Raw genomic sequence first — 57,671 nt, forward strand, 5'->3', positions numbered from 1 at the left:
TTTTTCCCGGGCAGAACTTTATCGGCGTGGACCAGAAGGGCAACCGCATCTGGGTTGGTTCCCGCCGGGCGCAGCATTTAGGGCTGCCGAATGTCGGCTTCCTGCGCATCCAGATCGACCGGATCACCGAGTTCTTCGGGCCCGGCGAGGTGTCCGAAATCTGGATCACCTTCCCCGACCCGCAGTTGCGGCTGTCCAAATCCAAAAAACGGCTGACCCATCCCAAGTTCCTCCGGCTGTACCAGCAGCTCCTGAAGCCCGGCGGAAAGGTCCACCTCAAAACCGATAGTCCCAACCTGTTTGCCTTTACCAAAAAGGTGGTGGATATGTACGGCCTTATCCTGCACGAGGAGTCGGACAACGTGTACGCCCTGACGGATATGAAGCCCGAACTGGCTATTAAAACCCATTACGAGAACCTTGATATCGCCCAAAGCAACCGGGTGCATTACATTTCCTTTTCGTTGCCGGCAGAGCTGCCCGGTAAGGAACTGGACAACCGTTTGCAGGAAGAATTAAAGCAAGAAGCAGGAAATGAAGGAGAAGATTGATTATTATCTCAACGAAAAGGGGCTGATCGTTTTTACGGAAGCGTATCACCAAAAGCGAGGATATTGCTGCGGCAGCGGTTGCCGGCATTGTCCTTTTGATTATAATGCCGTGCCCGAGCCCAAGAGATCTGACCTGTTACTAAAAAAGATAAACAAGCTTAAATAATACCCGATGGCTGGCAAACCGGAAAAGAAAGCGCCCCTGAAAACCGTCCAGCCTTCGGGCCGGAAGGACGATTCTTTTTTTGAGCAGGTGTTTGCCATCGTTCGCCAGGTCCCGCGGGGGCGGGTGACCTCTTATGGCGCCATTGCCGAAGCCCTGGGGGCGAAGTCCTCTGCACGGATGGTAGGCTGGGCCATGAACCTCTCCCATTCCATTCTTCCCGAAGTGCCGGCCCACCGCGTTGTCAACCGCCAGGGCCGGCTGACCGGGAAGGTGCATTTCGGCACCCCCACCCGCATGCAGGAACTGCTGGAAGCGGAAGGCATTGCCGTAAAGGATGATGCCGTCGTGGCCTTTGACCGGCTTTTCTGGAACCCTGCCACCGAGCTTTCCCTCTGACCTTTCCGTACTCCCGGTAAAAATGATTGCTGCCTGCCTGCGACACGCTTAGCCAGGCTCTTAATATATGTCATATAAACACTTATTCAAACCTATATAAATATACTTATATTCATTTTGTAGTATAAATCATGTACTTGTAAATGATTTCCCTTAGCAGGTAAAATAGTATAGCCTTAGCGTTTAATGTTGGAGGCTCACCTTTGAAAATGCCGATTTTACCGATGACTTCCGTACTTCCCCTTATGACTAAGGTATCTTGCAGCCGCAATTGAGAATGTCACCGTCCCGCATGCAACTGTTCTTCTCCTTGTAAACGAACGAACCCTGCCATCTGTAAGTCTTCCGGTACTTAAACCACCGGTTGTTACCCTTATCATTTGCCCTAGTTTTTAATCCGTTTATATGAACCATTTGTACTCAAAACTGCTTTTTGTATTCCTGTTCCTTGTTTCCCTGCAAGCCTCTTCACAAACCTATACCCTTAACTGGGGTACTTCCTTTAGTCCCGCCTGGAACAACGGCAACGTCAATAAAACGGCTTCCAACATCGGTCAATCGGGTATCAACTGTACCGTAGCCCTTACCCTGAGCGGCGGTGCTTATGAAAACGCCCTGGGCGGCAACAGCGGCTCCAAGACTCCTACCGTTTCGGGCTCCACCTTTACGGTTCCCGGTTCTACCCAACGGCTCCAGGTGACCCTCAACCTTGCCAATAACAGCCAGTATTGCGATATTAAGTATACGTTTACCGGCCCGGTGCAAAATGTAAACTTCCGCATTGCAGATATCGATAAAAGCAGCGCTACCAGCAATTCTTATTATGATAAGGTAACCATCACCGGCAGCACCGGCACCGCTACCGTTTTACCCACGCTGAGCAAATACACCAATACCAACTCCAACTTCCTTTCGATCAGCAGCAATACCGCCCAGGTCAATACCACCAGCGGCCAGGCCGGCAACACCGAATCGGACGCCCAGGACCAGAACGGCACCATCAATGTTTCTTTCAATGGTCTGGCCATCCGCACCTTTACGGTTCGTTATCATAATGCCACCGGTGCCCAGTCCGATCCTGCCGCACAAAGCATTGCTATCGGCAACCTGACGTTTGGCAAACCGGCTGCCCCTGTAGCTTCTGATGTGATGAATACCGCTACCGTGGTGAATGAGGCCATTGCCGCCCCCATCAGCGCGCTGCAAGCATCGGACGATGAAACCATTGCCAGCTATAAAGTCCTCAGCCTGCCGCTGGCCACTGCCGGCACCCTGCAATACAACACCACCGGCACTACCTATGCTCCGGTAACCACCACTACCTCGCTGACACCGGCCCAGGCCGCCAGCCTGAAGTTCCTTCCCGTACCGGGCTATGTCGGACCTGCCACCTTCACCTTCCAGGCCACCGACAACCGGGGTCTTACTTCGAATACCGCCAACTATTCCTTGACAGTTTCCCCTCAAATGCTGGCCACCCTGCCGGTAACCCTGGGCACCTTTTCCGCTGTATTGCAGAACAACCGCGTGCAGATCAAATGGAATACCTACGAAGAAAGCAACAGCCATTATTTTATCGTGGAACGTTCGCTGGACGGAAAGACATGGACCAGTGTGGATTCCGTTCTGGCCCAGGGCAATAGTGCTGCGGTTACCTGGTACTCTTCCAACGATCAGTTCTCTGACAGTGTAGCGCATTACCGGCTGCGGATGGTAGATCTCGACGAGTCGTTCAAATATTCCAATGCCGTGGTGCTGGTGCAGAAGGCTGCCGGTTCGGTTCGGGTGTTTCCTAACCCCTTTATGTCTTCCCTGAATGTATCGCTGAAAAGCGAAGTGGAAACTGCAGCCGTTGCCCGCCTGTTTTCTTTCGAAGGCAGAATGGTACATCAATCGAATGTGCAGCTGCACAAAGGCCAGAATTCCTTTTCCCTGAACAACCTTTCTTCTCTGCCTTCCGGCACCTATGTACTTAAGGTAGTAGACAGCAAAGGTGCCGTGCTGGTGACCGAAAAGGTTAATCACTAGTCGGAGTTTCAACTAAATCAAAAAAGCCTTCAACGAAGTATTCCTTCGCTGGAGGCTTTTTCATTGTATGCATTGTTATCGCATCCTAATAAAAGGATGACCGTTATTACTTGGGTTGGCCAGGAGGAAGAGGAAGCCCTGCAGGCTTCCTTTCTCTACCGATTCCCCATAATGAAAACAGTAAAATTGGTGTATTAAAAAAAGAGGCTTACCATTTTGCCTGGTAAACCTCTTTCCGAATAAATTTTAAGGAACGCTTAATAATACGGGCTGATCATCAAATACACTACGGGACCGGTGACGGCCACATAAAACCAGATGGGCCAGGTAATTTTCGCGAGCTTCCGGTGGGCGGCATTCTCATTGATCAATCCCCTGTAGGCGGTAAAGAGGATGAAGGGAAGAATGATGCTGGCCAGGACGATATGGGTGCCTAAAATGAAATAATAAACGAAGCGGGTGCTGCCGGCCAGCAGCTTTTCCTGCTCGCTGAGCATTCCATTATGGTCCAGGTCGCCGAATTTGGCTTCGCCGGCAAATAAGTGGTGGCAGATGTAGCTGACCAGGAACAACAGCGACAGCACCATCGCCGCCAGCATGATCTTCTTGTGCCGCTCATACTTGCCCTTTTTTGCACTGAACAGGCCGGCCAGCAGGAGCACCGATACCGCCGTATTGATCAGGGCGTTGATACGGGCAAAAATATGCTCGTCAAAACCCAGTTCCACGTCCAGCTTTACCTTTCCCAGCACGGCAACGGCCAAAAATACCACCACGGATACGAGCAGGATCAGGATCCGTGCCTTGTTATCATTTTTAGAAATAGTCAGGTTCATCCTTTTTTATATTTTTTGAGGAAATACATCATGGTCCCCATGCCCACGAGGGTCAGCAGGAATACGATCGCCAGCATTTCGAGCTGGCCGGCAAAAACGCTTTTACGCTTGGGGTCCCGTTCCAGGGTCAGGAAAACAATATCGCGGGCCAGCTCCTTTACCCGGGTCGTGTCCAGGCCATGGTAGTAACCGCGGATATTCCGGTTCTTGTCCACCAGCACCATGTAATCGGTATGCACAAAGCTGGTATCGATCTTTCCGCCATCCAGCAGGGCCAGCTTCATGTGGTTCAGCGACAGGTCGTAGGTGGCCTTTTTATCGCCGGTGAGCAGCCACCAATGATCGGGGTTGATCTGGAAGCGGTCGGCCCACTTTTTCAGCTGGGGCACGCTGTCGCGTTCGGGATCTATCGATATCGACAGCAGCTGCAGGAAGCCCGGGTCGCGGTTGCCTACCTTGTCCGAGCTGCGGATCTCGTCCTGCAGCATCTTCATGTTCTCCGTCAGGCGGGGACAGATGGTGGGGCAGCGGGTGAAAAAGAAGTCGATCACGACGGTCTTTCCTTCCATGTCCTTCCAGCTTACCTTTTGTCCCAGCTGGTTGGTAAACTCCATGTCGGGGAGCTTGTGCCAGAAGGTATCGGTAATTATTTTTCCCTTTTCGGTACGGTTGCTGACGGAATCGTAGATGAAGTGACGGGGAACTAAAGGCTTATTGCTGGTGTATTGCTTAATAATGAAGTAGCTGATAAGAGGCAGAAAGAGCGCAACGAGAAGACTGTAAATAGCTGTTTTGTTCACTGTAGATAAATTAAAAAACCACCGCTGCAAAATTATTGCGGCGGTGGTTAACTTGATGCTTAATCCGTTAAAATATGCTTAATCCAAAGGATGACCGGCGGCGGAAGTATCGGTCTTTCTTTCCTGGGTGGACGGGGCGGTGGGCGCTACGTGCTGCACACTGGTTTCCTGAACGCGGTTGTAGCGGTTGCGGGATACGCGGTACTCGTTACCATCCCAGAGGAAGGCGGCGATAAACCAGATGAAGAGCAGCAGCGGCACTACGATGGTCATGATCATGTTGCGGATCTCGCTGCCCAGGTGCATGAACTCGCTCACGATGTAGAAAGCCTTAGCCAGAGTCAGCACAACGATTACCCCTTTCATGAACATTTCAATCCAGTGGGGGATGGGGAAGGCATACATCACGAAACCCAGTACCAGCTCCACTACGGTCAGGCCCAGCAGGATCCAGAAAGTTCGCCAGATATGGCTGGTGGTCGGCAGGGGATCGTGGTGGTACGTTACTTCTTGATAAGTTGAAGATGAATGTTGGTCCATTTCTAATATTTTTTATAAGATGAATCGGTAAGTTGGTTACTTAAATCAGGTAGAAGCAAAGGAATACGAATACCCATACCAGGTCTACAAAGTGCCAGTACAGACCGGCCTTCTCGATCATCAGGTAATGTCCGCGGTTTTCGAATACATCCTTCTGGGCCATGATCAGCATGATGATGTTGATCACTACGCCGGAAAGTACGTGGAAGCCGTGGAAACCGGTAATGCCGTAGAAGAAGCCGCCGAAGGCAACAGGTCCGGGGGTGCGTACATGCAGTTCTTCCAGGTTGATCTTACCCAGCAGGTTGGCATCGGTCATAGCCGCCAGCTGTTCGTGGCTTACGCTGTGGTCGTGCATGGCCGCCAATTTCACCAGGGCGTCGTGGGGGGTATTTTGCAGGGCCTGCTGGATAGCGGGACCGTGAACGACAGGACCCCAGGGGTTTACGGTAGTGGTCTGGGCAATGACGTCCAGTTGTCCGTTTACCAGAACGGCATGTTCGCCGGTCAGTAAGTGGGTCCATTCCCAGGCCTGGCAGCCTAAGAAGGCGAAGCCACCGATAACGGTCCAGGTCAGCCATTTAACCACGTTCTTTTTATCGCGGTGGTGTCCGGCGTGCACGGCTAATACCATGGTTACCGAACTCATGATCAGTATAAAGGTCATTACCGACACGAAGGCCAGCGGCAGGTTGGCATGGCCGGCGCCGGGGAAAGCGTTGAAGACATCGTTAGGGTTGGGCCAGTAATTCTGGGAAAAACGAATGGTACCGTAAGAGATCAGGAAGGCGCCGAAGGTAAAAGCATCACTCATCAGGAAGTACCACATCATTAATTTGCCATACTCCACGTTAAAGGGACTTCTTCCTCCACTCCACCAGTTTTCTCTTGTTGCTACAGCAGTTGTTGCCATAATAAAGGGTCTAATTTATTCTTGTTAAAAGGGTTTTACCGAAATTACCGGCGGCTTGACGGCCGGCAATCCCATCTATTTTCTTATTTGATCAGATTGAAAAATAACAACAGGTACAGCCATAAAAAGTCCACGAAATGCCAGTAGGTCGCCAGGATTTCCACTGGAACCGAGTTATAGCTGATGGTCTTACGGCTTAACGAACGGATCAGTTGGATGAACAGGGCCACCAAACCGCCGATCACGTGAATGGCGTGCAGGCCGGCGATGATATACAGGAACTGGCCGGCACCCGAACCACGGAAATGGACGCCATGGTTCCACATCCAGCTAAAGCCATTCCACTGCAACAGCAAAAAGCCAATACCCAGCAGGCCGGTCACCAGCAACAGGCCCTTGTAACGGCTCCGTTCTTTTTGCTTGAATGCCCGAACCGCCATCTGGATGCACAGGGAGGCCGCCAGGATCACCCCTGTGGAGACCCAGAACTGGGTGGGGATCTGTACGGTTTCCCAGTTGGCCTGGTTGCTTTTCACTACGTAGGCACTGGTCAGGCCCGCAAACATCATGACGATGCTGGCCATGGCCACCCACATGGTGAACTTATGCGGATGAATCTTATTTCGTTGCGGTGAGGATTGCACCATTATCATTTTACTTGATTTTTTTGATTCTTGCTCACTGGTTTCGTGCGGCACTTTTCAAAAAGCCGTTCTATACCGTTACCTTATCAAACAACAATGCCAATAATACGACAGGCAAATATATGTAGCTGCCAAACATTACCCTGCGGGCGGCCTTTACTTCCATAGTGCGGTACAACTGGATGCACTGTGCCACCAGGAAAAAGTTGGCCACCAGAACGATGATCATGCTGGTCATTCCGGCCATCCCTGTAAAATACGGCAGAAAGCCTACGGGGATCAGTAAAAGAGCATAGATGACGGTTTGAAGGGCGGTGAACTTGGTCGGTCCTTTTTCGGCCGGCAGCAGGCGGAAACCCGCTTTGCTGTAGTCGGTATGCGCGATCCAGGCAATGGCCCAGAAGTGCGGGAATTGCCACAGGAACTGCAATACAAAAAGGATCCATCCCCCCACGTTCGACACTTCCTTTCCCTGTACCACGATCCCGTCAAAGGGAGAGAGCACCCCGGTGCCGGCCACCCAGCCGATCAGGCAGGGGAGGGCTCCCGGTACGGCGCCCACCAATACCGCGATGGCATTGATCTTTTTGAGGGGCGTATAAATAAAAGCGTACAGGAACAAACTGGCGGCCGCCAGGCTGGCGCTTAACCAGTTGAAAAAGTAACCCAGAACGAACACCCCCAGCGCGCCGGTGATCACGGCAAAGGTCCAGCCTTGTGCCGGGCTCATTCTCCCGGAAGCAACGGGGCGGTTGCCGGTCCGTTTCATGACGGCGTCGGTGTCCTTTTCCACCACCTGGTTGATGGTATTGGCACTGCCGGTCACCAGCATCCCGCCGATAAACAGCAGGACGATCATGGTCCAGTCGTAGGTAACGTTCGGCGCCAGGAGATAACAGATCAGGCTGGAAAAAACCACCATGATGCTCAGCGATGGTTTGATTAATTGCAGGTAGTCCTTGTAGGAAAGACTACCTGCATTATTTTCTGGAACCGTTATCTTTTCCGGTGCACTTTTCACTATAATGGTATAACCGTTAATGTTGAAAACGTTTAGTGGGTTGTTTCATTGGGATGAACCGCTTCCGTTTGCGGGATAAAGGTCCGTCCGTCCTTGCTGTAATCGTAGGGCCAGCGGTGTACTTCGGGGATCTCACCTACCCAGTTACCGTGACCGGGGTTGATCGGTGTGGTCCACTCCAGGGTAGTAGCACCCCAGGGGTTCAGGGAACGTACTTTGCGGCCTTTGAAGATCGAGTAGAAGAAGTTGAACACGAACATCAGCTGCACGGCGAACACGATAATGGTCACGATGCTGATGAATTTGTTCAGGTCACCAAACTGGTTGAAAGAAGTCCAGATGCGGTAGTCGAGGTAACGACGGGGCATACCGGCCAGGCCTTCGTAGTGCATGGGCCAGAAGATCAGGTAAGCACCCACCAGGGTCACCCAGAAGTGGATGTAGGCGAGGGTATTGTTCAAATACCGGCCGTACATTTTCGGGAACCAGTGGTACACACCGCAGAACATTCCGAAGAAAGCCGACACACCCATTACGATGTGGAAGTGGGCGATTACGAAATAGGTATCGTGGACGTGGATGTCGATGGTAGAGTTACCCAGGAAGATACCGGTCAGACCGCCGGAGATGAACAGGCTCACAAAGCCGATGGCAAAGAGCATGGCAGGAGTGAACCGGATATTACCTCTCCACAGGGTGGTGAGCCAGTTGAACACCTTGATGGCCGAAGGGATGGCGATCAGCAGCGTCAGCAGCACGAAGAACGACCCGAGGAAGGGGTTCATACCGGATACGAACATGTGGTGCGCCCATACCAGGAACGCCAGGATGGCGATGGCGAACAGCGAACCGATCATGGCCATGTAGCCGAAGATGGGCTTGCGGGCGTTGACGCTCATCACTTCCGATACCAGGCCCATCGCGGGGAGGATAATGATGTATACCTCGGGGTGACCCAGGAACCAGAACAAGTGCTGGTACAGGATGGCGCTACCGCCTTCGTTGGGCAGGATCTGGCCGTTCACATAAATATCGCTCAGGTAGAAAGAAGTACCCAGGTGACGGTCGAACAGCAGCAGGATGAAACCGGCGAACAGTACGGGGAACGACAGGATACCGAGGATGGCGGTAAAGAACAGGGCCCAGATGGTCAGCGGCATGCGGGTCATGGTCATACCCTTGGTACGCATGTTCAGGATGGTCGCTACGTAGTTCAGGCCACCGAGCAGCGAAGACACCACAAACAGGGCCATGGCTACCAGCCACAGGTCCATACCGATCTTGGAACCTTGCGAAGCTTGTGCGAGGGCGCTCAGGGGAGGGTAGGAGGTCCAACCACCGCTGGCAGGGCCGGTTTGCACAAACAGGGACGACAGCAGCACGATGCTACCCGCAAAGAAGAACCAGTACGACAGCATGTTCATCAGCGGAGACGCCATGTCACGGGCACCGATTTGCAGCGGGATCAGCAGGTTCGCGAAGGTTCCGCTCAAACCGCCGGTCAGCACGAAGAACACCAGGATGGTACCGTGCATGGTGACCAGGGCGTAATAGAATTCGGGCTGCAGCTGTCCGCCTTTGGCCCATCTTCCGAAAAATGTTTCCAGGATCGGAAACGGGGTGTCGGGGTACGCCAGCTGCAAGCGGAACAGTACGGAGAACAGGGCGCCGATGATGGCCCAGATCATACCGCTGATCAGGAATTGCTTGGCGATGGTTTTGTGATCCTGGCTGAAAATATATTTTGTAATGAACGTTTCCTTGTGGTGGTGGTGGCCGTTCCCATTCCCATCATGACCTGCCTCATAAGTGTGTAAGGAGGTATCATGCACATGTGTTGAAATCTCTTTGCTCATAAAATATGCTTTTTTAGGCGTTCGCCCTTCAAGTTTTTAGTGTACGGATGCGGTTGGTTGACCTTGAGTGGTGTCAGCGGCAGGAGCTCCCGGGGCAGCCGGGGCCGCGGGGGCAGCTTCAGCCGGGGGGTTGGCCACGGCGTATTGCGGTTGCTTGGAGGCCAGCCATTTGTCGTACTCCGCCTGTGTTTCCACTACGATGGTACCTCTCATGGAGAAGTGACCGGCGCCGCACATCTGGTCGCAGGAGATCTCGTAGTTGAAATCGGGACCGTATTTCTTCCGCATTTCGGCGGTGGTGAACTTGGGGGTAAACCACATGGTGGTGGGGATACCCGGAACGGCGTCCATCTTCATCCGGAAGTGGGCCAGACCAACGTCGTGGATCACGTCCTTGGCGCCGATGATCAGCTTTACGGGCTTGCCCACAACGATATGCATTTCGGAAGTGGTGTAGATATCGTCGCGGTTGGCGGGGTCGGACCAGATCTGACCCAGCGGGTTGCTCTTGGCCTCGTCGATATTCTTGAAGTATTTGCGGCCGAACTCGCCGTCCTTTCCGGGGTAACGGAATTCCCAGGCGAACTGCTTGCCGGTTACCTCTACCTGCAGGGCTTCTTTCGGAGCCTCGCCGGTGATCTGGAACCAGTAGTAGATACCAAAGCCTACCAGGATGGTGAGGACGATGGCAGGAATAACGGTCCAGATCACTTCCAGCTTGTTATCGTGGGGGAAGTAGAACGCTTTACGCTTGTCGTTCTCCTGGTATTTGTAGGAGAACCAGAACAGCAGGATCTGGGTGATGACGAACACAATCCCCGTGATGGCCAGGGTAATGTAGATCATCTGGTCGATTTTCTCGCCGTGGTTGGAGGCGGCTTCGCCCAGGATCTTTCCTTTTAATTTTTCATTACAGAACCATACACCAAACAGGCCGACGAACAAAAAGGCCAGTAACATGAAGGCGTTGATCCGGTTGGTATCTTTCCGGGTTTTTTCTTCACCCTTGAGGATGGCTACGTACTCGCTTGCCTTGGCAATCTGGAACGTAACAAGAAAACCCAATAATAATGACACTATAATCCAAAGACTTGACATACTGTTTCGGTTAATCTGTTAAACGCTTCTTATTAGGTATGGTGGATAATGCTTTCTTTGAGGAAAGGGTGGTTGCGGGCTGTCAGCGGATGCTTCGCCAGGGAACGACCGGTAACAAACATGATCAGTCCTATAAAGCCCAGTCCGATTCCCAGGTCCAGCGCCATGTTCGGAACGTGTTCCTTGGACAGGCCGGGGAATACCATTTGATAGAAATCCAGCCAGTGACCGAAAATGATCAGCACCGCCATCATGGTAGTGGTACCATAATTCCTCTTGGCGCCACGGGTCATCAGGATCAGCAGGGGACCTACGAAGTTGATGATCAGGTTCAAAAAGAAGATGCCTCTGTAAGCGCCATGGATGCGGGGTTTGAAATAGGTGGTTTCCTCCGGGATGTTGGCATACCAGATCAGCATGAACTGGTCGAACCACAGGTAGGTCCAGAAGATGGAGAAGGCGAACATGAACTTGCCCAGGTCATGCAGGTGTTCCTGGTTGGTGAAGGGCAGGTAGCCGTTGTTCTTCAGGAAAACCACGTACAGGGTGATCAGGGCCATGCCGGCCACGAAGGCGCTGGCGAAGGTATACCACGAGAACATGGTGGAATACCAGTGGGCATCGATGCTCATCAGCCAAAACCAGGGGATGGAAGACAATACGGTGAGGGAGAACAGCACGATGTAAATGGCGGCCCATACGGTATTGTTCCAGATGTATTTTTTACCTTCCTCTACGGTCAGGGGTTGGTCGTCGATGCTGCGGCTCAGTTGACGCATCTTGCGGCCCAGCAGCCACCAGCCTACGATAGTGATGATGGTCCAAACGGTATAGAAGGTGCTGTTGAGGAAGCCTTCCTTGTGCAATAAGGCGGCATCATGCTTTACGTGCTCGGTATCGGTCCAGTGGTAGATGGCGTGGTTGCCGCCAAAAACGATGGCCATCAGGATCACGAAGGTGATCACGCCCAGGATAGGTACGCAGGTGGAGATGGCTTCCGTTACCCTGCGGAAGGAGAGTTGCCAGCCGCCCCATGCCAGTGTTGTGGCGCAGATAAAGAACATGGCCATATTTACTACCAGCAGAAAATAAACGCTATTGGTTAACAGGGAACCCCAGAACCTTGCGTTCTCATGGTCGTCACTGCTCGTGCCATGGGTGAGAAATAAAATGATCAGGGAGAGAATTCCCACCAGCATCAATACAATGGAGATGCTATTGTACCGTTTAGGAATTTCAAAAAAATCTTTCGTTGCCATTACGTTCCTTTTATTTTATTCTTTTCTGCAATTAGTTACTTGCGGTGGTTTGAGTTGCGGCACCAGTGGTATCGGCGGCGGGAGCAGCCGGGCCCTGCTTGGAGCGAATGTATTTGATGATCCACCAGCGCTGCTCGGGGTGCACCTGCGATGCATAGCTTCCCATCATGCCTTTACCGTGCATGATCACATGGTACATCTGGCCGTCGGCCAATTTCTTCGTGTAATCATCCAGCAGGTTGCGGGGGCCGGCAGGGTAGGGGCCGTTGCCGTCGTTCCACAGGGGACCGTTACCGTCCAGCTTGCTGCCGTGGCAGATGGCGCAGTTCACCAGGTACAGGCGCTCGGCTTCCACCAGGTTGGCTTTGCTCAGGGTCACGGTATCGTAAGGGTTGCGGTACGCTTTTGACTGGGCATAGGCGGTATCCGAGTTGGGGTAGGGGTAGGCTTCGGCATCGCCGCGGGCCATGGTACCGGCCACCGGGGAAGCGTTGAAGGAAATGCCCCGGGCTTTCAGGGTATCGTATTCTCCGTTAACGTTGTTGTATCCGTAAGTTTCATATGCACGGCTGTAACCCATGTCGGGGGCGTAAACGTCGCCGGGGTCGTTGCCTTTGGCGCCGTCACAGCTCACGATTCCAATCACTGTGGCAAATAAAACTGCTATGATTAAAAGATTTTTCATCAACTTTTCTATTAAATATGCTTAACTGATTGGTTCTACTGCGGGTTTATTGAACACTTTGGTTTCCTTGTCGTACGTGCCGATCCACCATTTGGTTTCGCGGTACTGTACTTCCACTTCTTTGGCGCCGTTGGCGGTCAGGAAGTCGATCACCTCCGCATCGTTGGTGCGGTCGTTGCACTCGATGGCCATGACAAAGGTGTCGTCGGTGGCCCGCAGGTGGAAGTGGTCTTTCTTCACGAAGGGCGCCAGTTGGCACAGGTAACAGAAAGTGAGCACCATACCTACGGCCGAGAACAATACGGTCAGCTCGAAGGTGATGGGGATCCATGCCGGTAAGGAGAAGAACGGCTTACCGCCAAAGTTTAACGGCCAGTCGGTTGTCAGGGCCCAGGTGATAAATGTCAGCGCGGTAGTGGTACCGGTGATACCGTAGATGAAACCCGCTGTGTGCAGACTGGTGTCCCGCAGACCCATGGCGTGGTCGAGGCCATGGATCGGGAAGGGGGTGTACACATCGTGGATCTTGTAACCCGCCTTGCGCACTTTTTTGATAGCAGGGAATAAAACCTGCTCATCATAAAAACAACCAACAACAAATTTTTTAACAGCCATATGAGTAAGTTCTGAAGGTCCTTGTTTCTTGTTTAGTGATTAATGGGCGTGGGCGTGCTTATGGGTGAATTCCTCCACGCTTTCCTGTTCCACTTCGGTCATTTGCTCTTTGTAGTTGCGACCACCTTTCTTCAGGATATGCTTGATCTCGGCGATAGCGATAACCGGGAAGAATTTGGAAAACAGGAAGTAGCAGGTAAAGAACAGGCCGAACGTACCCATGTAGAAGCCGATCTCCCAGATGGTGGGGGTATAATAGGTACTCCAGGAAGAGGGCAGGTAGTCGCGGTAGAGCGAGGTTACAATGATCACGAAACGTTCGAACCACATACCGATGTTTACCAGGATCGACATAAAGAAGGTAACGGTCAGGTTTCTGCGGAACTTGCGGAACCAGAAGATCTGCGGAGAGATCACGTTACAGCCCATCATCAGCCAGTAGCTCCAGCCGTAGGGGCTGCTCAGGTTCACACGGTTTTGCTCGAAGGCGAACCACTCGTAGTTTACGTGCGAGTACCAGGCCATGAACAGCTCGGTCAGGTAGGCCACACCTACGATGGAGCCGGTCAGAACGATTACCTTGTTCATCACCTCGATGTGCTCGATGGTAATATAATCTTTCAGGTTCAGCACTTTCCGGGTTACCAGCAGCAGGGTATTTACCATGGCGAAACCGGAGAAGATCGCACCCGCAACGAAGTAGGGGGGGAAGATGGTGGTGTGCCAGCCGGGGATTACCGAAGTGGCAAAGTCAAACGATACGATGGTGTGTACCGAAAGTACCAGGGGAGTAGACAGACCGGCCAGTACCAGCGACAGGGCTTCGTGGCGCTGCCAGTGTTTGGTGGAACCTGTCCAGCCGAAGGCGGCCAGGCCGTAAAACGCTTTTCTCCATTTTTCCTTGGCACGGTCGCGGAGGGTGGCCATGTCGGGCAGCAGACCGGAGTACCAGAAGAGCAGCGAAACGGTGAAATACGTAGAGATCGCAAATACGTCCCACAGCAGGGGCGAGTTAAAGTTCGGCCACAGCGAACCGCGGGAGTTGGGGTAGGGGAGTACAAAGAACGCCATCCACACACGGCCCATGTGCCAGATCGGGAACTGGCCGGCGCACATTACCGCGAAGATGGTCATCGCTTCCGCAGCGCGGTTTACCCCTGTACGCCATCCCTGGCGGAACAGCAGCAGGATCGCGGAGATCAGCGTACCGGCGTGACCGATACCTACCCACCATACGAAGTTGGTGATGTCCCAACCCCATCCGATGGTCTTGTTCAGGTTCCACTGGCCGGTACCGTAAATTACCTCTACGGTTACGGAAATGATACCAAAAATCAAAAGAGCTACTGAAATGATAAACCCGATCCACCAGGCCTTCGTGGGTTCTGCCTCCACCGGGCGACAGATGTCTTCGGTTACCTGGTGATAATCCTTTTGGCCTTCTACCAATGGTGGTCTTACCTGCGATTCGTATTTAAGTAATGCCATAATATTAAACTTTAAGCCTCCGGTTCCCCGTCCGCTTTACAATTTTTTACCGTTTGTAGGGTGGAAGAAGGGGCGGGCCCTTCTTCCACTACTGTATCTTATTTTCTTTTCCCTTCTATTTATTAGTGGTGTGCCGGTTGCTCGTGTCCTTCGGTCTTGTGCTCTGCAGGAGCGGCCTGACCTTCTTCGTGGCTTTGAGCGGCATGGCCGGCGCCTTCTTCGTGGTGCTCTTTCACCTCTTCCAGTTCGGCGGTGTTCCGCACTTTCGCCAGGTAGCTTACGTTGGGCAGGGTGTGGATCTGCTCGATCACGTAGAACAGGCGGTTGGGGTTGTTTTTGCGGATCTGCGCTACGGTGCTGGTTTCGTCGTTGGCATTGCCGAAGACAATGGCGCCGGACGAACAGGCCTGGGCGCAGGCGCTCTGGATCTCGTCGCCTTTCAGGTCGCGGTTTTCCAGTTTGGCTTTCAGTTTGCCTTCCTGGGTACGCTGGATACAGAAAGAACATTTTTCCATTACACCACGGCTCCGTACCACTACGTCGGGGTTCAGCACCATGCGGGTCAGGTCGTCGTTCATCTGGTGAACGGCCGGATCCAGCACACCTACGGTCTTCTGATCCTGGTTGTCTTTGAAGGAGTCAGCTCCGGTATAGTCGGCCCAGTTGAAGCGGCGTACTTTATACGGGCAGTTGTTGGCGCAGTAACGGGTACCGATGCAACGGTTGTAGGCCATCTGGTTCACACCCTCGGCGTTGTGCATGGTAGCGGCTACCGGGCAAACGTTTTCGCAGGGTGCGTTGTCGCAGTGCTGGCACATCATCGGCTGGAACACAACGGCTTTCAGGTCGTCGGCGTTCTTTTCGTCGCTTACGAAGTAGCGGTCGATACGCAGCCAGTGCATATCGTGGTAACGCAGCACTTCGCTCTTACCTACCACCGGAACGTTGTTCTCGGCATGACAGGCTACCACGCAGGCGCCGCAACCGTAACAGGCGTTCATATCGATGGACATACCCCATTTCGGTCCAGGCTGTACGTGGTCGCCGTACAGGGTGGCTTCCTTGCGGTAGTCGCCCGTTTTGGGGGCGTAGTCTTTTACCAGCTCTTCGCGCTGGTCTTTGTAGCGGGTGGGGTATTTCAGGAAGGTGGCCAGGGTGGTTTCTTTTACCACTTCCACGCGTCCTTCGTAGGAGTTGTGGATCTGCACCTGGGCTATTTTATCGGTACCTACGGCTTCGGCGCTCGTAGTGACATCCGAATAGTTATCAATAGTGGTGCCATTGAAGCGGGCGAACTGGAAAACGTTCTCACCGACGCCGGCGGCAGCCTTGCTGAACGCTTCCTTGCGGCCGAAACCTACCGCTACGGCGATGGTGTTGGCGTTCATACCCGGGATCACCAGGATCGGAAGCTTTACTTTCTTATTGTTCACGGTCAGCTCGATCACGGGCTTGTCCATGTAGTATTCGTAGTCGGTATCTACGTCGATCTTCAGTTCCTTGGCTTTGGCCATGGAGATCAGGGCGTAGTTGCCCCAGGTGGCGCGGGTGATGGGATCGGGCAGTTCCAGCAGCCAGGGGTTGCCGGTTTGCTTGCCGGAGCCGATGGCCACGCTCTGGTACAGGACCACCTCGTCTTTCGCTGCGGATTTGCGACCGCCGATGGCAGCAGCAGCACCTGCTACGGAACCGCCGTTGAAGCCGCCGGTGCCGGTTACCACAGGGGCAGCAGCTACGGGAGCGCCGGTGGTATCGGTAGTGGCTGCAACAGCTGTTTGGGCAGCGGCAGCGCCTTCGAGCACGCCATCCTGCAGGGCTTTGTCAAAAGCCTGCTGGCCACCCAGCTTGCCGGTCCAGTAGGTGCGGAAGAAGGTTTCGTAATCGGTATTGTTGCCCGACCATTTCAGCAGCGATGTCTGGAAGGGGCGGGTTTTGAATAAGGGGTTGATGGTGGGCTGGATGAAGCTGATGTAACCCACTTTGGGTTCGGCATCTCCCCAGCTTTCCAGGTAGTGGTGGGTAGGCACCGAGAAGGAGCACAGCTCGGTGGTTTCGTCCAGCTTCTCGCTGAAGGAGATGCTCACGGGCACTTTCTTCAGACCGGCGATGAACTTATCGGCCTCGAAATAATCGTAGGCGGGGTTGGCTTCGTACACCAGCAGCGCACCTACCTGGCCGGCGTTCATGGCATTCACCAGGTCTACCATGTCCTTGTCGATACCTTGCTTGGTATTCAGCGACTGGCCCCAGGTGATGGTGTTGCCATAAGCACCTACGGCACTGTTGATGGCGTTTACTACGATCTGAACGTTGGGATCGTTGGAGCCGGATACCACCAGCGAACGGCCGCTGTTGGCTTTCAGGTCGGCGGCAACCCTGGCGATGCCTTCACGCAGCTTGGCGTCGGCGATGGCCGGAGCGGTAACCGATCCGCCCAGGGCGGCCAGCAGGGCGAGGGCCACGGCACCGGTCTCGGAAGGACGGTGGGTAAAGCGCTCGTCGGCGTTGGCGCCGGTCATGCTCAGGAAACCTTCAAACTGGTAGTGCTTGCTCATCTGAGGGTTGGCCTCGTTGATCTTGCGGCCTACCGAGTATTTGCGGGAGTTTTCCACCTCGTTCAGCCAGGGACCGAGGAAGTCGGCGCCCAGGCTCACGATCACCTTGGCACGGTCGAACTCGTAAGAGGGGATGGCGCGACGGCCGAAGGAAGCCTCGTTGGCCAGCAGCATACCGCTGCGGGAAACCGCGTCATATTGGATGTGGCGGCTGCCGGGGTATTTCGCCAGGAACTGGGCAATAACTTGTTTGGTGGTAGGGGAGGTGATGGTGCTGGTGAGCAGGACCACGGGCTTGCCGGCCAGGGCGCTGGTGACCAGGGTATCCAGTTGGGAGTAGGTGGGCACCTCTTCGAACTGGCCGCTGTTGTTCTTACGCTTGGGGTTGGTCAGGCGGTGGGTATCGTACAGGTCGAGTACCGAAGCCTGGGCGCGGGGGGAAGTACCGCCTTTGGTATACGAACACAGGCTGTTGCCTTCGATCTTGATGGGGCGGCCGTCGCGTACTTTGGCGATGATCGGCAGCACGTCACCATCCTGAACATAAGTGGTGGCATAGTACTTGGCGACGCCGGGGGTTACGTTTTCCGGACGGTTCACATACGGGATGGCCTTACGTACGGAGCTTTTACAGGAGGCCGCCAGTGTGGCCGCAGCGGTGCTGAAGCCCAGGTATTTCAGAAAATCGCGGCGGGGCGACTTGGCGTCCATCAGACCCTTGTCGTCAATATCCGCGAAAGGAAGGTCTTCTTTAAACTCGTCCTTGTTTTGCTTTTGAAATTGTTCGTTATTGTTAAGCTCAGCGAAACTTTGCCAATACTTTTTTTCCATATACTCCCTACCCCAAAAGGGGAGTTTTGTTTTAAATTTTTATTTCAAATAGAATTTTAGATAGTCCAATGTGCCTTTTCCGTTCCTCTGCTTTCCTCACTTCCGAGTGCACATTTTCTTCATCCTTTGCTCTTATTATCGTTCATCTGCACGTTACCTTAAGAGAAGGCGTGGTTTAGTAGTGACACTTCTGACACTCCAGGCCACCGATGTCTTTCACCGTTACGCTATCCATTTTGCCGTTCCGGATGTCGTTGTGGAACTTCTCGTAGATGCTGTAGAATTTGTTACCGGTGCTGTCATTATTATTATAGAAGTCCACCTTGGTGGTGCGGTGACAGTTGATACACCAGCCCATGCTCAGTTCGGCGTATTGTTTTACGGTGGTCATATCCTGGATCGGGCCGTGGCAGGTCTGGCACTGCACTTTACCGGCTTTCACGTGCTGGGCGTGGTTAAAGTAAACGTGGTCGGGCAGGTTGTGGATCTTCACCCATTCTACCGGCTTTGCTTTGGAAGGATCCCAGGGCTGGCCAGGAGTGAAACCGGCATAGTCATACAGCTTCTGGATTTCGGCAGTACCGTTCACCTCGTTTCCGTCTTCGTCGTAGATCTTCGGACCTTTCTCATAAGTGGAGATGGCCTTGTGACAGTTCATACACACGTTCAGCGAAGGGATGGCAGCGTGCTTGCTTTCCCAGGCGTTGCCGTGGCAGTACAGACAGCTGATCTGGTTGATGCCGGCGTGTACTTTGTGCGAGTACATGATCGGCTGCTTCGGTGCATAGTCTTGCTGGCGACCCAGGTTCACGGCACCTTTACCTACAAAGAAGCCGCCTACAACAAACAGTACCACGGCCAGCAGGGCGATGTATACTTTATTGCGGTAGAAAGGAACCGGCTCGGGGCGCAGGACACCTTCTTTGTCGTCGGACAGTTTTTTCAGGTTGCTGTTTACCTGCATCAGGATCAGGGTGATCAGCGCCAGTACCAGGGAGATCACACCGAAGGTGATGGCAGCGCTGCCGTCGGTTTCGCTTGCAGCTTCAGCACCTGCAGCAGCGGCACCCGGAGTAGCGGCTCCCGGCTTGGGAGCAGTGTTGATGTACTCCACCACGGCGTCGATATCCTTTTCGGACAGCTGGGGGAAACCGGGCATGATCTGACCATACTCGGCCTGCAGCGCCTTGGTATAAGGAGTGGTGGGGATGAAAGATCCCGGGTTGTGCACCCACTTGTACAGATTCTTCCTGTCGCCCCACGGACCTCTTTCCTCAACTCCCCTCAGGGCAGGACCGGTCAGCTTCTTATCAATAGCGTGGCAGGATTGGCAATTTGCTTGGAAAATCTGCTTTCCATTCTGTGCGAAAGCAGCGGTAAAAGAAAGAAAGAATAAAATTCCTGTCAGTGAAATCGTTCTCGCAATAGGCTTTAAAAAATTCATAGATGCTTCGATCTAAATGTGGATAAATTCCTAATTAGGTTGCAAAAATATGACAGGAATTTTACAAAATGCCACCGGTTTTAAATTTTTTTTAACCCGCTCCCAGCCTGCGTTTCAGCCGATTTTGGGGCATTTTTTTCCCATGCGTCTGCGTATGGTCGGGCTGAAATTGTCATGTGCAAATGTGAGGTTCCTCAACCGCGCAAATGATTTTGGATTTTAGCAGAAGTGACTATAATTATCTATATATAGAGGAGAAAAAGACCCTGGTCATCTTTTTTATTTTCCATCATGCTCTGTCAGGTATCTGATTATTTTTCATACAAAATCTATTTGCGCCCCTCCCCTATTCGCCAAATATCTGTCCTTCGTATTTTAAAATTTGGGTAATTCGCGTTATGAAAAAGATTGCCGTATTTGCCTCCGGAGCCGGAAGCAATGCACAAAAGATCATGGAGCATTTTGCAGCGAAGGATAAAGGCGCCGAAGTGGCCCTCGTTGTCTGCAATAAACCCACCGCCGGTGTTCTCGCCATCGCTGAGCGGGAAAACATACCCACCCTGCTGATCGAAAAGGAAAAGTTCTTTCGCCAGGACGGCTATGTGCCCGAACTGCAACAGGCTGGTATCGACTTTATCGTTCTGGCCGGTTTCCTGTGGAAGGTGCCCCAGGCACTTATTGATGCCTACCCCCGGCGGATCGTGAACATCCACCCGGCCCTGCTGCCCGGCTATGGCGGCAAAGGCATGTACGGCAGCTTTGTGCACGAAGCCGTGATCAACGCCAAAGATGCCGAAAGCGGCATTACCATTCACTACGTGGACGAGCATTATGATAACGGCGACATCATCTTCCAGGCCCGCTGCCCGGTAGAACCCGCCGATGACCCTGCCACGCTGGCCCAAAAGATCCACGTGCTGGAACACCGCCATTACCCGGAAGTGATCGAGCAGGTGGTCCGCGAACTGTAACCGCCTATATATATTATTATATAGGCACCGCTGGTAAAGGCGACCGGCACCCGCGGAGCCACCGCCTTTACCTGCTTCCCCTACCTCTAACTTCATTCAACAGACGCCCATATGATCAAAAACACCTTTATCGCTCTTTCTTCCTTACTGCTTGCAGTCGCCTGTGGGGCCCAAACGCCGCAGGAAGGCACCCTGCAGCTGGCAGCTCCCTCCTCACTGTACCTGCCGGCCAAACGGCTGGAGCGTATTGACTCGCTCTTCCAGGTATACATCAACAACCAGTGGATGGCCGGCGCCACGGCCCTGGTGGCGAAGGACGGAAAGATACTCTATTATAAAGGCGCCGGCTACAAGGACGTGGCCCGCAAGGAAGCCATGCCCAAAGACGCCATTTTCCGTATCGCTTCCCAAACCAAGGCCATCACCAGCGTGGGCATCATGATGCTGGTGGAAGAAGGCAAGCTGTCGCTGAACGACGCGGTCTCGAAATTCATTCCCGAATTTAAAAAGCCCCGGGTGCTGAAGGACTATAATGCGGCCGATACCACCTACACTACCGTGCCGGCCAAGCGGGAGATTACCCTTCACGACCTGCTGACACATACCTCGGGTATCGGCTATGCCCAGATCGGCTCGCCCACCGCCAAGGCCATCTATTATAAGGCCGGCGTGGTGGGCGGCATCGGCGTAGACCGGCTGCGGCTGGCCGACAAGATGAAGATCCTGGGTACGCTGCCCCTGTTTCACCAGCCGGGCGAGCAGTTTACCTATGGCCTCAATACCGATGTACTGGGTTATGTCATCGAGGTGGCCAGCGGACTGAGCCTCGACCAGTTTTTCCAGAAACGCATCTTCCAGCCCCTGGGCATGCGGGACACCTATTTTTACCTGCCGCCGGCCAAGCGGTCGCGGCTGGTGACCCTGTACACCGAAAACGCCGAGAAGAAGATCGTTCCGGCGCCCGACACCGTCTACATGACGGGCAACTTCTATCCCGACTATCCCCGTAAGGACGGCACCTACTTCAGCGGCGGCGGTGGCCTGTCGTCCACCGCTTACGACTATGCCCTGTTCATGCAGATGCTGCTCAACGGCGGTACCTACAACGGCAAGCGCCTGCTGAAAAAGGAAACCGTGGACCAGATGACCACCAACCAGATCGGCTCCCTGAGCGTGGGCCAGGGCGACAAGTTCGGCCTGGGCTTCCAGGTGATCCCGGAAAGCAACAGCGGCAAAAGCCCCCTGTCGGTAGGCACCTTTTCCTGGGGCGGCATGTTCTCCTCCACCTACTGGATCGATCCCAAGGAAAAGATCGTGGGCCAACTCTTCATCAACCAATACCCCAACAGCCATACGGACATCCAGGGGAAGTTCAAGGCGCTGGTGTACGAAGCCCTGAAAGGAGGGAATTAGTTCATTGGTTAATTGGAATTGGGGTATTAGGATGGAGTTCCCGACCATTAAGGTAATCTTCGGCCAGGCGATATGTACCCTCGTACAAACGGCGCCACAAGTGCACGACCTAATTCCCAATGAACCAATTAACCAATACCCACTTTACCATAGCATTTGCAATTTGTTTCGTTAATTGCCTCAAAGAAGCTTTTGAAATCTTTTCCTTCCTATTTACGGTTCCTGTTGTTGCTGGCATTGCTCTATGCGGGGCGGCAGGGGCATGCCCAGTACCGCATCCAGGGCCACGTGTACGATAGCTCGCGCCTGTATCCCCTGCAGTCGGTCAGCGTTATCGGCACCAACGGGGCGGGCACCGTCACCGACTCCAACGGGCATTATACCATTTATGTAGGAGAAAAGGATTCGATCCAGTTTTCGTACCTGGGAAAGCCAACGGTAAAGTTCCCGATACTGAAGATCGCGGATGTCAACCAGTTTGACATTGCCCTGCAGGTCAATATACAGCTGCTGAAAGAGGTGAAAGTGCGTCCGCGGGATTACCGCCAGGACTCGATCCAGAACCGGAAAGACTATGCGAAAGTCTTCGACTTCCGGAAGCCCAATGCCGAGAGCATTACTTCCATAGGACCCGCCGGCGCCGGCATCGACATCGGCGAAGTGATCCGGTCCTTCCAGTTCCGCAAGAACCGCAATATGATGCACTTCCAGGAGCGCCTGCTGCAGCAGGAACGCGACAAGTCGGTGGACCACCGCTTCAGCAAAGCGCTGGTGCGCCGCCTGACCGGCCTTACAGGCGAAGAGCTGGACCGGTTCATGCTACAGCACCGCCCCACCTACGAGTTTACCCAGTACTCCAACGACTACGACTTCCAGCTGTTCATCAAGCAATCCTTCGAAATCTACAAGCGCCAGCAGAAGCTGGCGGGCCAATAAGGGAAAAGGGTATTGGTTCATTGGTTCCCTGGGAATTAGGGGCGTAACTCCGAAGCAGTTAACGCGTAAACCCGTAAACTTGTAAACTCGTAAACCCAAAGAAGCATGGACCAACTAACATTAGGCATCGGCACCCGCCTGCAACATACCCAATACGGCCCGGGTGTTATCGTGGGCATTCGCTATGCCACCTACCTGATCTCCTTTATTTACCACGGCGTAAAGGAAGTGGACAAGAACGACACGCACCTGGAAGAGATCATTCCCGAGAACGTGACCGAAGAAGTGGAAACCCATTCCGAGGTGGAGAAGTCGCTGCTGAAGATCCTGCGCCTGTGGGGCGGCCTTACCGAGCCGGTACCCCTGGGCGACCGCTGGCAGAAGGGCACCCTCATCCTGCAGCCCGCCGACAAAAGCCTCAAACCCAAGGATATTCCCATCGAGGCCTTCTTTCATAAAATTGTGATGCTGCGCGACCGCCTGCGGGTGCTGGAGCAGCAGATCAACGCCCACAAGGTGCTTACGGACGAGGACAAGGTAAACCTGCAGCAATACATTACCCGTATTTACGGCTCGCTCACCACCTTCAACGTGCTGTTCCGGAATAAGGAACAATGGTTCATCGGCGACAAGTCCTCTTCGGATTAATTATACTTACGGTTCTACTACAGCAGGACCTCCTGTGCCGTTAGGCACAGCTGGTGGGTAGAAAAACAACAAATGGGAGCCTCCGTTCCGTTAGGAACGGTTGGTAGGCTGCAAATACCAGCCGTTCCTAGCGGAACGGAAATTCGCCAATTGAACCCTGCTACCTACCAGACGTCCCTAGCGGGACGTAAGTCTTTGACCCAAAAAGAAAGCCCAACGAGCATTGCACTGCCGTTGGGCTTTTGTGGTGTTTATAGGTCAACAACGGTATGGATCTCAAAAAGGAATCGGAGCGGAACGATGTTCCACAGAAATATGTTAGAGGATCTGCTTCAATATTTCGCGGTGCGAGGACTCGACGTGCTGCTTGAATTTCTCGTACCAGTCCTTCCATTCCGACTGGCCCATGCCGCCGGTTAAGGAACTTTCGTATTCAGCAAGAGAAGCATACCCTTCCTCCAGGATCAACCGGTAGGCATCGCCGGTAAAATCGGTGAGCACACGAAGGTGCTGCGCCGTAGGCAGCAGGTTTTTGTTCTTTGCCTCTTCAAGCAGGGCTTTGGCGTCCCGGAAATGACCGAATCGCAATTGGAAAATATCGCGGATAATGTACATAAACTCGGGTTTTGATACGTTCTTTCATAAACCCGGTACGGGGGAGGTAGTTACAGCAGAGTACTGTTGGTGAAGTTAATAAAAAATTATTAAGATCCAAATAGGATTTCCAGGGAAAAATTGTAGGAAATGCGTGTTGGCCAAGAGCCTGGAGCGCCTTCGCATGAAGTTACGCCGCCCAATTCGTAAATTAGGAACTATGCACGTGATCAACCCCGCCACCGAAGAAGTGCTGGCCGACCTGGCCGAAGACAGCCCGGAAAGCGTCGCCCAAAAATTCCGTCTCCTGAAGGAGGCGCAACCGGCCTGGGCCGCACTGCCCCTGCCCGAACGGGTGGACCGGTTACACTTCTTTTCCGGCCTGCTGGCAAAACAGGCCGAACCGCTCGCCGCCCTCCTGACCTCCGAAGTGGGCAAGCCCCTGCAACAGGCCCGCAACGAGATCGCCGGCGCCCGTACCCGGATCCAATGGCTTACCGGCAACGCCGAAAAATACCTGTCGGATGAATGGATGACCGATGCCCAGGGACTGCAGGAGCGGATCCGTTACGAGCCGCTGGGCGTCATCTGCAATATCTCGGCCTGGAACTACCCCTACCTGGTGGGCGTCAACGTGTTTGTACCGGCCCTGCTGGCAGGCAATGCGGTGCTGTACAAGCCCTCGGAATTCGCCACCCTCACCGGCCTGGAAATACAAAAGCTGCTGCAGGCCGCCGGCATCCCCGGCCCCCTGTTCCAGGTGGCGGTGGGCGGACCCAACGTAGGCGAACTGCTGCTGGACCTGCCTTTCGACGGGTACTTCTTCACCGGCTCCTACAAAACCGGCCACTACATTTACCAGAAGTGCGCTTCGAAAATGGTTCCCTGCCAGTGCGAGCTGGGCGGCAAGGACCCCCTTTACGTGGCCGAGGATGTGGCCGATATCCGCCAGGTGGCGGCCGCCACGGCCGACGGCGCCTTTTATAACAACGGCCAGAGCTGCTGCGCCGTAGAGCGTATTTACGTGCACGAAAAGGTGTACGACCAGTACGTAGAAGCTTTTAAAAACGAGGTCGCCTCCTGGAAAGTGGGTTCGCCCACCGAAGAGGGCGTTTATATCGGCCCGCTTACCCGCAAAGAGGGGCTTGCCCTGCTGGAACGGCAGGTGCAGGATGCCATTCAAAAAGGGGCGACCGTGCTCACCGGCGGCCACCGCGCCGGCGGCAAAGGCTATTTCTTTGCCCCCACAGTGTTGATAAATGTGCACCACGGCATGGAGGTGATGCAGGAGGAATCGTTCGGACCGGTGATCGGCATCATGAAGGTAAAAAGCGACGAGGAAGCAATTGAGCGGATGCAGGACACCGCTTACGGGCTGACGGCCTCCGTCTACAGCAGCAGCGGCCACCGGGCGGAAAGCATCCTGCAGCAACTCGATACCGGCACCGGCTACTGGAACTGCTGCGACCGTGTCAGCCCGGCCCTTCCCTGGAGCGGCCGCCGGCATTCCGGCTTCGGCAGCACCCTTTCCCACGCCGGCCTGCGGGCATTCTCCCGCCCAAAGGCGTATCATTTAAAGAGTTTTTAGGGGGAGGGGCGGGAGTAGTTCCTGAGTTCCTGAGTTCCAGAGTTCCTGAGTTCGGGTTCCCGGGTTTAGGGTTTTTGTTTAGAAACAGATGCCTAGTTTCAGGGAGGCTTCGGGATTGAGCAGGGGAGGAGTGAAGACCTTTCCATCGACCGCTACTTTTTTCGCACCGCCCACCCGCAGGTGCATGCCGGCCCAGGGACTAAGGTACACCGGACCAAAAAGCCGTTGGTGGTAGCCCAGGCTTCCGTTAATCAATAGGTTCTCGTAATAGGCGGTGCTGCTTTTGGCGCCGGCCTGAATGCTGCTTTTCCAGTATACCAAGCCGCTGCCGGCCCACCAGCCCTTCCAGTTTTGATGCAGGAAATAATCGCCTACAAGGGCATAGGCCGTTACGCGGTTATTGGTAAATCCTTTCTTTACAATGAGGTCGGGTTTGTGAACACGGGCCGTTAAGGCGCGTACCCGAAGGTGTCCTTTCCCAGCCCACAGGCCGGCAAAATACCCGCCGGTGGCATAAGGCAGTAGATCCTGTTCCACCCCCAGGGTCAGCTTACGACCCGTGGGCGCCTGTGCCCGTGCCGTAAAGGAAAAAAGAAATAAAAGTAGAAAAGAAGAAGCAGCGAGCCGGAGCATACGTAAAAGTTTAGGACAAATCTGTCCCAAACCAGTCGCTGCAGGCATGACGGCAATCATGAAGGCGAATGATTGTGTGCGGAACGAACCCGTAGACTTGGAAACCCGTAAACTACTCCCAGTTGAATCCGGGCATGATAAAGTAAAAAATAGACCACCAGCCCTGGTCGTTGGAAAGGTAGAGTTTGAAGGGCCCTTCCCATTCCACCTCTTCGCCACTCTCCATCTGGGCGCTGTAGTGCACTGTGCCCTCTACGTGGCCGAGGCCGGTTTTGGCTTCTTCGTTCCATTGAAAGGCGATTTCATCCACCTGGTAGGCCGGCTCGGAAAATACCGGGAAGGCGTCAAAGAAGGCTTTCAGCTTGGCCAGCACCTGCTCGCGGCCCAGCTGGCGGGCATCGGGCAACACAAAATTCTGTCCCAGCTCCCAGCTGTACTCGTTCATGCGGCGCTCAAACCAGTCGTTGAAGAACTCCCGGGTTCGCTCTTCCATGTCCATTTTATGATTGGGATGAAACTCTTCGTAGGTAAAATGGATGATCATCCCCGGCAGGTTAAAATCATCGGTCTCGTGTTCAAACAGCTCTTCGGTGATGAAGCGGTAGATGATCACGTCGTCGTACTGGCCCAGGATGTCCAGCTCCATATTCCGGGCTTCCAGCAGGCCGTACAGGCGGTTCAGCTCGGGGCTGATTTCCTGGGGTTTCAGTTCTTCCAGGCGGCGGAAAGACGGCTGGCCCAGGATGTCGTACACCTTCCGGGTCTGTACGGTCCGGGAGGCTTCTTCAAAGGCAACCACCTGCTGCAGGAACTGGTGTTCCAGCTCGGGAGGCAGTTCTTCGGAGCTTTCGAAGTGGGCCCCCATTTCGGCCTGCAGCTTCAACTTCAGGATCTCATTCTCGAGTCGCAGGTCGTCGGGGTCCTCCGGCAGCTCATCCTTTTTCTTATCCTCAGCCATATAAATTCATTTGTATGTAAAGTAGGAAATAATGGAAGGAATTGAAAGGAAGGCTGTAAGAAAAATGTTGCCGGGCTGAACGGTAAAATGGGGTGCTAACAATTCCTTAAAGTGGAAAAACCGGGAAGGCTTCTGTTTACATTTGGCCATGCTGCGCCCTTTATTTTTCTTCCTGCTGCTGGGGTTTTACCTGCCCGGCTTTACCCAGGGATCCGACTTCCTGAGCGTACGCCGCAGAAACGGCCGCGTGCTGAAGACCTTCATCGCCGGCACGCCCATCGCATTTGAAACCAAAGGCGGCAGCTATATACAGGGCCCGATCAAGGACATCCGCAACGACAGCCTGTTTATTTTCCATTATACTACCGCCCATTATCCCACCCGCCTGGGGACTATGGTCACGGATACGGTTTCCCGCCAGGTGCTGGGCTATCATTATAAGGAGATTTCCTCGGTAACCCTTACCCGCAAACACCGCTTTATCCGCGACGGGCTGGACCGGATGCTGATGCTGGGCGGAGCCAGCTACCTGGGATTAAACCTGGTCAACGGTGCCTACCTGGACGAACCCATCACCAGCGATCAAAACCTGCAACGGTTGGGCATCGGCCTCGGCGTCTTCGGTCTCGGGTTTGGGTTGAATAAACTTTTTAAGGCCGAAAGGGAAAACTTTAAAAACCAGAAAATAGTGTATGTGCGGGTAAGGTAGGAGGGATACAAACAAGCAGACCCGGAAATTATTGAAGGACTTTCACATTCCGGAACTGTCCCTCCGTCACCAGGTCAAACCCCGATGTACGGCGTACCAGCTTACCGGAAAAGGTCCCGTCGGCATAACCGTTTTCCAGTTTCGTTATCGACACCGAAAACTCCTGGCCTCCATACACCGTGGGCGTACATCCGGCACAAAACTCCGACTGGTTCGGATAAAAAGTCTTCACATACAGGATGCCGTCATTCGTATGCGTATAGGTGGCTACGGATAATGAAGGGGTGTTTAGTTCAATTTCCAGTATAGGTTCACCTGCATCGCCAAAAAAATAATTGCGGGTAGCATGGATGCTGAAGATGTAATTTCTGTTTGTCTCTACCGACCCGCTGGACGTAAGGGTCTGCTCCTTCCGGATCAGGGAACCTTCCCGGCTGTTTTCCGCCAGGGAACCATTGCATTCGATCAATGTCCCGTTTACCTTGTAGGAAAACGTTGCCGCCGGAAGATCGTTCTGGCCGGCCGGGTTATTGTTGCCGTTATCTTTTTTACAGGAGGAAACCAACAGCGCCGTGGTGAACAGGAAAACAAACAGCTTTTTCATAAGCGGAAAGGGCAGTTTTAGTTTTTTTACTGAGGAGACAAATATAGGGCAGCGCAGCTGCAGCCATAAAAAAAGCCCTGCTTGCGCAAGGCTTTTCCAATAGCTTGTATTTTCAACTTCGTACTTAGTAATTTACCACCTGCTCCTCGATGCTCTCGGGGATTTCGCGCCATTCGTACTGCTGGTTGCGCAGCTGGGGCTCGAAGCCTGCTTCGCGGATGGCCTGCTGGATGGTGCGGGAAGTAAAGCGGTGCGGGGCGCCGGCAGCGCTCACCACGTTTTCCTCGATCATGATGGAGCCGAAATCGTTGGCGCCGGCATGAAGGCACAGCTGGGCGGTCTGCTTGCCCACCGTCAGCCAGGAAGCCTGAACGTTTTTGACGTTCGGCAGCATGATGCGGCTGATGGCGATCATGCGGATATATTCATCGGGGGTGGTCAGGTTGTGCACGCCGCGGATCTTCGTCAGCAGGGTGTCCACATCCTGGAAGGTCCAGGGAATAAAGGCCAGGAAGCCCTTGGCGCCTTCCGGCTTTTTGGCCTGCACCTCGCGGATCTTCACCAAGTGCTCGAAGCGCTCCCTTACCGTTTCCACGTGGCCGAACATCATGGTGGCCGAGGTGGTGATCTCGAGCTTGTGGGCCTCGTGCATGATGGCCAGCCACTCGTCGGCGCCGCACTTGCCCTTGGAGATGAGGCGGCGCACCCGGTCTACCAGGATCTCGGCACCCGCTCCGGGCAGGGAGTCGAGGCCGGCTTCCTTGAGGGCGGCCAGCACGTCGCGGTGGCTCATTTTCTCCAGCTTGCAGATGTGCGCCACTTCGGGAGGCCCGAGGGCGTGCAGCTTGATGGCGGGGAACTCCTGCTTTATCTCGCGGAAGGTTTTTGTATAAAAGTCCAGTCCCAGCCCGGGGTGGTGCCCGCCCTGCAGCAGCAGCTGGTCGCCGCCGTACTTGATGGTTTCCGTAATTTTCTTACGGTAGGTGGGCATGTCGGTGATATAGGCGTCCGCATGGCCGGGGATGCGGTAAAAGTTGCAGAATTTACAGTTGGCGACGCACACGTTGGTCGTATTCACGTTGCGGTCGATCTGCCAGGTCACCTTTCCGTGGGGCACCTGCTTTTTGCGCAGCTCGTCGGCAATAAACATCAGCTCGGTCAGCGAAGCCTGCTCAAACAGGTGCATGCCTTCCTCGATGGTCAGGTGCTCGAACCGCAGCGCCTTCTGGAATAAATCAGTCAGCATCATAGATGCCGCAAAGGTAAGCACGGCAGGAGTTGAGGAAATGTAAAATGTAAAATATAGAATTTAAAATATAAAATAAGGAGGAAAATCAGGCTTTGGGCCTTCCATCCATATTTTACATTTTATATTTCACATTCTACATTTTACATTTATACATCCTGCTCTGCCATGAGAAAAGCCCTCCTCTTTTTCTTAGTTTCCCTGCTGTATGGACGCCTGGCGGCCCAGGAGGAGTTTATTACCCCTTCGCGGCTCCTGAGCCGCTTTTCCTTTGAGCAGTTTACCGGCGGCATCATCATCCTGAAAGCCCGGCTCGACCCCTTCCCCGACTCGCTGAACTTTATCCTCGATACGGGCAGCGGCGGCATTTCGCTCGACTCCACCCGGGTACGGAAGCTGGGACTGAAGCCCATACCCACCGACCGCACCATCCGGGGCATTGCGGGCATCCGGAAGGTGGACTTCCTCTACAACCGGACCCTGCTGCTGCCCGGCCTGGCCGTCGACAGCCTCCATTTCCACATCAACGACTACAGCATCCTCACCAGCGTTTACGGCCAACCCATCGACGGCATCATCGGCTATTCAGTGCTCAGCCGTTATATCGTGAAAATCAATTACGACAGCGCCCGCCTCGAGTTCTGGAGCCGCGGCGTCCTCAAATACCCCCGGGGCGGCCACCTGCTGCGGCCGCTTATCCCGTCCACCCTGCCCGTGCAGCCGGTGCGGGTACGCGACGAGCGGACCATCAGCTCCCGTTTCCTGTACGACCTGGGCGCCGGCATGAACCTTGTTTTGTCAAGCGACTTTATCAAGGACAGCGCCCTGCTGGCCCCCAAAAGGAAACTGTACCGCAAGGAGGCCGAAGGCCTGGGTGGCGCCATCGACATGTGGATCACCGCTATCAAGGAAGTAAAGCTGGGGCCTTACCGCTTCCGTAACGTGCCGGTCTACGTTTTCGACGATGTCAACAACGTTACTTCCTATCCTTACATGGGCGGATTGCTGGGCAGCGACCTGTTGCGGCGCTTTAACTGTATCATCAATTACGAGAAAAAGGAATTCCACCTGCTGCCCAACGGGCACTTCAAGGATCCCTTCGACTATGCCTACAGCGGCATCGAGCTGTACTACGAAGAGGGAAAGATCCTGATCGGCGATGTGGCCGAGGGCTCGCCGGCCGCAAAGGCGGGCCTGAAGGAAGGCGACCTGGTGGTGGCGGTAGACCGCAACTTCAACCAGCACCTCAAAGACTATAAAGAAGCCCTGCAAAAGGCCCAGGGCAAGGTAAAGGTGATCGTGCACCGCCACGGCCAGGTGCTGCAGTATGAGTTTAAGGTGAAGAACATCCTGCAAGGGAAGTGAGTTTACGGGTTTACAAGTTTACGAGTTGGCGTATTTTATGGGGCCGTGTCTTTCCTAACTCGTAAACTCGTAAACTTGTAAACCCGTAAACTGGCAAATTTTATTAACTAACTATTAAAGATAAACCCGTGGTTCAGTTTGAACGTTTTACCCTGTCGAATGGTTTAAGAGTGATTGTGCACCAGGATACCTCCACGCCCCTGGCGGTGGTGAATGTGATGTATGATGTGGGCGCCAAGGACGAGGATCCTTCCCGCACCGGCTTTGCCCACTTGTTTGAGCACCTGATGTTCGGCGGATCCATCAATATTCCCGAATACGACGACCCGCTGCAGATGGCCGGCGGCGAGAACAATGCCTACACCACCAACGACCTTACCAACTACTACATACAGTTGCCGGCCGATAACCTGGAGACGGCCTTCTGGCTGGAAAGCGACCGCATGCTGTCGCTGGCCTTCAGCGAAAAAAGCCTGGACGTGCAGCGTAAGGTGGTATGCGAAGAGTTTAAAGAGCACTACCTGAACAAGCCTTACGGTGACGTATGGCAGAAGATGCGCGAGCTGGCCTACCAGGTGCACCCCTACCGCTGGATGACCATCGGCAAGGAACTGTCGCATATCGAGAACGCCACGCTGCAGGATGTCAAGAACTTTTTCTTCAAGCACTACCGCCCGGTCAACGCCATTCTTTCCGTCGCCGGCAACGTGACGGCGGAACGGGTACGGGAGCTGGCGGAGAAATGGTTCGGCCCCATCGAGCCGGGCGAGCGCTACATCCGCCAACTGCCCGAAGAGCCCCAGCAAACGGCGCCGCGCCAACTGTCCGTACATGCCGACGTGCCCCTGGACGCCCTGTACAAGTGCTGGCACATCTTTTCGCGGCTCGACCCCCGCTATTATGCGGCCGACCTCATTACCGAAATCCTCGGCGGCGGCGGCTCCTCGCGCCTGTACCAGAAGCTGGTAAAGGAAAAGAAGCTGTTCAGCAATATCGAGTGCTACCACCACGGCACCGTGGATGCCGGCCTGCTGACCATTGAAGGCAAGCTGGTAAAAGGCGTCAAAATGGAAGATGCCGAAGCCGCCATCAGCGAAGAGCTGGAAAAGCTGAAGGCCGAAAAGATCAGCGAATCGGAACTGGAAAAGGTCAAGAACAAAACCGAAAGCATCATCGCCTTCGAAGACATGAGCCTGATGAACCGCTCCAACAGCCTGGCCTTTTACGAGCTGCTGGGCGACGCCTCCCTGATGCATACCGAGCTGGACCGCTACAAGCGGGTAACGGCCGAGGAAATCCAGCAGGTGACCAACAGCGTGTTCCAGGACGGCAACTGCAGCACCCTGCATTATTTTTCCAAGAGCTAATGCTGCCGGCTGTATAGAAAATCATCGAAACCATTTACAATCAAAATCTTACTACCATAATGCTCAACCGCACACAGGCTCCGCTCATGAAAGACGCAGTGGAAATGGACCTGAAGCTGAAGCCTTACGAAAAATATACCCTGAACAACGGCGTGGAAGTGTATGCCGTGGACGCCGGCGCCGAAGACGTGCTGCAGCTGGAATGGGTGTTCTATGCCGGCAACTGGTTTGAAAACAAGAACCTGGTGGCCGCCTCCGCCAACTTCCTGCTCAAAAACGGCACCTCCTCGAAGAATGCCTTCGCCCTCAATGAGCATTTCGAGTACTACGGCGCCCACCTGGCCCGGCACTGCTACAACGAAACGGCCACCATCACCCTGCACTCCCTCTCGCGGCACCTGGAGCCCCTGCTGCCCGTAGTGAAGGAAATGCTGGTGGATTCCATCTTCCCCGAAGAGGAGATCGCCGTATACCAGCAGAACATGAAGCAGCGCCTGAACGTCAACCTCAAAAAGTGCGACTTTGTGGCCCACCGCCTCATCGACGCCTACCTATACGGCGAGGGGCACCCTTATGGCCGCTACAGCCGCTTCGAGGATTTCGACAACCTCCACCGCGAGGAGCTGCTCGACTACTACCGGAAGCATTACACCAACGGCAAGCTGGTGATCTTTGTGGCCGGCAAGCTGCCCGCCAACATTTTCCCGCTGCTGAACCAATATTTCGGCGACCTGAAAAACAACGCGGTGGCCGTGCCCGAGATCCCTGTTCAACCGGCGGCGGAAAAGAAGTACCGCGTTACCAACGACCCCAAGGGCGTGCAGGGTGCCGTGCGTATGGGCAGGGCCTTTCCCAACCGCCACCACCCCGACTTTATTAAAGTGCAGGTGCTGAACAACCTGTTCGGCGGCTTTTTCGGCTCGCGGCTCATGAGCAATATCCGCGAGGACAAAGGCTATACCTACGGCATCCACAGCTACCTGCAGAACCATATCCATCAAAGCGCCTGGGTCATCAGCACCGAAGCCGGCCGCGACGTCTGCGAGGCCACCATTGCCGAAGTGTACAAGGAAATGGAAACCCTGCGCAACGAAGAGGTGGACGAAGAAGAGCTGCTGCTGGTGCGCAACTTCATGATGGGCAGCATCCTGGGTGACCTGGACGGCCCCTTCCACATCATCAACCGCTGGAAGAACATCATCCTGAACGGGCTGGACGAAGGTTATTTCTACAAAACCCTCGACACCATCAAAACCATCACGGCACCGGAATTGCAGCAACTGGCCAACAAGTACCTGGCGCCGGAGGAATTTTACGAACTGGTGGTGGTGTAAGCGGCCCCGGTATACTGGCAGCTTTTCCCGGTTACCACCCTTTTTCTCACCGTTGCCCGGCACCTCCCTGCGGGCAACGGTGGGCAATAGGGTTTGCAGTCTATTACAAACGATTGATTATGGGCTTTATACTAAAGATCCTCATCACTGCTGTAGCTGCGCTTTTCGCCGCCTGGCTCCTGCCGGGAGTACACATCCCCGATCTGAAGACATCGATTATTGTCGCCCTCGTCCTGGCCCTGCTCAACATCTTCGTCAAGCCCATTTTGGTCATCCTGACCATCCCGGTCACCATTCTTACCCTGGGCCTGTTCCTGCTTGTGATCAATATCCTGATGGTGAAGTGGACGGCCAGCCTGGTCAACGGCTTCGAGGTGGACGGCTGGTTGTCGGCCCTGTTTTTCAGCCTGATCGTTTCCCTGGTCGGCGCTATCCTCGGCAGCCTCCTCGATTCCGACCGCTGAATCCCTAATCCCCTAATTCCCTAAAACCTAATTCTCCGCTATGGAATTTCTTCGCCGCGACCTGACCGACAGGCAGCTGATCCGTTTGTACCGGAACCTTTTGTGGCCGCGTTTAGTAGAAGAAAAGATGCTCCTGCTGCTGCGGCAGGGGAAGATATCCAAGTGGTTCAGCGGCATCGGGCAGGAAGCCATCTCGGTAGGGGCTACCCTGGCGCTGCAGCCCGACGAATGGATCATGCCCCTGCACCGCAACCTGGGCGTCTTCACGTCCCGGGGTCTGCCGCTGCACCGGCTGTTCCGCCAGTGGCAGGGCAGCCCGCAGGGGTACAGCCAGGGACGCGAACGCAGTTTTCATTTCGGCACCCGCGAGCACCATATCTGCGGCATGATCTCCCACCTGGGGCCCCAGCTGGCCCTGGCCGCCGGCGCCGCCCTGGCCTACAAGCTGAAAGGCCAGCGCAAAGTGGCCCTGGCCTTTACCGGCGAAGGCGGCACCAGCGAAGGCGACTTCCACGAAGCCCTCAATACCGCCTCGGTCTGGGACCTGCCGGTGATCTTTTTGATTGAAAACAACGGTTACGGCCTGAGCACCCCGGTTAAAGAACAATACCGCTGCACCCGCCTGGCCGACAGGGCTACCGGCTATGGTATGCGTTCGGCCGTGATCGACGGTAACAATCTCCTGGAAGTGTACCACACGGTCAAAGAAGCCCGGGAATACTGCATCCGCGAGCAAAAGCCTTTTTTACTGGAATGTCTCACCTTCCGCATGCGGGGGCATGAAGAAGCCAGCGGCATCAAGTACGTGCCGCCTGCCCTTTTGGAGGAATGGAGCGCCAAAGACCCGCTGACCCATTACGAGCGCTGGCTGCTAAACGAAAAGGTGCTTAGTGAAAAAGAAAAGGAGGCCATTCGGACCGAGGAAAAAGGAAAGATCGAAGCCGAGCTGAAAAAAGGTTTTGAAAGTAAACCCATGGATGTTGCTACGGAAAAGGAATTAAAGGAAGTATATGCTCCGGCCACAACAGGCAATAAGCAATGGGCAATAGGCAACGGGCAAGTACAAACGAACGATATTACCCGCACCCTTCGCTTTATCGATGCCCTCAGCGAAGGGCTCCGGCAAAGCATGCGGCAGCACCCCCACCTGCTGCTGATGGGGCAGGACATTGCCGAATACGGCGGCGCCTTCAAGATCACCGAAGGCTTTTTGGAAGAATTCGGCAGGGACAGGGTACGCAACACGCCCATTTGCGAAAGCGCCATTACCGGCATCGCCCTGGGCCTGGCGCTTGAAGGGTACAAAAGCGTGGTGGAAATGCAGTTTGCCGACTTCGTCACCATGGCCTTCAACCAGATCGTCAACAACCTGGCAAAAATTCATTACCGCTGGGGCCAGAACGCCCCCGTGGTCATCCGCATGCCCACCGGTGCCGGGGTAGGGGCAGGACCTTTTCACAGCCAGAGCAACGAGGCCTGGTTTGCCCATACGCCGGGGCTGAAGGTGGTGTACCCTTCCACGCCCGAGGACGCCAAGGGCCTGCTGATCGCCGCCATTAATGATCCCAACCCGGTGCTGTTTTTCGAACACAAAGCCTTGTACCGCAGTCTTACCGGGCCTGTACCGGAAGCGTATTACGAAGTGCCCATCGGCAAAGCCCGTTCCGTGCAGGAGGGCGAAGACATTTCCATCATTACGTATGGCGCCGGCGTGCTCTGGGCGCAGGAATACGCAGCAAAGCATCCCGACATATCATTAGATATCCTGGACCTCCGCACCCTGCTGCCGCTGGATTATGCCGCTGTAGAAGCCTCCGTCAAACGTACCGGCAAAGTATTGGTACTGCACGAAGACACCCTTACCGGCGGCATCGGCGGAGAAGTGGCCGCCTGGATCGCCGAGCACTGCTTCGAATTCCTGGACGCACCGGTGCTGCGCTGCGCCTCGCTGGACACGCCCGTGCCGTTCAACACGGAGCTGGAACAGGCCTTCCTGGCCAAAAGCCGCCTCGATAATTATGTGCAAAAATTGCTGAAGTATTGAAGGCGTAAAGCACGCCTCTATACGGCTTTTGTAGATTTCTCTGATGCCCTCACTGCCTTCAAAAAGCTGTCGCGGATATTTTGGGAGAACGGGCTTTCGGTATCGGCCATGCGCTCGGGATGCCACTGCACCAGCAGCAGGAACGGCTTGCCGTCCGGCTCCGCCCATTCCAGCCCTTCGATAACCCCTTCTTCGGAAAAGGCATTGGCAACCAGGCCCTGGCCAGGCACATCGGTGCTCTGGTGGTGCGAACTGTTGATCTCCCCGGTTCCGGCGCCGGCAATTTGCCCTAGCAGTGAACCGGGCGCCACCCGCACGCCGTGGTAGCGGTCGCCGGCGGCCGTGCAGGTATGGTCGGTTTTGCCGGAAGTGACCAGGTCGGGGATAAGGGTTCCCCCGAAGAATATATTCGCCAGTTGCAGACCGCGGCAGATGCCCAGCACCGGAAGGCCCTGGTCCTGGGCGTATTGCAGCAACTTCCACTCAAAGGTATCCCTTTGCTCATCGATATTGCCGGCCGGGCATTGCTCCAGGTATTCGGGCTTGTGATACCGCTCGGGGTGCACATCGTGGCCGCCGCTCAGCAGCAGGCCGTCACAGTGCTGAATGTCTGCCAGGTTGTCGTCGCGGTAACCCAGCCGGATCACCCGCACGCCTTCCTGCTGCGTGATCCAGTTTTCGTAATTGCTGTATTTGGGGCCGTCGGTGATGCCAATAGTTATGGTTTTCATTGCTGGTGGTTTTAGCGTTCCGGGAGAATAAATTTACAAGGCCTTCAGATACAATTGCTTAAAATCTTCCCGGCTGACCGGCTTGGGGTTGTTGGGATGGGCGAAGTCGGCAAAGGCCAGGTCGGCCAGCGTGTCGATGTGCCCGTTGGATACGCCGATGGCCCCCAGCCGGTGGGGGATGCCAATGGCCGCATTCTGGTCAAAAAGATAGGCCACCACCGCCTCCCCGGTCGCTTCCTTCAGGCCCAGCGTCCGGGCAATGCGGCTGAATTTATATTCGCAGCCCTCCATGTTATACGCCATGCCATAGGGGAGGTTGACCGCATTGGCCAGGCCGTGGTGGGTGTCGAGCAGCGAGGATAAGGGATGCGCCAGCGAATGCACTACCCCCAGTCCTTTCTGGAACGCCACGGCCCCCATCAGCGAGGCAATGAGCATGTTGCTCCGGCTTTCCAGGTCGGGCCGGTTCACCGCCCGCTCCAACGACTGGTGAATAAGGTGGATGCCTTCCAGGGCAATGCCTTCGCAAAGGGGATGGGGCATCTTTGCCAAAAAAGCCTCGAGGTTGTGCGTCAGTGCGTCCATACCCGTGGCGGCCGTGATGGCCGGCGGCAGCTCCATCGTCAGCAGGGGGTCGGCAAACACCACCTTTGCCAGCAGCTTGGGCGAAAACAGGATTTTTTTCTGGTGCGTTTCGTCGTCGGCGATGATGGCGCTGCGGCCTACCTCGCTGCCCGTTCCCGCCGTAGTGGGAATGGTAATAAAGTGCGGCACGTCGCCCGTCACATATACATCGCCACCCACCAGGTCGTCGTACTTGAACAGGTCCTCGCGGTGGTTGACCCGCAGCACGATGGCGCGGGCCACATCCAGGGCAGCTCCTCCGCCAATGCCGATTATGCTGTCGCGGCCCGTTTGGTCATACACCTCCGTGCCCCGGTACACATCGGACTTCACCGGGTTGCGGTGAATGTCGTGAAAGACCTCGGCCCAGATGTTCTTACGTTTTAAGCCCCCGATAATTTCCCGGAAAAACGAAAGGCCCGCCACGGTAGGGTCGGTCACCACCAACGGCCGGGACAAGCCGTTTTTCACCAGGTAATCGCCCAGCTCACTGCTGGCGCCCGCCCCGAAGCGAATCGTCGTGGGGAAGTTGTATTGGTAAATGCTCATGAGAGGAGGAATTGGTTAATTGGTTAATTGGGGTATTAGGGGTTTAGGTGGAAGTTGCGGATTGCTTCGAATAACTCATTGCTTGTTGAGCCTTGGTAATTGATCAGGGAACGACTCCGCTACCTAATTCCCAATTAACCAATTAACCAATCCCAACACCCCGCTTATATAATTTCAAAGTACCGCCGGTACTCCCAATCGGTAACCGCCTTCAGGTGTTGCCGCCATTCCCATTCGCGGGTACTGACGAAATGGTCGGTAAAGGCTTCGCCCAATAATTCGCGGGCCAGGGCCGAGTCCTTCATCAGGCGGGTGGCTTCTTCCAGGGTGCGGGGCAGGGTGCCGTTCGAAAAATCGGTGTAGCCATTTCCCACTGTCGGCGGCTGTTTCAGTTCCAGGTTGTTTTTAATGCCGTAAAGTCCGGAGGCCAGGCAGCCGGCCATGGCCAGGTAGGGATTGGTGTCGGCGCCTACTACCCGGGTTTCAAGGCGGCCCGCCCCGCTGCTGCCGCAAAGCACCCTTAGGGCCACGGTGCGGTTGTCGATGCCCCAGGTAAGGGTGGTGGGTGCCCAGGCGCCTTCCACCAGCCGCTTGTAGCTGTTGATGGTAGGTGCAAACAGCGGCAGTATATGCGGCAGGCAGTGCAGCTGGCCGGCAATATAATTTCTCATCAGGGGGCTCACATGTTCCTTTGCCCCGGCTTCATAGAAAAGGTTTTCCTTGCCCTTCTTGTCCCACAGGCTCTGGTGAATGTGGCCGCCGCAGCCGGGAAGCTGCTCGCTGACCTTGGCCATAAAGGTGGCCATGATGCCGTGGCGGTAGGCGATCTCCTTGACCGCCGTTTTGAACAGCACCGCCCGGTCGGCCGCTTCCAGGGCGGGGGCATATTTGATGGCCGCCTCAAAAGTACCGGGGCCGGTTTCGGTATGCAGGCCTTCCAGCGGCACGTCGAACTTTTTCAACCCTTCAAAGAGGTCCGAAAAAAACGGGTTCTCCAGGCTGGTGCGCAGGATGGAGTAGCCGAACATGCCGGGCGAGAGCGGCTGCAGTTGCCGGTAGCCTTTATCGGCGGCGCTTTGCGGCGTTTCGCGGAAGTTGAACCATTCAAATTCCTGGGCCATGGTAGCCGAGTACCCGGCCGCCTTCGCCTCTTCCACCACTTTTTGCAGCAGCTGCCGCGGGCATACGGGCGAAGGACTTCCGTCTGCCTGGAGCAACTCGCCCAGGAAGAATGGGACATTGTGCTCCCAGGGAATGCGGCGGAAGGTGGCAGGTACCAGCCTGCCCGGCGCATCGGGATAGCCGGTATGCCAGCCGGTGTAGCGGGCATTGTCATAGGTAGCGTCGGCCGCATCCCAGCCAAAGATCACGTTGCAAAAACCGGTAGCCCCCTCCAGCACCGACAGGGCCTTTTCCGCCGACAGGTACTTTCCCCTTAACACGCCGTCGATATCGGTAAAAGCGGTCTTCACCTTCCCGGAAGGATGTCCTTTTACATAGCTGATGATCTCGTTGTCGGACATAGCGATGGATGTTTTACAAGTGACGATTTACGATTCCAGGGGACCGGCAGCCCGCACGCCTCTTTCCGCCCGGCGCACCTTTACCCGGAACAGGGCGAAGGTCCCGGCCATGATGGCGAAATAGACCAGGGCCAGCTTGCCGTTATACATCGACAGGGCCACCAGGCAAATAACCGACAGTACCAGGGCCACCAGGGGAAGCAGCGGGTAGAGGGGCACTTTGAACGGCCGGTGCAGCTGCGGCTCCTTTTTGCGCAGCACCAGCAGGGCCGTCATGGACAGGATGTACAGGGTAAGGGCACCAAAGACCGACAGGGTAATGATCTCGGCCGTCTTCCCCGACAGCAGCGCCACGATGCCGATGCCCATATTCACCAGCAGGGCAGGGGCGGGGGTGCGAAAGCGGGGATGCACCTTGCCCAGGATCTCCGGCGCCAGCTTCATGCGCCCGAACTCGAGGCTCGAGCGGCCGGCAGCCAGGATGATGCCGTGAAAAGAGGCCACCAGGCCAAACAGGCCCACGGTGATCAGCAGGTGGTACAGCCAGCTGCCGCCTCCGGTCACCTGCCGCAGGGCCAGCGGCAGGGGCGAATCGGACAGTTCGCCGCCCGGGCCGTACACCACGGCCTCCCAGCCGGCAACACCAACCGAACCGGCAAAGGTGAGCAGGCACAACACCACCAGGGTGGCAATGGCCGACCCAAAACCCAGCAGGATGGTCCGCTGCGGGTTGATGGCTTCCTCCGCCACGTTGGCCACCCCTTCGATGGCCAGGAAAAACCAGATGGCAAAGGGCAGGGAAGCAAAAGCGCCCGACCACCCCTGCGGCAGCGCATTCTTTTGGAAGTGGACCCAGCTGAAATGCGGCAGGGTAAGGACCGAAAACAACAGCAGTTCGCCCACCGCCAGCAGGGTGATCACCAGCTCGAAGCCGGCGGCGGCTTTTACCCCGTAAATATTCAGGGCGGTAAACACCATATAGGCGAAGATGGCAATAGCCAGCACCGGCACCTGCGGAAAGAACAAATGGAAATAAGCGCCGATGGCGAAGGCAATGGCCGGCGGGGCAAAAATGAATTCCACGTTCTGGGCCATGCCGGCCAGGAAGCCAAGGTCTTTGCCCAGCGCCCGGCTGGCATAGTCGAAGGCGCCGCCCGCCCGGGGGAGGGCGCAGGCCAGCTCGGAATAGCTGAACGTAAAGGCCAGGTAGAGCAGGATGATGAAGAAGGTAGCGACCGAAAAACCCAGGGTACCTCCATAGGGAAGTCCCAGGTTCCAGCCGAAGTACATTCCGGAGATGACATAACCCACACCCAACCCCCACAGCAGCACCGGGCTGAGGGTCTTTTTCAGTTGATTTTCGGAAGGGGACGACAAAGGAATGGTTTTCTCAAATATAACCGGGAATTGGGACAATCGGAATGAATGCACCGGCTATCCGGCGAACTTTCGAAAACGCCCCGAAATTCACTTATTAATTTTTTGTTCCTTATATTGCTGTAATCGAAAATATAGTTTATGTCCGCTCACCGCAATAACATATCCGGCATTCACAATTATTGCGACCGTTGGTGCGAACGGTGCTGCTTTACGGCCCGGTGCGCCGTTTATGAAAGCATCCAGGACCAGTCGCCTGAAGAACAGGATATAACCAACCGGGCGTTCTGGGAGCATTTGTCCCAGAATTTCAAAAACGCGACGCAGATGATCACCCAGGCGGCCAAAGAGCACGGCATTGATATCTGCAGTATGTCGCAGGAGGAAATGGACGCCCTTATGGAAAAGGAAAAAGAAACCCGCCGGCACGTCCGGCAACACCCCATCAGCCAACTGAGCTTCCAGTACCTGGAAGAAGGCAAGCGGTTCTTGGAACACCAGCACCTGCAGGAAGAAGCGGAAGAGGCGATCCACCAGGTGGAGCTGGGCATCAAAAGCGAAGAAGAGGCCCTGGACCTCATTTTAAAGGAAAACGACTGCCTGGAGGTGATCCAGTGGTACCTGCATTTTATTTACATCAAGTTTTCGCGGGCCCTGTCGGGCAAGATCGAAGATGAGGGCTGGGAGGAAGCGCATGGCTTTCAAAAGGACAGCGACGGGTCGGCCAAGATCGCCCTCATTGCCATTGAGCGTTCCATGCAGGCCTGGGCCCAGCTGCTGACCCTTTCGCCCTGCAAGGAAGACGGCATCCTGCCCCTGCTGGCCTGCCTGGATAAGGTACGAAAGCTGGCGCTGAACGAATTTCCCCATGCGCCCTGCTTTGTCCGCCCGGGCTTCGATGACCCTTCTTAAAATAACCGCATACCGCAAACGGGGGCCCCGTCTGCGGTGGTATTATCGCAGGCGTGCAGGCTCCCGTTCGTTTATCGCATCCTTTTACATGCTGCTTAATGCTGGCGCAGGAGGTATTTTTCCAGCTGGTCCACGGCCTGTTTCTTTACCGCAGGCGCCACCGGTTCCTGGTCGTGCCATTCATCGTGTTCCCTTATGAAGGAAAACGTGGGCAGTTGCCCCTCCTGTGCTTCCGGCTGAAAGATATACTTCTCGTGGTCGAACACCACGTGGTATTCCGCGTTCCTGCCGTTTATGCTGATGTGGGTTGAAAATAACCGTTCCATTTCTTCTGTTTTAAGTGTTCCGCAAGTGACTTCCAAATATCCTGATTCCCTGATTTCCCCCTTCCTTTAATTTATTGGGCCTGGTTCTGGTTTTCCTCCATGAGCTTCATCAGTTCGTCGAGTTTGGGCGCCAGGATGATCTCGGTGCGGCGGTTGCGCTGGCGGCCATCCGGCGTGCTGTTGGTATCGACCGGGTCGTACAGGCTGCGGCCGCTGGCCGTCACCCGGGTGGGGAAGACGCCATAATTATTGACCAGTATGCGGACGATGGCCGTTGACCGGGCCACACTCAAAGCCCAGTTATCTTCGTATTTGCCCCGGATGGGAATAGAATCCGTATGGCCTTCGATCAATACATTGATATCCGGGTTGGAGTTCAGCACCTGCGCCAGCGTGCCCAGGGCATCCTTGCCTTTGGGGTTGACCACGGCGCTGCCCGAAGGGAACAGCAGGTTTTCCTGCAGGCTCACGTATACCTTACCGTTCTTTGTGGTGACCGTCAGGTCTTTCGCGCTAAAGCCTACCAGGGCATCGGCCATTTTCTTGCGCAGGTTTTCCGCCATCTGGCGTTGCTGGTCCAGGATCCGCTGCATATCGGCCAGGCGTTTCTGTTGGGCCTCCAGCTGTTGTTGCGTCAGGTTGGCCTGGCCGGCCAGGGCGGCGGCGTTTTTGCGGGCGTCCTCTCCTTGTTTTGCCAGGCGGGCCCGTTCGTTGTCCAGGCTTGTTACCCGGCTGTTCAATTCATTGATACTGGAGTTCAGCTTGGTGGCCTCGGCCTCCAGCTGCTGGTTGCGGTCCAGGGCTGCCCGGTACTTTTTCTGTGAAACACAAGAGGTTAATAAAACTACCCAGGCAGTTGCTGCAATGAAAATAGTTCTCGATACCATATGAATCGTTTTTGTGGAAGCATTAAAAACTATGCCACCCAGGGGCAGGAATACCTCATGAATTTTTTTGATTGCGGAATTGAATCATATGCTTATTGGTTTATCTTAGAGATGGCATACAATTTTTTCTGACCATTCTCCTAAACATTTTTTATGAAAAAAGTATTGACCGAGAATTACTTTAACCATACAGAACTCAGCAGCTTCGGTTCTGCATGCATGGAAGGGCCCTCTGTTCTGGCCGAGGATGTGGATATCGCATTGATCAACGGCAGCATCCGCCCGGCCGATGAAGATGATGACGACGAGGATGAGGAAGAAGACGACCTGATCCTGGGCGACGAGGACGAACTGGATGATGAAGACCTGGAAGAGGACGAGATCGACGTGGAAATCGATGACGACCTCGACGAAGACGTCGACGACGACGACCTGGTACTGGATGCCGACGACGACGTGCTGGACGATGAGGACGAGGACGAAGATGAAGAAGACCTCTAACTATAAAACAGTTGCCTCCTGAAACTTCTAGTTTACGAGTTTACGAGTTTACGAGTTCTTCCAGAATCGTAACAACTCGTAAACTTGTAAACTCGTAAACTATTCATACCTGCCCGCTGTCATCATAATATTCTGCATGCCGGCGAAGATCGTTTTCCATACCACGCCAATGAACGATTTGGAGGAGGTACGTGCATACACCACATTGGTGGCGACGCGTTCCTTGCCATCGCTTCCCGGATTGCTGTCGTAAAGGGCAAACTTGTTCAGCAGCTTGGTAAGAAACTTTTTCGTTTTTACCTGGCCGGTTTCTTCATCCGCCTTGCGCAGTACCAACATAAGGTTGCGGTAGCGCATGTGCACCTCTCCACGTGCGCTGTAGTCGTCGCCCTGCACCAGGAAGCTCAGGCTGTCGACCTGCAGCGATTGGATATGTATATTCCCCAGGGGCTCGGCCACTGTATTCAGCTGGGCGGCCGACACGCCCTTTATGCCGCCCCGGGCGGCAAATTTTCCATCTGTTTCATTCAGGTAAAACGTAAACCCGAGGGTCACCGGAGCGTTCCGGAACATCGTCGCGGTCAGCAGGGCCGTGCATTCCGGCGTTTTGCTGCTGATGCGGGGGTCGTTGGTGACATTGGAAAAAACGGCGTTGAGGTTGTCGAAGGCCAGGGTGCCTTCCTTGCCGGTCTTTTCGGCTTTTTCGGTATAGGCCAGCCGCCCCTGGCTCAGGCGCATGCCGTTGACCTGTACGGTAGCGGAAGACCTCAGTAAATGCTGGTGGGGATACTGCCCGATCTTATTGACGAAGATCGACGGCAGGGTCTTGTCATTGTAAATGTCGATATCAGGCTCTTCGATCAGCACGCTGTCGGCTGCCAGCACGTTGTTGTTGATAAACCGCTCCAGCTGCAGGCCGGTAAACAGCGCTTTTTTGAACAATACCGTGTACAGGCTTTGCTGGTGAGCCGCCGTACGTACAAACTCCTCTCGTTTCAGCGTAGGCTGCAGCTTGAAATCATTGATCTCGAAGGTTCTTTTGGTGGACGAATAACGGATCACCTCGGCTTTCATCTTGTAGGTAGAATCGGGCGTACGGAATTTCAGGTCGTAAAAGTCCATGGTAATGGCGCGGGTAAAGGCGATGCGCCCCGTATCGGCTTCCGCCAGGCTGTCCACCCGCACGTCTTCAAACAGGGCTTCGCAGCGGTCGAACTGCAGCTTCACCGACCGGGCCGTATCGGCATTTTTATACAGCAGCTCGATGCCATCGAGGTGAATGCGGCCGATATCGATGCTGCGGATCATCGGCTGGATGGCTTTCCACAGGGGCACCGCTTCATAGGCCGTATCCGCCTCCACCTTCTTCCCTTCTTTTACCTTTTCGTAAACATGCCGTGACAGGTTCACTTTCGCCTCCCGGGAAAGGATCTCCTTGATGCGGATCTGTTTGCCGAAAATGAGCGCATACACGCCCAGGCCTTTTATGTGTCCTTTCTGAAGGTCCAGCCGGAACGTAAGGGCGGGCAGGGCCTTCTGCCGGTCGAGTTTTTGGTAATGGGTGCTGTCCACCCAGATATGCAGGTCGTTTACTTCCACGTTGCCGCCGAAGAAATTGACATTGAGCTTTCCCAGTTGATAGGTGTAGAGGCTGTCGGAACCGGTAACGATCAGGGTATTCAGGCGGTCGCGCAGTACGGGCGCCACAAAGCGGTTCGCAAAAACGAACAGCACTACGAACACCAGGAGGAAGAACCCTAAAAAGTACAGGAGAAAGCGCTTACGCTGCTTGTTGGACCGGAACGCTGCCATAAGGATGCAGCACCAAAAAACCTGCCGGGGCCTCTAAACCGGCACCACAAAGCGGTAACCGATGCCTTTAATGGTAATGATCTCCAGCAACGGGTCGTTTTTCAGGTAATTGCGCAGCTTGGTAATGTACACGTCCAGGTTGCGGCTGTTGAAAAACGAATCGCTGCCCCATAGCAGGTTGAGGATTTCCTTCCGCTCCACGATCTTGTCGCGGTTCTCGTAGAGCAGCTTCAGCAATTCACTCTCGCGGTACGACAGCTTGCGGTCCTCGTTGTCGAAGGTCAGCACCTGCCGCCGGATATTGAAAATATAGCGGCCGATAGCCACCTCTTCGCTGGCCGGAACCTCTTCGACGCTCTTTTTCTTCAGCACGTTCTCGATGCGTACGATCAGCTCCTCCATGCTGAAGGGCTTGCGGATATAGTCGTTGCCGCCGCTTTTGAAACCAAACACCACGTCCTTTACTTCGGACTTGGCCGTTAAAAAGATGATGGGTACCTGGGCATCGCGGCTCCGGATCTCGTCGGCCAACACAAAGCCGTCCTTATGCGGCAGCATCACGTCCAGCACGCACACATCGGGGCGGGTAGCTTCAAAGCGTTCCATCACCCGGGCGCCGTCGCTTTCCGAAACCACTTCGAATCCACGGCTCTGCAGCGTTTCACTTACAATCTTTGCCAGGAAGATCTCATCCTCTACATATAACACTTTTGCTTTGCTCATGCCGTGTATTTTGGAAGCGAAATTACGAATTTACTGCCCTGCCGCTCGGTTGATTCCACCTTGATGGTGCCTTTGTGCTTGTCGACCACGTGGGCCACGTAGCTCAGGCCCAGGCCGTAGCCCTTTGCATTGTGGAGGTTGCCCGTGGGCACGCGGAAAAACTTTTCGAAGATCTTCTCGCGGTATTCTTCGGGAATGCCGATGCCGTTGTCGGTCACATTCAGGGTCACCTTGCCCTGGTTGCCTTTTGCCCGGATCTTGATGTGGGGATTGGCATTGCTGTATTTCAGGGCATTGTCCAGCAGATTGAAAATAACGCTGACCAGGTGCAGGCGGTCGCCTTCCAGGGTGGTATCGCCCTCGTAATGGGCTTCCACGTCGGCCCCGTGCTTTTCGAACTGCAGGCGCATGGAGGAGGTAACTTCCTCGATCAGCTCCTTCATTTCCAGGCGCTCGTATTTCAGGTCCACTTCCTTTTTCTCGAACATGGACAGCTTCAGCACCTTGTCGACCAGCAGGGAAAGGCGCAGCAGCTCGTTGGCCGAAATATCGAGGTATTCCCGGGTGCGCTGGGGGTCCATGGAAGCGCTGAAGCTGCGCATGGCCTCAATGGCTACGCTGACGGTGGCAATAGGTGTTTTCAGCTCGTGGGTGATATTGCTGATAAATTCATTCTTGATCTGCGCCAGCCGCTGCTGCTTCAGCAGGCTCTTGTACAGCAGCACGAAGGAGAAAATGGTAAAGCCTACGATAAATACCGACAGCAGGATGGGCTCCTTGATGCGGTTGATCAGGTAGGGCCTCGTTTCGCCCAGCTGGTACTTGTACACTACGGGATTGGAAAAGCCAATGGTCACCCCGCCGGAGAAAGGCTCATCGACGGAGTCCGCTTTCGACTTGACGATGGTAAAGGGCACTTTCATATTTTGCTGCTGCATGCGGGCGTTGAAGGCCCGCTCGATATCGGTCACGTGCACCGAATCCTGGAGGGAATCCACATCGCGAAATAAGCGTATCAGGTTGTTGTGGGAGAATTTATCCGGTTCCTTGCCCGACCGGCCTTTTTCATATTCGCCCAGGATCTGGGCGGAGGCGGCGGAATCCTTCATTTTTTCCCGCAGCACGTTCATCAGCCCGATCATCCGCTGGCGGGGAAGGTTATGGGCGCCACCGCCGTGCTGCCGGTCCCCGCGGTGTCCGGGTTGTCCCGCCCAGAAAGCGGAATCGCCCGGCATTTTCTCCAGCTTCAGCTTGGCGGCCTGCAGCCGGTAAACCGTTTCGCGGAAGGTAAAACGGCTCCGCATTTCCAGGGTTTTCTTTTCCCGCTCGTAGGTCTCCCGCAGCCAATACAATTGGAAGAGGGTGATGACCAGGATGGCAATACCCATCAGCACGGGCAGCCATTTAATGTTTTTCAGTTGACGCATCCAAACAAATTTACCTTTTTCACCTGCCCGGCATCATATATTTAACCATTATTAACTTAGTTGCAACTACGGTTAACAAACTCTGGAATAAATTCGGAAAAATTTATTTTCTATGAAAACAAAGCTGCTGTGTGTCTGTCTTTCTTTCTTCTCCCTTGCCCAAAGCCAAGCCCAATCCCAGGTCAAGGAGGGCAAGATCACCTACGAGCGTACCATCACCTTCCAGCAAAGGAACCGTAATAATAATAACAACCCCGATGCCGACAACCGGCCGCGGAGCCGTACCGACCGCTTCGAATTATCGTTTTCCGCTACCCAGTCGTTATGGGAGTCGCTGCCCGATATGAATGCCGGCGGTGATGAAGCCGGTGGCGGCGGAGGCGGCAATTTTGGCGGCGGCGGCGGCATGCGCTTTTTCGGCGCCATGGGCGGCGACGACCTTTCCTATGTCAACTTCGCCAGCGGCCGCAAGGTGGACCAGCGCGAACTGGCCCAGAAAACCTATATCGTGGAAGACAGCATCCAGAAGCTGAAATGGAAGCTTACCGGCGAAAGCCAGACCATCCTGGGATACAAGGCCCAGATGGCGACCGCCGAACAATACCTTACCCGCACACGCCCGGTAATGGAAAACGGCGAAATGAAAATGCAGGAAGTGCAGGACACGTCGCGCATCATCGCCTGGTTTACCCCGCAGATCCCCGTGCCTGCCGGACCGTCCTACCCCGGCCAGCTTCCCGGCCTGATCCTCCAGCTGGAGATCAATAACGGCCGCATGGTGTACAAGGCCGTGGAATTCTCCCCTAAGGTCAATGTCAACTCGATTAAAGAGCCGAAAGGCGGGAAAAGAATATCGGCAGCCGACTATGCCAAGGAAAACCAGAAGGTGATGGAAGAAATGCGCCGCAACTTCCAGGGTGGCCGTGGCATCCGAATGAATGCCGGAGGCGGTGGCGGCGGAAGGAACAACTAAGGAATTCCTTTTCAGGATTGCTTCTTCCGCATCGACCTGCTATTAGGGGCTGGAAGCCGTTTCAGGGCTTCCAGCCCTTTTTTTATGTCCTTTTTCACGGCGGCCCACGAGTCCCGGGCCCCGGATGGTGTATTTATTGTATGGGCGGCTATTCCGACATTAATGTATTTAATACGCATATGTACGATTCAGCGTAAAAACTCGTTTAACCACGCTTTCTCATTCGTTCAACAAAAATATATTTCACAAAATAATGGAAGTTTTTCCCCAACAAATCAACAGAATAAACACATTATTTCGTAACTTGATTCCTCAAACCAAACGTTCCCATATGAGAAATAAACGCATCTTATACGCCCGCCAGGAGGCGGAAATTTACCGGGCTTATTACAAGCCTTCTATCAATTTAATTCGTTTCTTCCGGTCTATTTTCGGAGTGCTGAAATCGGGTTCGATGATCGAGCATGAGAAGGAATCGATGAAGAAGATTTATTCAAAATAAAAAGTTCCCGCCGGTTGGCGGGAATTTTTTTTACTGGGCATGTACCCCCCAAAAAAATCCCGCCAACCGGCGGGACTCTTTTTGTTTTGGTTCCTGTTAGTTGCGCATGCCTCTTGAACCGCCGCCACCGTTTCCGGAACGGCCCTGGGAGGAATTGCCGCCCATGCGATTCAGGTTGTAGGTGAAGCTTAACATGAAGAACTGTTGCAGCACGTTGTTCTGAACGTCCTCGGTGTAGTTATTGGCAAAGGTGCGCCGGATGCTGCGGTTTTGCTTCAGGATGTCGAATACCGACAGCTTCAGCTCGCCCCTGTTGTTCTTCAGCATCTGCTTGGACATGCTGGCATTCCACAGGTAAAAGCTTTGGTTGTAGCCGGCAGCCAGGCCGGTATTAGTGGTGTAATCAATATCGGAGGCCAGGATAAAGTTTTTCGGGAAGATATAGCTCACATCAGCCGATACCGCGTACACATAATAAGAGGTGTTGCGGGCCGAGTTCGACCGCAGGGTCGTATTCACCTTATTGTAATTCACGCTGCCGCTGAAGGTCACATCCAGCTTCTCCTTGAAGTTGTAGTTCACCCGTACGTTCTCACCCAGGTTCAGGTTCCTGGTATAATACTTAGCGCTGTCCAGCATGCTCACGTCGCGGCTGTAGCCGGCCGAGGAGCTGAAGTTGACGTTGCCGCCCTTCATGCGGTTGATGGGGAAGCCCAGGTTGAAGTTGCCGCTGGCGTTGTAGGCGCCGTTGGCGTTCACCGGCACGTTCAGCTGCGCGCCTTTCAGTACCGAATCCAGCTTCGCGATGCGCAGGATCGCCAGCGAGTCGGTGATGGTGTTGGTCACGATCTGGTTGCTGGTATTGGAGAAAGAGGCCCGGAAGAAGAAGTTCCGGTACTTCAGCATGTCGAACGAGTTATAGTTCACCGAAACGTTGTTGGAGTACTCCTGCTTCAGTCCGGCATAACCGCGGCTGATGTTGATGCCGCTGGAGTTCTCGGTAGTTTCCTGCAACTGCGAGGTGCTGGGCTGGGCGGTACGGCCGCGGTAGTACACACGCAGGTTCTTGCTGCGGGCAAACTGGTAGTTGAACGAGCCGGTAGGGAAGAAGTTGAAGAACTCCTGCTGCACCTTCTGGGCTTTCGACACGTTGTCGCTGAGCAGGTTGGTCTGCTGGGCCGACAGGCCGAACTGGTAGTTGTATTTCTTCTGCACCACGCGGAAGTTGGAACCGATGCGGTGCGACTCGTTGGCGTTGCGGAACAGGTTGGTCTGCTGCTCATTCACCAGGTCGTACTGCTGATTGAGGTAGTTGGAGTCGAATACCTCGCGGTCCGAACGGTTGCCGTTCTTGTTGTAGCCGTAGTTGAACTCCAGCATTTTGTTGCGGCTGACCGGCTGGGTGTAGGAGAAGTTCACGCCATAGCTGTTGGACAGGTTCTGCTGCAGGCTCAGCTGGTCCACGTATTTCACGCCGGTCTTGCTAGAGCTGGAATACTCGCCGTTGGTAGTATGGCTCATACCGTCGCGGTTGGTGGTATTATACGTATTGGACAGGTTAATGGAGAAGGTCCGGCCCACGCGGCGGAACTTGCGCCGGTACAACAGGTTGCTGGTTACGTTGAAGCCATCGCCGGTGTTGCTGCGGTTCGACAGGTTCTCGTTCACCTTATTATAGGTATTGTTCCAATCGGCAAAGCTTTCCGAGCTGCTGCCGCTGGTGCTGCCGCTGTTCTGTAAGTTCACTGCCGGGGTAAACACGATCGAACTCATCGAATCCACGCTATAGGTCATCTTCATGTTGACCCGGTGGTTGTCGTTGTTGGTATTGGAATACGAATTGGAATGGCGGGTAACTATGGAGTCGCCCTTGGTAGCCCGCGAGATCAGGGTGGTCACCCGGTTGCTGAGGGTGCGGTTGTCGTTCTCGGAATGGTTGAAGAAATAGCTGCCGGCGAAATCGAGCTTGGTGCCGATCAGGTCGGTGTAGTTGGTGCCGACGTTCCAGTTTTTGGTAATGCCCGAGCCGTTGCCCTGGCCGCCGCCGCCGAAGCCGCCCACCATATCGTTATTGCTAAAGCCCACATTATTGGTATTGTTGGCACGGGCTACCACCGACACCTTCGAAGCGCCTTTGAAGTAGTTGGCCGACAGGCTGCTCTGGTAACGGTTTTCGTATTCGCCGTTGGTACCGTCGGTGCCGTAGCCGCCCATGGCTTTACCGAACAGGCCTTTCTTCTTGTCTTTTTTCAGTTTCAGGTTGATGGCCTTGGTACGGGTACCGTCGTCCATGCCGGTGAATTTGGCCTGGTCGCTCTGGTCGTCGTACAGTTCCACCTTATCGATCATATCGGCGGTCAGGTTCTTGGTGGCCATGCGGGGGTCGTTGCCAAAGAATTCTTTCCCGTCCACGTAGATCTTCGGCACGCTCTCGCCCTGGGCTTTTACGCTGCCGTCTTTTTCCACCTGCATGCCCGGGAGCTTTTTCAGCAGGTCTTCCACGGTGGCATTGGGCTTGGTGGCAAAAGAGCTGGCGTTGTATTCAATGGTATCGCCTTTCACCCGGATGGGCACATCGGAGGTCACGATCACTTCGCCCAGGGTTTTAAAATCCTGCAGCATGGTCACGTCGCCCAGGTTCACTTCGGGCTTTTCCTCGGTGATTACTACGCTCTTCTTCTGGGTGTTGAAGCCCTGGAAGGAGAACAGCACCTGGTATTTGCCGAGGGCAATATTCTTGATTTCAAAATATCCGCTGTTGGAGGTGAGGGTGAAGGACACCAGTGAAGAATCCTGCGTATTCATCAGCGACACGGTGGCATCGCTCAGGGCGTCGCCGCCGGTAGAGTCTTTCAGGGTTCCTTTTATGGAACCGGGGGTCTTTTGGGCAAAAAGGACAGTGCCAGTCAGAACCATGACAATCAGCAGGAGAAATTTCTTCATAAACAGTTAAATATGATTACGAAGGTATTTCCAACCAATGTTTATTCCGGTTAAAAAACGTTAAGGCTTGACCCTGAAGAGACGAAAGGGCTGAAGAGGACTTTGGCCAAGAAGGAATTAATTCATTGGTTAATTGGGATATGGGTTAGACCGGTACCGGGAACATACAATAATAAATGCCGCCCTTACAGGCGGCATCTGAATATTTTGAGTGTTCAACCTAAACCCCTAATACCCCAATTAACGAATTAACCAATTAACTGAATAAGTATTCCACATCCTCGCGGGTCAGTGTCTTCACAAACGACGTATCATCGGCGATGAGGTCTTTGGCCAGCAGGCGTTTCTTTTCCTGGAGCGTCATGATCTTGTCTTCGATGGTGTCCTTGCAGATCATGCGGTAGGCGAAGATGCTCTTCGTCTGCCCGATGCGGTGGGTACGGTCAATGGCCTGCTGCTCCACGGCGGGGTTCCACCAGGGATCCACGATGTAGACGTAGTCGGCGGCCGTCAGGTTCAGACCCACGCCCCCGGCCTTCAGCGAGATCAGGAACACCCGCACTTCCTCGTCGTTCTGGAAGCTCTGGATGGCCTTTTCGCGATCGGTGGCGCTGGTGCTGCCGTCGAAGTACTCGAACTTCACGTTCAGGTGCTTGAGCTTTTCCTTGATCAGGGCCAGCATACCCAGGAACTGCGAGAAGATCAGCGCCTTGTGGTTGCCGATGTTTTCGGTGATCTCGCGGGCCAGCTCCTCGAGCTTGATGGAGTGGTTCTCGAATTTTTCGGTTTCGTTCAGGATGGCCGGCGAGTCGCAGATCTGGCGCAGCTTCATCAGGCCCTGCAGGATGGTAAGCTGCGAACGCTGGATGCCCTGCTCCTCGATGGAGCCCATGATGCGGGCCCTGAAGTCGTTGCGGTAGGCATCGTAAATGCGGCGCTGGTCGTCGCCCATTTCGCAGAACAGCACCGTTTCGGTCTTTTCCGGCAGGTCCTTGGCCACCTGCTCCTTGGTGCGGCGCAGGATGAAGGGGTAGAGGATCTTCCGCAGGTGCTCTTTTTGCTCCGCCTCGCCAAACTTGTCGATGGGGATGGCAAACTCCTGGCGGAAGAACTCCATGGAACCCAGCATGCCGGGGTTAAGGAAGTTCATCTGGGCGTAGATGTCAAAGGTGTTGTTTTGCAGGGGCGTACCACTCATGCACAGGCGGTTCTTCGCATTGATCAGCGACACGGCCTTGGTGACCTTGCTCGCCGGGTTCTTGATGGCCTGCGATTCGTCGAGTACGATATAGTCGAACGGCACGGCCGCAAACAGCTTGATGTCGCTGCGCAGGGTACCGTAGGTGGTGATAATGACGTTCTGCTTCTGCCACTCGGCGATGTTGCGGTTGCGCAACGGGCCGTGGTGGATATAATAAGTAATGTCGGGGGTGAATTTTTTGATCTCCGCCTCCCAGTTGTAGATCAGGGTGGTAGGACAGATGACCACCGCCATCAGCCGGCCGTTGGCCTCGAAAAAGTGCTGCAGGAAGGACAGGGCCTGCACGGTCTTACCCAAACCCATATCGTCGGCGAGGATGCCGCCCCAGGATACCTGGTTGAGGTAGTTGATCCACTGGTAGCCGGCCTCCTGGTAGGGACGCAGGGTGGCCCGGAGGTTGGTGGGCAGGGGAATTTCCTCGATCTTGTCGAACTGGCGCAGCCGGTCGTATTTTTCCTCCAGCTCGATGGTCAGCTCTTCTTCGTTGCGGTTTTCGTACAGCTCGTCGATCACGCTCAGGTGGAAGCGCGACAGCTTCAGCTTGTCGGCCTTTCCTTCGCCCACACGGAAGAGCAGCGAATATTTTTTCACCCATTCCTCGGGCAGGATACCCAGGGTGCCGTCATTGAGCTGCACGAACTGCTGCTTGTTGGCCAGGGCCTTCTTTACCTCGGACACGCTTACCTTCTGGTCGCCGAAGAGGATGTCTACCTTGGCGTCGAACCAGTCGGTATTGCTGCTGATGAAGATGCGGGTGGAGGGCTTGGCGGTATTGAAACGGAAATTCTTCAGCAGCTCGAAGCCATAGACCGGCACTTTCTGCTCGTTCATGGCATCGACAAACAGGAAGAACCAGTTGTTCTTGAGCACGTCGGCGCCCTTCAGGGCCAGGGCGGCGCCGTCGTCGAAGGCCACGAAGTTGGAGTGGAGGATGCGCAGTTTTTGCAAAAAGTCCTGCTCGGCTTCGCGGTTGCGGTGCACCACCACCACCTTGCCGCCATTGGCGATCACCAGCTGGTCGCGGTCCTTGGCCTTGGTATCGTATCCTTTGTAATTGAAGATGGGCTGGAACACCAGGTACTCGCCCTTTTCCTGCAGGAACAGCTTGACGTCGGGCTGGCCGTCCTTGATCTCGCCTACCAGGGTCTGGTCGAAGTCCACCTTGTAGTCCTTGGTCAGGGGCAGCACAAAATTGCTGAGGGTTTCGGGCCATTCGTCGGCGGACACTTCCTTAGTGCCGGCCGGCAGAAAGCGCAGGGCGGTCAGGGCCGCCTCGCTGTTTTCCCATAAATACAGCTGGTGGTTGTACACGAACACCAGGGGTGTCGGCACCTCGTTATCGCTCAGGCCGAAGGCCACCGCCTCGGGCTTGACAAAGCATTCGATGGCCACCGTGCCGTTCTCGCGGCCCACGAAGAACTGGGGCTGCAGGGAACTGTGGTGGAACTCGATCTTTTCGAGGTGGGCGGTCTTAAAACTTTTTTGCTTCGGCAGCAGGAACAACTGGGTTTCCTGCTCGGAACAGATTTTTCGCAGCTTGGGCAGCAGGTATTCCATGATGAGCGAAGAGGTTTCCTCGGGCAGCTCATCATCTTCCTGGTGCACGATATTTTCCCAAAAACCGCTAAAGGGGGAGTTGCGGTTGATGAATTTGTTGATTTCGCTGTCCTGCAGCTTGCGCACCTGGCCGATCAGCGAGCGGTCTTTTTCTTCGTAATTCTCCAGCTCGATGTACTTGGCCAGCTCCAGCTTTTGCACATTGCCGATGAAGCCGGCTTCTTCGCCGGATTCGCCTTCTACCAGGTCTACGGTGAAGTGCGGAAAGGAGGCTTTGTTAAAATTGATGACCACGCCCAGGCTTTTGCGGGGCGGCTTTTCCTTGGTCAGCACGAGGGTTTCGGCAACCTCCACGGGTTTTTCTACCACCGGTTTCATCGGCAGGGCGGAAACCGGGGCGGCAATGCGTTTGATGGTGCGGTCGAGCACCCGCAGGAAGGGCTTGCCGTCCTTATAGGTAAATTCGAATTTGTTGGTCAGGTCGTCTTTCAGCGAGTAGCCATAGGCTTCCAGCAGCTTGTTCTTTTCCTTGTCCCAGTTGCGGATGGTGTCGAAATAGGTGGGGCCGTACTTGCCCAGCAGGAACAGGAACACAATGACCTTGGGCAGGCAGAGGGGGTGTTCGGTGTCTTCGTAATTGCTGCTGGTATCGAAGGTTCGCTCTTCGTTGCGGCGCAGGATGACGTAATAAGCGGTGTTGTTAATGGTCACGGAGGCTTTTACCACTTCGTCGCGGGCGCTTTCGATCTTGGGCTTGCCGCTTTGCAAAAAGCGTTCGGCGGTGGAGAAAACGTCGGGAGCGCACAGCAGGCGCAGGGTTTTCACCTCGATGTTCTTCATTTTGGCTACCGTATGGTGCTGGTCGTACTCCACGTTGTCGGACAGCAGCAGGCCTTTGTCGATCATTTCCTGCAGGCGCAGCAGGGCGGCGGCTTCGTGGCGGCAGATGTCGCCCAGGTTGTAGGGGCAGGCACAGCGCAGCGAAAGGCCCTTGGGATCTTTATAGCTGGTGATATGGACCTTGTAAAAGGTGGAGTAATTATCGTCTTTCACGCGGAAAGCAGCCGCACCGAAAAGCGGATCGTGCTCTACCAGGTCTACATAACCAATAGCATGAATCTTCTTTCCCCTGCGGATAACCTCGTCCGTTCCGTGGGTATAAACGTATTTTAACAGGTGCGGTAGGGCCAAAACAAAGTACTATTTACGTAAAAGGATTCGATTTCGGGGCTTTACCTGCCCGGCTTTCGCCGGATGCTGATTCCCGGTGAACAGGGGAGAAGGAACAAAACGCAAACAACCTTATTTCCATGCGCCCTGCCCCAAAAAATCCATATCTGTCCCTGATGCAACCGGGCCTGGCAGTGGGTAAAGCCAATCTGCAAAAGTAACGGAAAGCAGGGCAGAAAACATGATCAAAAGCAACATTTTAGCGTTAAAATTGATCACATCAATAAAAACGAAATGTTTATATTCAGCGCCTTTCGGGCTACCAAAATACCCTTATGCCCTTCTTTTTTGAAAGAATTTACGGCAGTTTCTTCCTTCTACGCTTACAGGCACGACAAAGCCACCGGGAACTGCCGCTGCCGGTGGCTTGCAATAATATAGTAGCCCCTATCCTTAGCTCAACAGCACCAGCTTGCCGTCCATGTAAACCGGCAGGATGTTCGCCTGGTCTTCGGTAAGGCAATGGCGGATGTCGCGTTCCAGGCCGTAATTCATGAGGCGGTGGTAGTGCGAGGCATCGGTTTTCTTCATGAACTCGTACAGGTCGCCCCCGGCAGCATTGTACAGGGTTTCCGCCACGTGCGAAGCGTCGCAGTTTACCCGGAAATGCTCCTTGATGCGGGACAGCACAGCGCCGGCAAAGAGGGTATCCTCGATATTCACGCGGTCCTTCCAGGCGGCACAGGCCAGGATCACATTGCGCCCGGTCTGCACCAGGTGGTCGCAGACGGCCGAAATGTTCAGGAACGAACCGGTGATGATCTCGGTGGCGCCTTTGGCCAGGGCCATATGCAACAGGCGGGTGCCGTTGGTAGTGGTCAGCACCAGGGTTTTGCCCTGCACGAACTCGCGGGGGTACTCGAAGGAGGAATTCCCGTATTGCAGTCCTTCGGCTATCTGGCCGTCGCGCTCGCCGGCAGTGATGCAGGCCAGCTTCTTGCCCAGCTGAATGCACTTCTGCACGCTGTCGACAGGAATAATATATTTTCCGCCGTTGAACAGCACGGTAGCGATGGTGGAGGTGGCCCGCAGCACGTCGATGACCACTACGATACTGTCGCGCACATCGTACAGGTGCAGCAGCGCAGGGGACAGACAGGTGTACAGGGTTGGCTTGTTACTCATTTATTTAATACGACAATTTTATGCCTGCAAATACTGAGCGGCTCATTTTGCAGTTTGTTTGATTCGATTTTCCGCACTAAAAATACAC

50 protein-coding genes (1 of these 50 running past the window's edge) are annotated in these 57,671 nt (G+C 54.7%); 19 read left to right on the top strand and 31 right to left on the bottom strand.

Going from position 1 to position 57,671, the window contains the following annotated elements:
- The 4 genes from trmB to V9K67_RS09780 form a co-directional block, all read left to right on the top strand.
- Positions 1 to 551, top strand: the 3' portion of a protein-coding gene (gene trmB, locus V9K67_RS09765) for a tRNA (guanosine(46)-N7)-methyltransferase TrmB (protein ID WP_336721895.1). Its footprint begins 169 nt before the window's first position; only the last 551 of its 720 coding nucleotides appear in the window; the start codon falls outside the window, past its left edge; it ends in the stop codon at positions 549 to 551.
- The gene (locus tag V9K67_RS09770; RefSeq protein WP_336721897.1) at positions 535 to 717 is read left to right on the top strand and encodes a C1orf53 family protein; all 183 of its coding nucleotides are present in this window, start codon (positions 535 to 537) and stop codon (positions 715 to 717) included. Before trmB ends, V9K67_RS09770 begins: the two co-directional genes overlap by 17 nt.
- A gap of 6 nt (positions 718 to 723) precedes the next feature.
- Entirely contained in the window at positions 724 to 1,113 is a 390-nt protein-coding gene (locus V9K67_RS09775; protein ID WP_336721899.1) for an MGMT family protein, read from the top strand.
- A gap of 405 nt (positions 1,114 to 1,518) precedes the next feature.
- A complete protein-coding gene (locus tag V9K67_RS09780; protein WP_336721901.1) occupies positions 1,519 to 3,141 on the top strand; it encodes a T9SS type A sorting domain-containing protein in 1,623 nt (540 codons plus the stop codon).
- Positions 3,142 to 3,398: 257 nt separating this feature from the next.
- On the opposite strand, the gene V9K67_RS09785 is transcribed toward V9K67_RS09780, so the two are convergent.
- The 14 genes from V9K67_RS09785 to V9K67_RS09850 all read right to left on the bottom strand — a co-directional run bounded on the left by V9K67_RS09785 (position 3,399) and on the right by V9K67_RS09850 (position 19,726).
- Entirely contained in the window at positions 3,399 to 3,977 is a 579-nt protein-coding gene (locus tag V9K67_RS09785) for a DUF420 domain-containing protein (RefSeq protein WP_336721903.1), read from the bottom strand.
- Complete coding sequence (locus V9K67_RS09790) at positions 3,974 to 4,777, bottom strand: SCO family protein (RefSeq protein WP_336721904.1); 804 nt, start codon at positions 4,775 to 4,777, stop codon at positions 3,974 to 3,976. The genes V9K67_RS09785 and V9K67_RS09790 overlap by 4 nt, the downstream gene beginning before the upstream one ends.
- A gap of 78 nt (positions 4,778 to 4,855) precedes the next feature.
- Positions 4,856 to 5,317, bottom strand: a complete 462-nt coding sequence (locus tag V9K67_RS09795) for a cytochrome C oxidase subunit IV family protein (RefSeq protein ID WP_336721906.1) — start codon at positions 5,315 to 5,317, stop codon at positions 4,856 to 4,858.
- A gap of 40 nt (positions 5,318 to 5,357) precedes the next feature.
- Entirely contained in the window at positions 5,358 to 6,230 is an 873-nt protein-coding gene (locus tag V9K67_RS09800) for a cytochrome c oxidase subunit 3 (protein ID WP_336721907.1), read from the bottom strand.
- A gap of 83 nt (positions 6,231 to 6,313) precedes the next feature.
- The gene (locus tag V9K67_RS09805) at positions 6,314 to 6,883 is read right to left on the bottom strand and encodes a cytochrome c oxidase subunit 3 (RefSeq protein WP_336721908.1); all 570 of its coding nucleotides are present in this window, start codon (positions 6,881 to 6,883) and stop codon (positions 6,314 to 6,316) included.
- 61 nt (positions 6,884 to 6,944) lie between these two features.
- Entirely contained in the window at positions 6,945 to 7,895 is a 951-nt protein-coding gene (gene cyoE, locus V9K67_RS09810; RefSeq protein WP_336721909.1) for a heme o synthase, read from the bottom strand.
- Positions 7,896 to 7,927: 32 nt separating this feature from the next.
- Positions 7,928 to 9,751, bottom strand: coding sequence for a cytochrome c oxidase subunit I (locus V9K67_RS09815; RefSeq protein WP_336721911.1), 1,824 nt, complete (start codon positions 9,749 to 9,751; stop codon positions 7,928 to 7,930).
- 36 nt (positions 9,752 to 9,787) lie between these two features.
- Positions 9,788 to 10,828, bottom strand: a complete 1,041-nt coding sequence (locus tag V9K67_RS09820) for a cytochrome c oxidase subunit II (RefSeq protein WP_336721912.1) — start codon at positions 10,826 to 10,828, stop codon at positions 9,788 to 9,790.
- 53 nt (positions 10,829 to 10,881) lie between these two features.
- Positions 10,882 to 12,108 (bottom strand): quinol:cytochrome C oxidoreductase, encoded by a 1,227-nt coding sequence (locus tag V9K67_RS09825; RefSeq protein WP_336721913.1) that lies wholly within the window; start codon positions 12,106 to 12,108, stop codon positions 10,882 to 10,884.
- Between the two features lie 31 nt (positions 12,109 to 12,139).
- On the bottom strand, positions 12,140 to 12,754 hold the full coding sequence (locus V9K67_RS09830) for a c-type cytochrome (RefSeq protein WP_336721915.1): 615 nt from the start codon (positions 12,752 to 12,754) through the stop codon (positions 12,140 to 12,142).
- Between the two features lie 60 nt (positions 12,755 to 12,814).
- Positions 12,815 to 13,408: a DUF3341 domain-containing protein gene (locus tag V9K67_RS09835; RefSeq protein ID WP_336721918.1), complete on the bottom strand. Its 594-nt coding sequence runs from the start codon at positions 13,406 to 13,408 to the stop codon at positions 12,815 to 12,817.
- Between the two features lie 39 nt (positions 13,409 to 13,447).
- Positions 13,448 to 14,896: an NrfD/PsrC family molybdoenzyme membrane anchor subunit gene (nrfD, locus tag V9K67_RS09840; RefSeq protein WP_336721921.1), complete on the bottom strand. Its 1,449-nt coding sequence runs from the start codon at positions 14,894 to 14,896 to the stop codon at positions 13,448 to 13,450.
- 122 nt (positions 14,897 to 15,018) lie between these two features.
- Positions 15,019 to 18,282: a TAT-variant-translocated molybdopterin oxidoreductase gene (locus V9K67_RS09845; protein ID WP_336721923.1), complete on the bottom strand. Its 3,264-nt coding sequence runs from the start codon at positions 18,280 to 18,282 to the stop codon at positions 15,019 to 15,021.
- Between the two features lie 175 nt (positions 18,283 to 18,457).
- On the bottom strand, positions 18,458 to 19,726 hold the full coding sequence (locus V9K67_RS09850; protein WP_336721925.1) for a c-type cytochrome: 1,269 nt from the start codon (positions 19,724 to 19,726) through the stop codon (positions 18,458 to 18,460).
- Positions 19,727 to 20,124: 398 nt separating this feature from the next.
- Between V9K67_RS09850 and purN the strand changes: the two genes are divergently transcribed.
- The 4 genes from purN to V9K67_RS09870 all read left to right on the top strand — a co-directional run bounded on the left by purN (position 20,125) and on the right by V9K67_RS09870 (position 23,694).
- Positions 20,125 to 20,697, top strand: a complete 573-nt coding sequence (purN, locus tag V9K67_RS09855; RefSeq protein ID WP_336721927.1) for a phosphoribosylglycinamide formyltransferase — start codon at positions 20,125 to 20,127, stop codon at positions 20,695 to 20,697.
- Between the two features lie 111 nt (positions 20,698 to 20,808).
- Complete coding sequence (locus V9K67_RS09860) at positions 20,809 to 22,110, top strand: serine hydrolase domain-containing protein (protein ID WP_336721929.1); 1,302 nt, start codon at positions 20,809 to 20,811, stop codon at positions 22,108 to 22,110.
- A 192-nt stretch (positions 22,111 to 22,302) separates the two neighbouring features.
- Positions 22,303 to 23,046: a carboxypeptidase-like regulatory domain-containing protein gene (locus V9K67_RS09865; protein ID WP_336721931.1), complete on the top strand. Its 744-nt coding sequence runs from the start codon at positions 22,303 to 22,305 to the stop codon at positions 23,044 to 23,046.
- A gap of 105 nt (positions 23,047 to 23,151) precedes the next feature.
- Entirely contained in the window at positions 23,152 to 23,694 is a 543-nt protein-coding gene (locus tag V9K67_RS09870; protein ID WP_336721933.1) for a DUF8685 domain-containing protein, read from the top strand.
- A gap of 318 nt (positions 23,695 to 24,012) precedes the next feature.
- On the opposite strand, the gene V9K67_RS09875 is transcribed toward V9K67_RS09870, so the two are convergent.
- Positions 24,013 to 24,309 (bottom strand): hypothetical protein, encoded by a 297-nt coding sequence (locus tag V9K67_RS09875; protein WP_336721934.1) that lies wholly within the window; start codon positions 24,307 to 24,309, stop codon positions 24,013 to 24,015.
- A 199-nt stretch (positions 24,310 to 24,508) separates the two neighbouring features.
- Between V9K67_RS09875 and V9K67_RS09880 the strand changes: the two genes are divergently transcribed.
- Positions 24,509 to 25,876: an aldehyde dehydrogenase family protein gene (locus V9K67_RS09880; RefSeq protein WP_336721936.1), complete on the top strand. Its 1,368-nt coding sequence runs from the start codon at positions 24,509 to 24,511 to the stop codon at positions 25,874 to 25,876.
- Between the two features lie 78 nt (positions 25,877 to 25,954).
- On the opposite strand, the gene V9K67_RS09885 is transcribed toward V9K67_RS09880, so the two are convergent.
- On the bottom strand, positions 25,955 to 26,509 hold the full coding sequence (locus tag V9K67_RS09885; RefSeq protein WP_336721938.1) for a hypothetical protein: 555 nt from the start codon (positions 26,507 to 26,509) through the stop codon (positions 25,955 to 25,957).
- 112 nt (positions 26,510 to 26,621) lie between these two features.
- Entirely contained in the window at positions 26,622 to 27,467 is an 846-nt protein-coding gene (locus tag V9K67_RS09890) for a hypothetical protein (protein WP_336721940.1), read from the bottom strand.
- A 148-nt stretch (positions 27,468 to 27,615) separates the two neighbouring features.
- On the opposite strand from V9K67_RS09890, the gene V9K67_RS09895 reads away from it, so the two are divergent.
- Positions 27,616 to 28,176 carry a hypothetical protein gene (locus V9K67_RS09895; protein ID WP_336721941.1) on the top strand — a complete coding sequence of 187 codons (561 nt, stop codon included), beginning with the start codon at positions 27,616 to 27,618 and terminating at the stop codon, positions 28,174 to 28,176.
- Between the two features lie 28 nt (positions 28,177 to 28,204).
- Here V9K67_RS09895 and V9K67_RS09900 read toward each other — a convergent pair whose 3' ends face one another.
- On the bottom strand, positions 28,205 to 28,780 hold the full coding sequence (locus tag V9K67_RS09900; RefSeq protein ID WP_336721943.1) for a hypothetical protein: 576 nt from the start codon (positions 28,778 to 28,780) through the stop codon (positions 28,205 to 28,207).
- Between the two features lie 124 nt (positions 28,781 to 28,904).
- On the bottom strand, positions 28,905 to 30,029 hold the full coding sequence (gene mqnC, locus V9K67_RS09905) for a cyclic dehypoxanthinyl futalosine synthase (protein ID WP_336721944.1): 1,125 nt from the start codon (positions 30,027 to 30,029) through the stop codon (positions 28,905 to 28,907).
- A 165-nt stretch (positions 30,030 to 30,194) separates the two neighbouring features.
- Here mqnC and V9K67_RS09910 point away from each other — a divergent pair, with 165 nt between their 5' ends.
- The 5 genes from V9K67_RS09910 to V9K67_RS09930 all read left to right on the top strand — a co-directional run bounded on the left by V9K67_RS09910 (position 30,195) and on the right by V9K67_RS09930 (position 36,600).
- On the top strand, positions 30,195 to 31,391 hold the full coding sequence (locus tag V9K67_RS09910; RefSeq protein ID WP_336721946.1) for an aspartyl protease family protein: 1,197 nt from the start codon (positions 30,195 to 30,197) through the stop codon (positions 31,389 to 31,391).
- Positions 31,392 to 31,519: 128 nt separating this feature from the next.
- Positions 31,520 to 32,758: a M16 family metallopeptidase gene (locus V9K67_RS09915; RefSeq protein ID WP_336721948.1), complete on the top strand. Its 1,239-nt coding sequence runs from the start codon at positions 31,520 to 31,522 to the stop codon at positions 32,756 to 32,758.
- Between the two features lie 59 nt (positions 32,759 to 32,817).
- Positions 32,818 to 34,092, top strand: coding sequence for a M16 family metallopeptidase (locus tag V9K67_RS09920; RefSeq protein ID WP_336721951.1), 1,275 nt, complete (start codon positions 32,818 to 32,820; stop codon positions 34,090 to 34,092).
- Positions 34,093 to 34,211: 119 nt separating this feature from the next.
- Complete coding sequence (locus tag V9K67_RS09925; RefSeq protein WP_336721953.1) at positions 34,212 to 34,556, top strand: phage holin family protein; 345 nt, start codon at positions 34,212 to 34,214, stop codon at positions 34,554 to 34,556.
- 40 nt (positions 34,557 to 34,596) lie between these two features.
- Entirely contained in the window at positions 34,597 to 36,600 is a 2,004-nt protein-coding gene (locus V9K67_RS09930) for an alpha-ketoacid dehydrogenase subunit alpha/beta (RefSeq protein WP_336721956.1), read from the top strand.
- 17 nt (positions 36,601 to 36,617) lie between these two features.
- Here V9K67_RS09930 and V9K67_RS09935 read toward each other — a convergent pair whose 3' ends face one another.
- From V9K67_RS09935 to eat, 4 genes are all read right to left on the bottom strand, one after another.
- The gene (locus V9K67_RS09935; RefSeq protein ID WP_336721958.1) at positions 36,618 to 37,331 is read right to left on the bottom strand and encodes a gamma-glutamyl-gamma-aminobutyrate hydrolase family protein; all 714 of its coding nucleotides are present in this window, start codon (positions 37,329 to 37,331) and stop codon (positions 36,618 to 36,620) included.
- Between the two features lie 33 nt (positions 37,332 to 37,364).
- Entirely contained in the window at positions 37,365 to 38,504 is a 1,140-nt protein-coding gene (locus V9K67_RS09940; RefSeq protein WP_336721959.1) for an iron-containing alcohol dehydrogenase, read from the bottom strand.
- Between the two features lie 164 nt (positions 38,505 to 38,668).
- The gene (locus V9K67_RS09945; protein WP_336721961.1) at positions 38,669 to 40,027 is read right to left on the bottom strand and encodes a glutamine synthetase family protein; all 1,359 of its coding nucleotides are present in this window, start codon (positions 40,025 to 40,027) and stop codon (positions 38,669 to 38,671) included.
- Between the two features lie 27 nt (positions 40,028 to 40,054).
- Positions 40,055 to 41,404: an ethanolamine permease gene (gene eat / locus V9K67_RS09950; RefSeq protein ID WP_336721963.1), complete on the bottom strand. Its 1,350-nt coding sequence runs from the start codon at positions 41,402 to 41,404 to the stop codon at positions 40,055 to 40,057.
- A 141-nt stretch (positions 41,405 to 41,545) separates the two neighbouring features.
- Between eat and V9K67_RS09955 the strand changes: the two genes are divergently transcribed.
- Positions 41,546 to 42,316 carry a protein kinase family protein gene (locus tag V9K67_RS09955; protein WP_336721964.1) on the top strand — a complete coding sequence of 257 codons (771 nt, stop codon included), beginning with the start codon at positions 41,546 to 41,548 and terminating at the stop codon, positions 42,314 to 42,316.
- Positions 42,317 to 42,411: 95 nt separating this feature from the next.
- Here the strand turns inward: V9K67_RS09955 and V9K67_RS09960 are convergent, their stop codons facing one another.
- Positions 42,412 to 42,642 (bottom strand): hypothetical protein, encoded by a 231-nt coding sequence (locus V9K67_RS09960; RefSeq protein ID WP_336721965.1) that lies wholly within the window; start codon positions 42,640 to 42,642, stop codon positions 42,412 to 42,414.
- 71 nt (positions 42,643 to 42,713) lie between these two features.
- Positions 42,714 to 43,529 carry an OmpA family protein gene (locus V9K67_RS09965; RefSeq protein WP_336721967.1) on the bottom strand — a complete coding sequence of 272 codons (816 nt, stop codon included), beginning with the start codon at positions 43,527 to 43,529 and terminating at the stop codon, positions 42,714 to 42,716.
- Between the two features lie 153 nt (positions 43,530 to 43,682).
- Here V9K67_RS09965 and V9K67_RS09970 point away from each other — a divergent pair, with 153 nt between their 5' ends.
- Complete coding sequence (locus V9K67_RS09970) at positions 43,683 to 44,030, top strand: hypothetical protein (protein ID WP_336721969.1); 348 nt, start codon at positions 43,683 to 43,685, stop codon at positions 44,028 to 44,030.
- Between the two features lie 99 nt (positions 44,031 to 44,129).
- On the opposite strand, the gene V9K67_RS09975 is transcribed toward V9K67_RS09970, so the two are convergent.
- From V9K67_RS09975 to V9K67_RS09985, 3 genes are read right to left on the bottom strand one after another with little or no spacing between them, the layout of a single operon-like run.
- The gene (locus tag V9K67_RS09975; RefSeq protein ID WP_336721970.1) at positions 44,130 to 45,842 is read right to left on the bottom strand and encodes a hypothetical protein; all 1,713 of its coding nucleotides are present in this window, start codon (positions 45,840 to 45,842) and stop codon (positions 44,130 to 44,132) included.
- A gap of 33 nt (positions 45,843 to 45,875) precedes the next feature.
- Complete coding sequence (locus V9K67_RS09980) at positions 45,876 to 46,565, bottom strand: response regulator transcription factor (RefSeq protein ID WP_336721972.1); 690 nt, start codon at positions 46,563 to 46,565, stop codon at positions 45,876 to 45,878.
- On the bottom strand, positions 46,562 to 47,992 hold the full coding sequence (locus V9K67_RS09985; RefSeq protein ID WP_336721974.1) for a sensor histidine kinase: 1,431 nt from the start codon (positions 47,990 to 47,992) through the stop codon (positions 46,562 to 46,564). The genes V9K67_RS09980 and V9K67_RS09985 overlap by 4 nt, the downstream gene beginning before the upstream one ends.
- Positions 47,993 to 48,104: 112 nt before the next feature.
- Between V9K67_RS09985 and V9K67_RS09990 the strand changes: the two genes are divergently transcribed.
- Complete coding sequence (locus V9K67_RS09990; protein ID WP_336721977.1) at positions 48,105 to 48,965, top strand: GLPGLI family protein; 861 nt, start codon at positions 48,105 to 48,107, stop codon at positions 48,963 to 48,965.
- A gap of 331 nt (positions 48,966 to 49,296) precedes the next feature.
- The gene (locus V9K67_RS09995; protein ID WP_336721978.1) at positions 49,297 to 49,467 is read left to right on the top strand and encodes a hypothetical protein; all 171 of its coding nucleotides are present in this window, start codon (positions 49,297 to 49,299) and stop codon (positions 49,465 to 49,467) included.
- A 96-nt stretch (positions 49,468 to 49,563) separates the two neighbouring features.
- On the opposite strand, the gene V9K67_RS10000 is transcribed toward V9K67_RS09995, so the two are convergent.
- The 3 genes from V9K67_RS10000 to V9K67_RS10010 form a co-directional block, all read right to left on the bottom strand.
- Positions 49,564 to 52,410: an outer membrane beta-barrel protein gene (locus tag V9K67_RS10000; protein WP_336721979.1), complete on the bottom strand. Its 2,847-nt coding sequence runs from the start codon at positions 52,408 to 52,410 to the stop codon at positions 49,564 to 49,566.
- A gap of 256 nt (positions 52,411 to 52,666) precedes the next feature.
- Entirely contained in the window at positions 52,667 to 56,419 is a 3,753-nt protein-coding gene (locus tag V9K67_RS10005) for a DEAD/DEAH box helicase (protein WP_336721981.1), read from the bottom strand.
- A 432-nt stretch (positions 56,420 to 56,851) separates the two neighbouring features.
- Complete coding sequence (locus V9K67_RS10010) at positions 56,852 to 57,583, bottom strand: 2-phosphosulfolactate phosphatase (protein ID WP_336721982.1); 732 nt, start codon at positions 57,581 to 57,583, stop codon at positions 56,852 to 56,854.
- Positions 57,584 to 57,671: the final 88 nt, after the last annotated feature.

Origin of the sequence: Huijunlia imazamoxiresistens, from assembly GCF_037132455.1 — a bacterium.
Taxonomy (GTDB): Bacteria; Bacteroidota; Bacteroidia; order Chitinophagales; family Chitinophagaceae; genus Flavisolibacter; species Flavisolibacter imazamoxiresistens.

Excerpts from the sequence above, each read along its gene's own strand:
- V9K67_RS09845 (WP_336721923.1), bottom strand. The coding sequence starts at position 18,282 with ATGGAAAAAAAGTATTGGCAAAGTTTCGCTGAGCTTAACAATAACGAA.
- V9K67_RS10000 (WP_336721979.1), bottom strand. The coding sequence starts at position 52,410 with ATGAAGAAATTTCTCCTGCTGATTGTCATGGTTCTGACTGGCACTGTC.
- V9K67_RS09770 (WP_336721897.1), top strand. The coding sequence starts at position 535 with ATGAAGGAGAAGATTGATTATTATCTCAACGAAAAGGGGCTGATCGTT.
- V9K67_RS09870 (WP_336721933.1), top strand. The coding sequence starts at position 23,152 with ATGGACCAACTAACATTAGGCATCGGCACCCGCCTGCAACATACCCAA.
- V9K67_RS09860 (WP_336721929.1), top strand. The coding sequence starts at position 20,809 with ATGATCAAAAACACCTTTATCGCTCTTTCTTCCTTACTGCTTGCAGTC.
- V9K67_RS09890 (WP_336721940.1), bottom strand. The coding sequence starts at position 27,467 with ATGGCTGAGGATAAGAAAAAGGATGAGCTGCCGGAGGACCCCGACGAC.
- V9K67_RS09970 (WP_336721969.1), top strand. The coding sequence starts at position 43,683 with ATGAAAAAAGTATTGACCGAGAATTACTTTAACCATACAGAACTCAGC.
- V9K67_RS09965 (WP_336721967.1), bottom strand. The coding sequence starts at position 43,529 with ATGGTATCGAGAACTATTTTCATTGCAGCAACTGCCTGGGTAGTTTTA.
- V9K67_RS09880 (WP_336721936.1), top strand. The coding sequence starts at position 24,509 with ATGCACGTGATCAACCCCGCCACCGAAGAAGTGCTGGCCGACCTGGCC.
- V9K67_RS09995 (WP_336721978.1), top strand. The coding sequence starts at position 49,297 with ATGAGAAATAAACGCATCTTATACGCCCGCCAGGAGGCGGAAATTTAC.
- V9K67_RS09885 (WP_336721938.1), bottom strand. The coding sequence starts at position 26,509 with ATGCTCCGGCTCGCTGCTTCTTCTTTTCTACTTTTATTTCTTTTTTCC.
- V9K67_RS09785 (WP_336721903.1), bottom strand. The coding sequence starts at position 3,977 with ATGAACCTGACTATTTCTAAAAATGATAACAAGGCACGGATCCTGATC.
- V9K67_RS09800 (WP_336721907.1), bottom strand. The coding sequence starts at position 6,230 with ATGGCAACAACTGCTGTAGCAACAAGAGAAAACTGGTGGAGTGGAGGA.
- V9K67_RS09990 (WP_336721977.1), top strand. The coding sequence starts at position 48,105 with ATGAAAACAAAGCTGCTGTGTGTCTGTCTTTCTTTCTTCTCCCTTGCC.
- V9K67_RS09980 (WP_336721972.1), bottom strand. The coding sequence starts at position 46,565 with ATGAGCAAAGCAAAAGTGTTATATGTAGAGGATGAGATCTTCCTGGCA.
- V9K67_RS09795 (WP_336721906.1), bottom strand. The coding sequence starts at position 5,317 with ATGGACCAACATTCATCTTCAACTTATCAAGAAGTAACGTACCACCAC.
- V9K67_RS09815 (WP_336721911.1), bottom strand. The coding sequence starts at position 9,751 with ATGAGCAAAGAGATTTCAACACATGTGCATGATACCTCCTTACACACT.
- V9K67_RS09920 (WP_336721951.1), top strand. The coding sequence starts at position 32,818 with ATGCTCAACCGCACACAGGCTCCGCTCATGAAAGACGCAGTGGAAATG.
- V9K67_RS09895 (WP_336721941.1), top strand. The coding sequence starts at position 27,616 with ATGCTGCGCCCTTTATTTTTCTTCCTGCTGCTGGGGTTTTACCTGCCC.
- V9K67_RS10010 (WP_336721982.1), bottom strand. The coding sequence starts at position 57,583 with ATGAGTAACAAGCCAACCCTGTACACCTGTCTGTCCCCTGCGCTGCTG.
- V9K67_RS09960 (WP_336721965.1), bottom strand. The coding sequence starts at position 42,642 with ATGGAACGGTTATTTTCAACCCACATCAGCATAAACGGCAGGAACGCG.
- mqnC (WP_336721944.1), bottom strand. The coding sequence starts at position 30,029 with ATGATGCTGACTGATTTATTCCAGAAGGCGCTGCGGTTCGAGCACCTG.
- V9K67_RS09975 (WP_336721970.1), bottom strand. The coding sequence starts at position 45,842 with ATGGCAGCGTTCCGGTCCAACAAGCAGCGTAAGCGCTTTCTCCTGTAC.
- V9K67_RS09985 (WP_336721974.1), bottom strand. The coding sequence starts at position 47,992 with ATGCGTCAACTGAAAAACATTAAATGGCTGCCCGTGCTGATGGGTATT.
- V9K67_RS09850 (WP_336721925.1), bottom strand. The coding sequence starts at position 19,726 with ATGAATTTTTTAAAGCCTATTGCGAGAACGATTTCACTGACAGGAATT.
- V9K67_RS09805 (WP_336721908.1), bottom strand. The coding sequence starts at position 6,883 with ATGATAATGGTGCAATCCTCACCGCAACGAAATAAGATTCATCCGCAT.
- purN (WP_336721927.1), top strand. The coding sequence starts at position 20,125 with ATGAAAAAGATTGCCGTATTTGCCTCCGGAGCCGGAAGCAATGCACAA.
- nrfD (WP_336721921.1), bottom strand. The coding sequence starts at position 14,896 with ATGGCATTACTTAAATACGAATCGCAGGTAAGACCACCATTGGTAGAA.
- V9K67_RS09875 (WP_336721934.1), bottom strand. The coding sequence starts at position 24,309 with ATGTACATTATCCGCGATATTTTCCAATTGCGATTCGGTCATTTCCGG.
- V9K67_RS09775 (WP_336721899.1), top strand. The coding sequence starts at position 724 with ATGGCTGGCAAACCGGAAAAGAAAGCGCCCCTGAAAACCGTCCAGCCT.
- V9K67_RS09825 (WP_336721913.1), bottom strand. The coding sequence starts at position 12,108 with ATGGCAACGAAAGATTTTTTTGAAATTCCTAAACGGTACAATAGCATC.
- V9K67_RS09835 (WP_336721918.1), bottom strand. The coding sequence starts at position 13,408 with ATGGCTGTTAAAAAATTTGTTGTTGGTTGTTTTTATGATGAGCAGGTT.
- V9K67_RS09955 (WP_336721964.1), top strand. The coding sequence starts at position 41,546 with ATGTCCGCTCACCGCAATAACATATCCGGCATTCACAATTATTGCGAC.
- V9K67_RS09910 (WP_336721946.1), top strand. The coding sequence starts at position 30,195 with ATGAGAAAAGCCCTCCTCTTTTTCTTAGTTTCCCTGCTGTATGGACGC.
- V9K67_RS09930 (WP_336721956.1), top strand. The coding sequence starts at position 34,597 with ATGGAATTTCTTCGCCGCGACCTGACCGACAGGCAGCTGATCCGTTTG.
- V9K67_RS09940 (WP_336721959.1), bottom strand. The coding sequence starts at position 38,504 with ATGAGCATTTACCAATACAACTTCCCCACGACGATTCGCTTCGGGGCG.
- V9K67_RS09945 (WP_336721961.1), bottom strand. The coding sequence starts at position 40,027 with ATGTCCGACAACGAGATCATCAGCTATGTAAAAGGACATCCTTCCGGG.
- V9K67_RS09780 (WP_336721901.1), top strand. The coding sequence starts at position 1,519 with ATGAACCATTTGTACTCAAAACTGCTTTTTGTATTCCTGTTCCTTGTT.
- V9K67_RS09900 (WP_336721943.1), bottom strand. The coding sequence starts at position 28,780 with ATGAAAAAGCTGTTTGTTTTCCTGTTCACCACGGCGCTGTTGGTTTCC.
- V9K67_RS09925 (WP_336721953.1), top strand. The coding sequence starts at position 34,212 with ATGGGCTTTATACTAAAGATCCTCATCACTGCTGTAGCTGCGCTTTTC.
- V9K67_RS09935 (WP_336721958.1), bottom strand. The coding sequence starts at position 37,331 with ATGAAAACCATAACTATTGGCATCACCGACGGCCCCAAATACAGCAAT.